The following is a 55,367-nucleotide window of genomic DNA, read 5'->3' as shown; positions in this document are numbered from 1 at the left end:
GCCGCCCTTCTCGCCGATGCCGAAGGCGGCCGACGGCGTCGCCGGCGTCAGGATCGCACTCACGCCCTGGGCGAAGCAGTCCTCGAAATCCTTCTTGATGAGGGTCCGGACCTTCTGCGCCCGGATGTAATAGGCGTCGTAATAGCCGGCCGACAACACATAGGTGCCGATCATGACGCGTCGCCGCACCTCGGGCCCGAAGCCCTCGGCCCTTGTGTTCTCGTACAGTTCGCCAATCGACTTGCCGGGCACGCGCAGACCGTAGCGGACGCCGTCGTAGCGGGCGAGGTTCGAGGACGCCTCGGCCGGGGCCACGATGTAATAGGCCGGCAGCGCGTATTTGGTGTGCGGCAGCGACACCTCGACCAGCTCGGCGCCGGCCGCCTTCAGCCAGGCCGCGCCCTCGCTCCAGAGCTTTTCGATCTCGGCCGGCATGCCGTCGAGCCGATACTCCTTGGGGATGCCGATCTTCATGCCCTTCACCGACTTGCCGATCGCGGCCTCGTAGTCCGGCACGGGGATGTCGACCGAGGTGGTGTCCTTCGGGTCGTGGCCGGCCATCGAGCGCAACAGGATCGCCGCATCGCGGGTCGAACGCGCGATCGGGCCGGCCTGGTCGAGCGAGGAGGCGAAGGCGACGATGCCCCAGCGCGAGCAGCGGCCATAGGTCGGCTTGATGCCGACGGTGGCGGTGAACGCTGCGGGCTGGCGGATCGAGCCGCCGGTGTCGGTCGCGGTCGCGCCCATGCACAAGAGCGCAGCCACCGCCGACGCCGAGCCGCCGGACGAGCCGCCCGGCACCAGCGTGGTGTTGGAGCCCTCGCGGCGCCAGGGATTGCCGACCGGGCCGAAGCACGAAGTCTCGTTGGACGAGCCCATCGCGAACTCGTCATTGTTGAGCTTGCCGAGCATGACGGCGCCGTCGCGCCACAGCTGCGAGGTCACGGTCGACTCGTAGGTCGGGACGAAGTTGCCGAGGATCTTCGAGCACGCGGTGGTACGGACGTCCTTGGTGGCGAACAGGTCCTTGATCCCGAGCGGAATGCCGGCCAGCGGCCCGCCCTCACCCTTGGTGATCTTGGCGTCGGCGTCGCGCGCCATCGCGCGCGCCTGGTCCGGCGTCTCCATCACGAAGGCATTGAGCGCCCGCGCCTCCTCGATCGCCTTGAGATGGGCGTCGGTCAGCTCGAGCGACGTGAAGGTCTTGCTCGCGAGACCCTTGCGGGCCTCGGCGAGCGTCAGCGAAGTCAAATCGGTCATTTGTTGATCGGGCTGCAGAAGAACGGGGAGAGCGTCTTGTCGTCGGCGGCGTCGTCCGCGAAGAACTTGTTCTTCGCAGGGGAGGCTTTCTTGGTATTGGCGGCCGCTTCGAGCTGGTCGAGGATCTCGTTGACGGCCTTGTCCGGGTCGGCGGCCTTGCCCTGCCGCTCCATGGCGTCGAGATAGTCCATATAGGCCTTGTAGGCCGCTTCATCGTCGCAGAGCAGGCACATCGGCGTTGGCTCGCTTGTCGGTTTGAAGGAGCGGATCACGCGCGACGGGCGCGCGGACCTGCCTCGGCTATTCCACCTGGCTATTCCACGACCTTCGGCACGAGAAAGAAGTTGTTCTCGGTCATCGGCGCGTTCTTGACGATGTCGTCGGCGATGTCGCCGTCGGTGACGACGTCCTGGCGCTTCTTCATCGCCATCGGGGTCACCGAGGTCATCGGCTCGACGCCCTCGACATTGACCTCCGAGAGCTGCTCGACGAAGGCCAGCATCGCATTGAGCTCGCCCTGCAGATGCGGGACCTCGGCGTCAGTGACAGCGATCCGCGCCAATTGCGCGATCTTGCGGACGGTGGCGGCATCGACCGACATTATATAGGGCCTCACGGGAAACAGTGAACCCGCCCTATAGCAGAGCCGGCTTTCGCGCCGCAACCGGCAGCCTCCGGACTTTCCCAGGGCACCGCCCCGCCCGTGACGCCGCCTTTGGCGTCAGCCCGCCAGCTTCGCAAGCCGCGCCAGCGCCTGTTCGGCCAGCGTCCGCGTCAGCTCGGCCCCCGGCAGCTCGCGGCCGAGCGGCAGCGCCTGCCCGGCCCAGAGATTGGTGAAATCGACCCTTCCCTGCTTCTCCGCGGCGGCCTTGAGCGGGCCGAGCGCGGTCGCCGCATGCGGGAACGCCGGTGCATCCGGCGAGATCGGCCCGACCTCGCGCATCACCCGGTTGGCGACGCCGCGGGCGAGCCGGCCGGTCATCACGTTGGTGATGACGGTGGATTCGTCATCGGCAGCGGCAAGCGCGGCGCGGGCCATGACGCCGACCTTGGATTCGGGACAACGCAGATAGGCGCTGCCGATCTGCACGCCGGAGGCGCCGAGCGCGAATGCTGCGGCAATGCCGCGCGCGTCGGCAATTCCGCCGGCTGCAATCACCGGGAGCTTCACCGCATCGACGATCTGCGGCACCAGCGCAAAGGTGCCGACCTGCTCGGCGAGCTTGTCGGTCAGGAACATGCCGCGATGACCGCCCGCCTCCGCACCTTGCGCGATGATGACGTCGGCGCCGTTCTTCTCCAGCCACACCGCCTCGCGCACCACGGTCGCGGACGCCATCACGACCGCGCCTGTCGCCTTCACGCGCGCCAGCAGTGACGGCTCAGGCAGGCCGAAATGGAAGCTGATGATCTCCGGCTTGAGCTCCTCGACGACGGCGCACATCGCGGCGTCGAACGGAGCGCGGTTCGCGGCCGTCACCGGAGCCGCCGGATCGACGCCATATTCCCTGTAATAGGCCCCGAGCCGCTTCTTCCACCCGGCCTCACGTGCCGCGTCGGCCTCGACCGGTATATGGCAGAAGAAGTTCACATTGATCGGCGCCGAGACGCGCTGGCGGATGATGTTGACCTGCTCGCGGGCCTTGTCCGCCGAGAGCATCGCGCAGGGCAGCGAGCCGAGCCCGCCGCCTTGTGCGACCGCGATGACGAGATCGGCGTCCATCACGCCGGCCATCGGCGCGAGCACGATCGGGTGCTCGGTCTTGACGAGATCCAGGAAGCGGCGGTCGGGCCACATTGGTTTGCTCCTATTGCTTGGCGAAGACGGCGGACGAGTTGCGCCGCCCTTGCAGGATCTGCTCGGCGTCGTCGACGATGCGCGCGACGATCTCGGCGGCCGGCGGGATATCATGGATCAGGCCGACCGCCTCGCCGGCAATGACCGCGGCGATGTCGAAATTGCCTTCCGCCCTCGCCTTCACATAGTCGGCCGACACGCGCTCGACCTGCTGCAGCAGCTCGACCTCGCGCCCGATCCAGCGCCGCGCATGGTCGTTGACCAGGCAGCGTCCGGTAAACGGCGCCGGCCAGACAGTGTTGCGCGACAGGTCGAAGACGATACCGCGCACGGTCTCGCCTGATTTTGCCGCGCATATGCGGCGCTTGGCCTCGTCGGCTCCGGCAGCTTCCTCGCTGGCATAGAAACGCGTGCCGAGCAGCACACCGTCGGCACCCAGCATTAGCATCGCGGCGAGCCCGCGACCGTCGGCGATCCCACCGGCAGCCACCACCGGAACGCCGGCTGCGAGGTCGACGATCGCCGGCACGATGTCGAGCGTGGTGCGCGAGGCGCCGTGGCCGCCCGCTTCGGTGCCTTGCGCAATCAGGATGTCGGCCCCGGCCGCGAGCGCCTGCTCGGCAATGGTCTCATCCTGCACCTGGCAGATCAGCAGCGCGCCCGCCTGCTTGATTGCGGGCGCAAAGCGCCGGGGATCGCCGAACGACAGCATCACGGCCGTGGGCTTGGCCGCCAGAGCGATGTCGAGCAGATCGGGTTTCTTGGCCAGTGACCAGGTGATGAAGCCGATGCCGAACGGCGCACGCAGGCCATCGAGCTTCGCTGTCTCCTGCATGAGCCAAGCGCGGTTGCCATAGCCGCCGCCGAGAATGCCGAAACCGCCGGCACCGCTGACGGCGCGCACCAGCCGCGCATCGGCAATCACATCCATCGGCGCCAGCAGGATCGGATGATCGATGCCGAGCCTCTCCGTCAGCGCGGTTCTCAGCGGCATGAAGACTCTCCTGCGCTCTGGACGCGGACATTAGGCGCGGGTAGCATTCTCTGAAAATGAATAGTTGAGAACCCTGCCATCGCAGATTCAAAACGGAGAGCGGACGTGGAACTGAGCGACCTGCAGACCTTTGCCGCAGTGGCGCGCGCCGGCGGCATCACGCGCGCCGCGGAAGTGCTCAACACGGTCCAGTCCAACGTCACGCAGCGGATCAAGGCGCTGGAAGCCGAGATCGGCACCGCGTTGTTCGAACGCCATAGCCGCGGCATGACCCTGACCGGCGCCGGACAGCGCCTGCTGCCCTACGCCGATCGCATCGCGGCGCTGTCGCGCGAAGCGGTGCTCGCCGCACGTGACGACGGCGAGCCGCTGGGGCCGCTGATGATCGGCTCGATGGAGACGACCGCCGCGGTGCGCCTGCCGACGCGGCTCGCCGACTTCCATCGCCGCTTTCCCGCCGTCGCCCTCAGCCTGCGCACGGCGCCGACCGCCGATCTCGTCGCGAACGTGCTCGACGGCACCCTCGATGGTGCCTTCGTCGCCGGTCCGATCGACCATCCCGACCTCGCCGGCGTCGTCGCGTTCGAGGAAGAGCTGGTGCTGGTGACGGCCCGGCGCTTCGAAAGCCTGTCCGCCTTACGCGCGGCGACTGCGGCGTCGGGACCGACCGCGCTGGTGTTCAGGACCGGCTGCACCTACCGGCAGCGGCTGGAGCAGGTGTTCAACGATTTCGGCTGGCCCGCCGCGTCCCGGATCGAGCTCGGCACCCTCGACGGCATGATCGGCTGCGTCGCCGCCGGAATGGGCGTCGCGCTGCTGCCTCGCGCGGTGGTGACGCGGCACGCGATGAGCGGCAGCGTCGGGCTGCACACACTCGATCCGTCCCATGCGCAGGTCGAGACGCTCTTCATCCACCGCCGCGCGGCGCATCGCAGCAGTGCGCTGTCGGCCTTCATGGAAGGCCTCGGCTGCCGGGATCACGACATCGCGGCGTAAAACGTTCGCCCAGAGATTGTACAAAGGCGTCCCAGTCACAAGACACATTCCACACCACGGAATCAACGCCACCTCCGCAATACACGGCCATTTCGACCGATGCGACGTTCGGGCGCTGTGCAGCGCACGCATCCGAAAACATTTTGTCCGGCAGTCCTGCACTACGTTAGGATGCAGCGCTGGCCAGCGCGAAAACAACAAACATCAACATGTCGGAGGAAATGCGATGCGCAACGCGTTCGTGTTGGGCTGCTCGATTGCCATGATGGGTGCGATCGGGACGGCCCAAGCCCAGGACTGGACGAAATCGAAATGGGGGCCGAACGACGAGATCGGCGCGGCCAACTACATCACGCCGGAGCTCGTGGTCAAAGCCGCCTCGCTGGTGAAGACCGGCAAGACCTATCCGCTCGGTATGATCATCGACTCCAAGACCCCCGCCTATCCGCCGCGCTCGTTCAAAATCACGGTGGTGCAGCCGGGACAGGCGGGCATTCCCGGGCTCGGGCCCAACAAGGCGACCTACAATGACGACATCGTCGAAGGCTGGGTCGGCGTCGGCAGCCAGCTCGACGGGCTCGGCCATCTCGGGGTCGAGCACGTCTATTACAACGGCAACAAGCTGCTCGACTTCGCTGATCCGACCGGCCTCAAGAAGCTCGGCATCGAGAAGGTGCCGCCGCTGGTCGCACGCGGCGTGCTGCTCGACATGGCCGCCTATTATAACACCGACGTGGTCAAGGAAGGCACGGCGTTCAACGTCAAGGAGATCGAGGAGGCCGCCAAGAAGCAAGGCGTCGAGATCCGCCAGGGCGACATCGTCATCTTCCATACCGGCTGGCTCGGCCTGGTCGGCAAGGACGACAAGCGTTACGGCGCCGGCGAGCCTGGCCTCGGCGTCGAAGGCGCCAAGTACCTGACATCGAAGGGCGTCGTGGCGGTCGGTGCCGACAACTGGGCCGTGGAGGCAATCCCGTTCGAGTCCAACAACCTGTTCGAGGTGCACCAGATCCTGCTCGCGATGAACGGAACCTACATCCTCGAGAACATGGACACCGCGGCGCTGGCCAAGGACAAGGGCTACGAGTTCCTGTTCGTCCTGGGCCAGCCGCGCTGGCGCGGCGGCGTCCAAGGCAACATCAACCCGATCGCGATCCGGTAGCTCATTGAATCGCATCTGCTTTGCGGGCACGGTCTGCCGTGCCCGCTCAGCCATTCACGACGAACTCCCCGGCAATGCCGATCGCCGCAAGAAATGACGGGTCGTGGCTGACGACCAGCAGCGCGCCGTCGAAGTCGCGCAGCGCCCGCTCCAGGATCTCGATCGAGACAATGTCGAGATGATTGGTCGGCTCGTCGAGCAGCAACAGCCATGGCGGACGCTCGCCGCCGAACGTGCAGGCAAGTCCCGCGCGCAGGCGTTCGCCGCCGGACAGCGTCTCCACCGTCTGCTCGGCGTCGCGGTTGCGGAATGCGAAGCGCGCGCAGGCTGCATGTACCGCCTCGGCGCCGAGTGCCGGATGGAGGCGGCGGAAATTGCCGATGATGCTGTCGCTGCGGTCCAGCAACGCGACGTGCTGATCCAGCATCGCGATCCGGCCGTCGGCGCGCCGGACCGTTCCATCGATCAGCGGCATCGCGCCGATCGCGGCCTTGAGCAGCGTGGTCTTGCCTGCGCCATTGCGTCCGGTGATCGCGATCCGCTGCCGGCCCCTGACACCGAGCGTCCAGGGACCGAACCTCCTGTCGCCGGCGCTCACGACTGCGTCCTCCATCGCAAGCAGCTCGGTGCCGGCGCCCAGTCCGGTCGGCGGCAGGACCATCGAGAGCGGCGTCAGCACCTCCACATGTTGTCGCGCCTGCTCTGCTCGCTCGGCCGCTTCGGTGATCAAGCGCTCGGCGAGCCGCTGCGATCGCCCGCCGGTCGTCTCGGCCCGCTCGGCTCGGGCGCCCAGCACGATCCTCGGCGCCGAGCCGGCGGCGGCGAAAGCACGGCCGGCCTTGTCCTTGCGCGCTTTGGCTTCGCGCTGGCGCTGGACGGCGCGGCTGACATCCCGCACATGCGCATCGGCGCGGTCCAGCGCGATCGCTGCACGCGCCCGCGCATCCTCCCGCGCCTGCGTAAACATCGTCCAGCCGCCGCCGACGATGTGGACGCCGACCGGGGTGAGCTCCACGATCCGGTCCATCATCTCCAGCAGCGCGCGGTCATGACTGGCGACCAGCACGCCGCCGCGCCAGCGCCGCATCAGCCGGCCGACGGCGTCTCGGCCCGCGGCATCGAGATTGTTGGTGGGCTCGTCGAGCAGCAGCAGATCCGGCGCCTCGATCAGCAGCCGCGCGATGCCGATGCGCGTCCGCTCGCCGCCGCTGAGCGAGTCCATCGAGCGATCGAGGGCAATTCCGGGGAGACCCGCCTCGGTCAGCGCGTCATCGACACGACGCGGCAGGCTCCAATCCGCGCGCGCGAGATCATCGGCAAGATCGCGGTCCTTGCTCTTTCCCGCGACGATACGGTCGATGACCGCAAGACCACCGGCGACGCCGAGCGCCTCGTCGACACGCAACCCGGGTTCCCAGTGCTGCGCCATGAGGCCGAGCGTTCCGCTGCGCGTCACCGCTCCGGCCGCCGGCTCCGAGACGCCAGCGACTATGCGGAGCAAGGTCGACTTGCCTGAGCCGTTGCGGCCGACCAGACCGACGCGTTCGGCGCCGATGGAGAGCGTGAGATTGTCGAAGAGAGGATGACCGTCAGGTGTCGCGGCGGCGACCGCGTCGAGCGTCAGACAGGAGGACATGAGCAACCGTGATGGCAGAGGACACAAAGCGGCGGGCAATGTTGGTCCTGCGATCCACGGCACCACTCCTGCTCACGGTACGATGCTCCATATAGAATGATCGCAGCGGAGCGACAAGCCATGCGCCTGCCGTGCTGGCTCGGGGGATGCGCCCATGCTAAGGCGGCGCGCTATGCCCGCCCCCATCCTCCCCCTCATCGAAGCCGCCGGCCGCTGGCCCGAGCGTGGCGCGCTCGTCGGCCTCGATCTCGGCACCAAGACCATCGGCGTCGCCGTGTCGGATCCCGACCGGCGGCTCGCCACCGGTGTCGAGACCATCCAGCGCAAGGCTTTCAAGGCGGACGCGGCGCGACTGGTGGCAATTTGCACCGAGCGCAAGGTGGTCGGCTTGGTGCTGGGCCTGCCGATCAACATGGACGGCAGCGAAGGGCCGCGGGCGCAATCGACCCGGGCGTTCGCGCGCAACCTCGCGGGCATCACCGACTTGCCGATCGGCCTCTGGGACGAGCGGCTGTCGACGGCCGCCGTGGAGCGCGAGCTGATCGGCATGGATGTCAGCCGCGCCAGGCGCGCCGAGGTGATCGACACCCATGCGGCGATCTTCATCCTGCAGGGGGCGCTCGATCGGCTTGCGACCTTGCGCCAGTCCGGTCGCTAGCCCATGAGCCCCGTCGCCGCGGCGCTCGCGCCGGTCTTCCTGCTGATCGTGATCGGCTTCGGCCTGCGGCGCAGCCTGATCCGGCTGGATACGCAATGGCACGGGCTCGAGCGGCTGACCTATTTTGTGCTGTTTCCGGCGCTGCTGATGCAGAGCCTGGTGAAGGCCGATCTCGGCAAGGTGCCGGTCGCCGGCATCGGCGGCGCCCTATTCCTGGCGATGCTGGCGATGTCGGCGCTGTGCCTCGCGCTGCGGCCGCTGCTCACCCGCTCCGGCATCGATGGTCCGGCCTTCACGTCGATTTTCCAAGGGGCAACCCGCTGGCAGACCTATGTCGCGCTCAGCGTCGCCGGCAGCCTGTTTGGCCCGACCGGGCTCGCGGCGGCGTCGGTGGCGATGATCGCGATCATCCCGATGGTCAACGTGTTCAGCGTCGCCGTGCTCGCCCACTACGCCTCGCCGACCCGCCGCTCGGTGCGCGAGATCCTCGCCACCATCGTCCGCAATCCGCTGATCTGGGGCTGCCTCACCGGGCTCGCGCTCAACGTGGCGCATGTGCCGCTGCCAAAGCTCTGGCACGATGCCGCCGATGCGCTCGGACAGGCCTCGCTGCCGATCGGCCTGCTGGTCACCGGCGCCGGCCTGCACTTCGAGGGCCTGCGCCGCGCCGGCCCGGCCGCCGCGCTTGGCGTCGTGCTCAAGCTGGTCTTGATGCCCATCCTCGCGATCGGGCTCGCCGGATGGTTCGGCGTCACCGGCCCGAGCCTCGTCGTGGTCGCGATCTGCGCGGCGGTCCCGACCTCGCCCAGCGCCTATGTGCTGGCCAAGCAGATGGGCGGCGACGCGCCGCTGCTGGCGCAGATCATCTCGCTGCAGACCGTGCTGGCGGCACTGACGATGCCGCTCGCGATCGCCTGGGCGAGCTGAACTCCGCGTTCAGGAGTGGCCGCTCGCCAGCCACATCGTCTGCACCGTCGCTGCGAGGTTGTTGAGGCCGTGCAGCACCATGGTCAGATAGGTCGAGTGGGTTCGAGAGCGCAGATAGCCGAACCAGACGCCGAGGGAAAACACGTTGAGCAGCGCGAACCAGTCGTACTGGAGGTGCAGCACGGTCCAGAGCAATGACGACAGCACGATGGCGCCGGGCACCCGCAGGAAGGTGTCCGACCAGCCGCGATAGAGAAAGCCGCGCGCCATCAGCTCTTCCGACACCGGCGCCGCGACGCAGAAGGCGATGACCAGCAGCCAGACCACGCCGTCGCCTCTGGCGGTCTTCAGGATGTCCACCATGAAGTTCGACGACGTGTCTCCGCGCCCGGTCAATTGCGAAGCCAGCTCCCAGCATCCCAGGATCACCACCATGCCGACCACGCCAAAGGCGAAGTTCTTCCAGCCGGTCCAGCGCAGGCCCAGATAGTCGGCGAACGACATGCGGGTGTGGCGGACGGCAAAATAGATCGGGATCAAAATGGCCGGAACGCCCATGATCGCCGACAGCGAGACCGTGAGCGACCGGCTCGCGATCTGGATCATGGCCAACTGGAACGCGGCCATGCTGTCGATTGGCCCCTCATGGCGCAGCAGGAAATAGGCGATCGGAGTCAGCTGGCCGATGAAGAACACGACGATGATCAGGAGGCCCCACAGCAGGGTGCGCCAGAAGCCCAGCGTGCGCGGCTGATGCTGCGCCGGGGTGACCTGCTGCGGCGGGTTGCCCGGATCCAGGGAATCCATCACGGCGGCTTCGGGTGTGTCGGTCAAGGCAGCGCACGCTCCAGCAAGGTACGGATGTCCGAAGGATCGAGATCGATGGCGCCGTACATGCTCGGATGAACAGCGGAAAGACGCGTCGCGGCGAACAGTTCGGCATGGCGAGGCGTGACCACGTTGAGCGCGGCACAGGCGGCGAGCAGCGCCAGTTTCTCCACCGCGAGCCGGGCAACGCGCTCGGAATCCGGTCGGCGGAAGCTGGTCTCGATGAAAGCGAGCGCCTCCGCCGCACCGGGCAACCCGCTGGTCTCTGCCTTCAGATGCATCAGAACATGCGCGGCCGCCTCCGCCTCGCGCGCCAGCGCGCGCAGCACGTCCAGGCACATGACGTTGCCCGACCCTTCCCAGATCGCATTGACCGGCGACTCCCGGAAATGGCGCGCGAGGATGCCGTCCTCGACATAGCCGTTGCCGCCAAGGCACTCCATCGCCTCATACAGGAACGGCGGCGCGCTCTTGCAGACCCAGTATTTGATCGCCGGCGTCAGCAGCCGCACGTAGTTCGCCTCCCGTGGCGCCTGAGGCGCGCGATCGAACGCCTGGCACAGCCGCATCACCAGCGCTACCGTCGCCTCGACATGGAGAGCCATGTCGGCGAGCACCGCCTGCATCAAGGGCTGGTCGGCGAGATGCTTCTGGAACACGCTGCGATGCCGCGCGTGATGCAGCGCGTGCGCGAGCCCCGAGCGCATCAGGCCGGCAGACGAGATCGCGCAATCCTGCCGTGTCAGTTGCACCATCTGGATGATGGTGCTGATGCCCCTGCCCTCGTCGCCGACCCGCTCGGCATAGCTGCCTGCGAACTCCACCTCCGACGAGGCATTGGAGCGGTTGCCGAGCTTGTCCTTCAAACGTTGAAACTGGATCGCGTTCACCGAGCCATCCGGCCTGAAGCGCGGCATGAAGAAGCAGGTCAGGCCGGCATCGGCCTGCGCCAGCACCAGGAAGGCGTCGCACATCGGCGCCGACATGAACCATTTGTGCCCGGTGATGCGATAGCCATCGGTCGTACGCTCAGCTGTTGTCATGTTGGCGCGCACGTCGGTCCCGCCCTGCTTCTCGGTCATGCCCATGCCGAGCGTCATGCCGCGCTTTTGCCACCATGGCGCAAACGCCGGATCGTAGTTGCGCGTGCCGATGAAGGGCATCGTCCGCGCCAGCAGGTCGGGCTGCGCGGCCAGCGCCGCCACCGAGGCCCGTGTCATCGTGATCGGACAGAGGTGTCCGCTCTCGACCTGCGAGGCGATGTAGAACTTCGCCCCACGTACCACCTCCGACGCGCTGCCAACAGGCTGGCCCTCGGCAGTCCATGTCGAATTGTGCAGGCCGGCCTCGACCGAGCGCGTCATCATCTGATGATAGGCCGGATGAAACTCGACGACGTCCCGCCGAAAGCCCTTGGCGTCGAAGCTGCGCAGCTTCGGCGTGTTCTCATTAGCGAGCCGGCCCTGCTCGGCCATCGCAGCCGAGCCCCAGAGCTTGCCGAAAGCTGTCAGCTCCTGCTCAGCGCCGGCACCATCATTGGCCTTCAAGGCATCCATCAACGGCCGGTCGGCCGTGAACAGATTGACGTCCTCGAACGGCGGCGACTGGTTGAAGACCTCATGGGTCGCGAAGGAAGACTGCGTCATGGCCGTGCCCTGCAGAGATGGATCATCGGCGCGGCCGAATGGGAAAAACATAAGTGGTCGCGCCAGCGCCCGGCAGCGAAAAGTGCCACCACTCCTTGGCATAGTTCACAAAACCTTGCCGCGCCATCACCGCAACCAGCTCGTTGCGCCAGCGGCGCTGCTCCGGTGTCAGGTTCTGCGCGGTGGTATGGGCCTTCACGTCGGAACAATCGTAGCCGGTTCCCATGTCGACGCTGCCCTCGGGCGCGCGTAGCGCTGCGGGCGCGGTGCAGTCCGCGTAGTTCTTGGCCGGGTCGAACGCCGCGGAATTGTCGGCCGCGAGCTCGACCAGCGTGAGATCGAGCGCCGCACCGGTCGAATGGCTCGAACGCGCGGCGATATAGCCGAGACGGAACAGGTCCTGCTTGGCAACGCGCGGCGTGTAGCGGCGGCCGGCCGTGGTCTCGACGCCGTCCTGCGACCAGGCCAGCATCTCTGCGACCGCACGCACCGGCCGGTAGCAGTCCAGCATCTTCAGCGACAGGCCGCGCGGCCGCAACTCGGCCTGAGCCGCCTGCAGCCGCCGCGCCACGTCACGCGTCACGACGCATTCGGCCGCCTCGTAGCCCGGCAAGGGTCGGCCGACGAAATTGTTGCTGCCGGCATAACGGATGTCCTGGAGGATCGTCGGGTCGATGTCGCGGAGATAGACGAAATCGAACGGCAACGCAGCCGCGCCGGCCGGCACGATCGCCGCCAGCAGGATCACGGCATATCGGAGCGGACCTCTTCCGGCGATGGCTCGCCAGCCCCCGGTTTGGAGCCCCCTGAGAGGCTCGGAAGACGGAACGGGGGATAACTCGGAACCCCGGCTTTCGGCCTTGCCCCCCATGGAAACCGCGCCTATAGCTCTGGCTTTAATGGCAACCTCTCCGAAATCGACTTTCGTCCTCGGGCACCGGCATTTGCTGGGAATCGAGGGCCTTTCCGCCCACGACATCACCGGCCTCCTCGACCTGTCCGAGGAGTATGTCGAACTGAATCGTCAGGTCGACAAGAAGCGCACCGTGCTGCGCGGCCGCACCCAGGTCAACCTGTTCTTCGAGGCATCGACCCGAACCCAATCCTCGTTCGAGCTTGCCGGCAAGCGGCTCGGCGCCGACGTCATGAACATGTCGGTGTCGTCCTCGTCCATCAAGAAGGGCGAGACGCTGATCGACACCGCGGTCACGCTCAACGCGATGCATCCGGACATTCTGGTGGTCCGCCACCACGCCTCCGGCGCGGTGGAGCTGCTCGCGCGCAAGGTCGACGGCTCCGTGATCAATGCGGGCGACGGCGCGCATGAGCATCCGACGCAGGCGCTGCTCGATGCGCTGACCATCCGCCGCAACAAGGGCCGCATCGAGGGGCTGGTGATCGCGATCTGCGGCGACGTGCTGCATTCGCGCGTCGCGCGCTCCAACATCCTGCTGCTGAACACGATGGGCGCCCGCGTCCGCGTCGTCGCGCCCTCCACCTTGCTGCCGCCGGGCATCGAGCGGATGGGCGTCGAGGTCGCACGCGACATGCGCGAGGGCCTCAACGGTGCCGACATCGTCATGATGCTGCGGCTGCAGCGCGAGCGCATGAACGGCTCGTTCGTGCCGTCCTCGTCGGAATACTTCCAGTATTTCGGGCTCGACCAGAAGAAGCTCGCCTACGCCAAGCCCGACGCGCTGGTCATGCATCCGGGACCGATGAACCGCGGCGTCGAGATCGAGTCCATCGTTGCCGATGGCGCGCAATCGCTGATCCGGGAGCAGGTCGAAATGGGCGTCGCCGTGCGCATGGCCGTGCTCGAGGCACTGGCCCGCAACCTGCCCAACGCGTGATACAGAAGTCGGGACCAAACGCCATGCTGACCGACCGCCGCCCGATCCTGCTCGCCAATGCGCGCGTCATCGATCCCTCCCGCGACTTCGACGGCCCCGGCGACGTGCTGATCGCCGACGGCGTCATCCGCGACCTCAAGCGCGGCATCGGCGCCGCGGGCGTGCCCGAGGGCACCGATGTCGTCAACTGCGCCGGCAAGATCGTGGCCCCCGGCCTGATCGATATGTGCGCCTTCGTCGGCGAGCCGGGCCTCGGCCATCGCGAGACCTTTGCCAGCGCCAGCCAGGCCGCCGCGACCGGCGGCATCACGACCATCATCTGCCAGCCCGGCACCGAACCGGTGATCGACAATTCGGCGACCGTGGACTTCGTGCTGCGCCGGGCCCGCGACACCGCGATCGTCAACATCCAGCCGATGGCGGCGCTGACCAAGGGGCTGCGCGGCGAGGAGATGACCGAGATCGGGCTGCTGCGCGCGGCAGGCGCGGTCGCCTTCTCCAACGGCCACAGCAGCGTGATGAACGCGCAGGTGATGCGCCGCGCGCTGACCTATGCGCGCGATTTCGACGCGCTGATCGTGCATCACACCGAGGATCCGAACCTCGTCGGCGAAGGCGTCATGAACGAAGGCGAGTTCGCCTCACGGCTCGGCCTCTCCGGCATCCCGCCCGCAGCCGAAGCGGTCGTGCTCGAGCGCGACATGCGCCTCGTCGCACTCAGCAAGGGCCGCTATCACGCGGCCGCGCTGAGCTCGGTCGACTCGCTCGACATCCTCAGGCGCGCCCGCGAGGCAGGGCTCACGGTGAGCGCGTCGGTCTCGATCAACCATGTCACCCTGAACGAGAACGACATCGGCCCCTACCGTACCTTCCTCAAGCTGACGCCGCCGCTGCGCACCGAGGTCGATCGCCGCGCGCTGGTCGAGGCGCTGGCCTCCGGCCTGATCGACGTCATCATGTCGGACCACACGCCGCAGGACGTCGAGGTCAAGCGGCTGCCGTTCGCGGAAGCCGCCAGCGGCGCCGTCGGCCTGGAGACGATGCTGCCGGCGGCGCTGCGGCTCGTGCACAATGGCGAGCTGAGCTGGACGACCCTGATCCGTGCGATGTCGACCCGGCCCGCCGAGCTGCTCGGCCTGCCCGGCGGCACCTTGCGGGCCGGCGCGCCGGCAGACATCATCGTGATCGATCCGGACGTGCCCTGGATCCTCGATCCGGCCGACCTCAAATCGCTGTGCAAGAACACGCCGTTCGACGAGGCCCGCTTCACCGGCCGCGTGGTCCGCACCATCGTCGGCGGCCGGACCGTGTTCGAACATGTCTGACGCAAGGCGAAGCGTCGAAGGAGTGGTGTGATGGGTTCCGAAGCCTTTCTGCCGGTCGCTCTGATCATCGGCTATCTCCTGGGGTCGATCCCGTTCGGCCTGATCCTGACCAAGCTGGCCGGGACGCAGGATCTGCGCAGCATCGGCTCCGGCAATATCGGCGCCACCAACGTGCTGCGCACCGGCCGCAAGGGGCTGGCGGCGGCGACGCTGCTCGGCGACGCGCTGAAGGGTACGGCGGCGGTCATCATCTCTGGCTATCTCGGCGGCCCGAATGCCGCGATGATCGCGGGCCTCGGCGCCTTCCTCGGCCACCTGTTCCCGGTGTGGCTGAAATTCCGCGGCGGCAAAGGTGTCGCCGTTTACATCGGTATTTTGATCGGTCTGTTCTGGCCGGGCGCGATCTTCTTCTGCCTGGTCTGGCTCGCCACCGCTTTCGCGCTCCGCTACTCGTCACTCGCGGCACTCGTCGCCAGCGTGCTGACACCGATCGTGCTGTGGGCTTTCGGCCACAGCGCGCTGGCCGCCTTGTTCGCCCTTCTCACACTGTTGCTCATTTACATGCATCGCGAAAACATCAAGCGCTTGCAGTCGGGCACCGAGAGCAAGATCGGGGCGAAGAAGTAGTCACTCCGGGCAAATACGGAGCAAATACGGAAAACCCGTGTTTTAGCCTGTATTCACAGCGGCTGCGCAGCAACACCAGCGATTCATCAGCTAACAAGTCAACGCGGGACTCTGGCGTGAATCATGATTGCCTGTCATGATTCCAGCATGTGGTTACGCAAGACCAATTCCAACGGTTCGTCGGCCACGCACGATGACCGTACTGATCAGGTTCCGGCGCAGCAGAAGGCGGCCCCGGCCCGATCGAACGCCAGCCTGCTGCTGTCGGCCGCTGAGATCTGGTCGACCGGCATCACGGCCGCTGCAGAACCGGCGCAGACGCCCGAGACAGTCGCGCCGGTCACGTCGGATGTCGCGCTCCCCGCCGAAACATCCGAGCCCAGCCCTGCGCCGGAACGAGCCGATGTCGCGCCGGCCGCTGCCGAGATGATCATGGCAACCACGTGCGCGGCCGCAATCAGCGAGCCCAAAGCCGCGGAGACGCCCGAGCGAACGCTTGCGGAGACGATCGCAACGGTCACGCTGCCGCCACCGCCCCGGACGTGGCCGCCGCGCAAGCTGTCGCTGGCCCTGCAGGGCGGCGGAACGTTCTCGGCCTTCACCTGGGGCGTGCTGGATCGCCTGCTCGAGGAACCCGGCTGCGATTTCGACACCATCAGCGGCGCCAGCGCCGGCGCGGTCAACGCCGCGCTGCTCGCGAGCGGGCTCGCCAAGGGCGGCCGTGATGAAGCGCGCAACCGGCTCGCTTTGTTCTGGACCCGGCTGATGGAGGAGGCGTCGTTCCGATCGCTGCTGATGATCGGCGCGTACTCGCCGGCGAGCAGCTCGGTGTCGTTCGGCGCGGGGCTGCGCGGCGGACGCGCCGACCCGCTCGATCTCGACCCGCTCCGCGACATCCTCCGCGAGACGATCGACTTCGACGCCGTGCAGGGCCCGGCCGCGCCCCGCCTGCTGGTTGCGGCGACCCGGGTCCGTGACGGCCTGCCGCAGATCTTCCGCAATGCCGGCATCACGCCGGATGCTCTGCTCGCCTCCACCTGTCCCGCGCAACTGCACACCGCGGTCGACATCGAGGGCGAGGCGTATTGGGACGGCGGCTACGTCACCAATCCGCCGCTGATCCAGATCGCGCATGAGTCCAGCGCCGCCGACCTGCTGGTCGTTCAGGTCACGCCCGCGCGCGACGCCTATGTGCCGATGACCTCGGCCGCGATCGATCGCCGCCTCGACCAGATCGCCGGCAATGCGGTCCTGAACGCCGAGCTCGCGGCACTCGAATGGGCGCGCAGCGACGGCCTGCATCCGCCGCGCGTTCATCGGCTTGCCGCCGAGGACGAGATCGAGGCCCTGGCTCAGCGCGATGCGACCGACCTCGGCAGCGGCTTCATCGAGCTGCTCTACCAGCGCGGACGCGACGCCGCGGAACGCTGGCTGCGCGAAGCCCCGGCCGGCACCACGCCGGCCATCCCCGACGAGCAGCCCGCGCTGGCGTCGCCGGTGTCCGCGTCCGAGAATGTGCGCGACGTCGCGCCGGCGTAGCGCGCCCTCTTCCCTGCGTCTTCGGGTTGCTCCATTCTAGCCTCCGGGTTTGGGGGGGCTTTGCGTGGACGCCATCAACACGACGATCGAGCTGAGCGACACCGAGCGGCGCGACCGGCTGCGGCTGATCCGTTCCGACAATGTCGGCCCGCGCACCTTCCGCTCATTGCTCGACCATTTCGGCACCGCGCGCGCCGCGCTCGACCGGCTGCCCGACCTGGCACGCCGCGGCGGCGCGGCCGGAGCATCCCGGATCTGTACGGTCGGCGAAGCCGAGGCCGAACTCGATGCCTGCAAGCGGCAGGGCGTCGACCTGCGGGCACCGGCCGAGGACGGCTATCCGCCCCGCCTCGCCACCTGCGAGGATGCGCCTCCGCTGCTCGCGGTGCGCGGCGCCCGCGAGACGCTGATGCGCCCGATGATCGCCATCGTCGGCTCGCGCAACGCCTCCGCCGCCGGGCTCAAATTCGCCGGCCAGATCGCCCATGAGCTCGGCCGGGCCGGCTTCGTCATCATCTCGGGCCTCGCCCGCGGCATCGATCAGGCCGCCCATCGCGCGAGCCTCGGCAGCGGCACGGTCGCAGTGCTCGCCGGCGGCCACGACCGGATCTATCCGCCGGAGCATGTCGATCTGCTCGGCGCCATCATCAGTGGCAGCGGCGCCGCGATCTCCGAGATGCCGCTCGGACACGAGCCGCGCGCCCGCGACTTTCCCCGCCGCAACCGGCTGATCTCAGGTGCCTCGCTCGGCGTCGTCGTCGTCGAGGCCGCGCATCGCTCGGGCTCGCTGATCACGGCGCGCATGGCCGGCGAACAGGGCCGCGAGGTCTTCGCCGTCCCGGGCTCGCCACTCGATCCGCGCTGCGCGGGCACCAACGATCTCATCAAGCAGGGCGCCACGCTGGTCACCGAAGCCGCCGACATCATCCAGGCCGTCGGCCCGATCATGGAGCGGCCGCTGCCCTTGTCGCTGTGCGAGCCGGACGAGGAGTTGTTCGCGCCCGATCCCGAGAGCCACGATCGCGCGCAGATCACAGCCCTGCTCGGCCCGACCCCGGTGTCGATCGACGACCTGATCCGGATCAGCGGCCTGTCACCCGCCGTGCTGCGCATGGTGCTGCTTGAGCTCGAGCTGGCGGGCCGCCTGGAGCGCCACGGCGGCGGGATGGTGTCGCTGATCTGACTCTCAGTTCGCATCCCTGCGCGCGTCGAAGCACGTGCGCGCCTGCTCGATCTGCTCCTGGTGCTGGATGGCCCACTGCCCAAGCGCCTGCACCGGCTGCGACAGGCCGCGGCCGAGATCGGTCAGCTCATAATCGACCCGCGGCGGGATGGTCGGAAACACCGTCCGCGTCACCAGCCCGTCGCGCTCGAGGCCGCGCAGGGTCAAGGTCAGCATCCGCTGGGAAATCCCGCCAACGAGCCGCTTCAGCTCGTTGAAGCGCTTCGGGCCGTCCTGAAGCATCATGATGACGAACACGCTCCATTTGTCGCCGACACGCGCCAGGATCGAGGCCGCGCCCCGGCAATCATCATGACTTGGCTGCGTCGGGAGATCGGGATCATCGCTGTTCGCAAGTGTCACGGCTGTGCTCGGGTTTCAAGAATGTGCGTTCTTGTGAGGTTACAGCACAGTCACTCATAGTGCGCCAGTTACAAACCAATACTGAGGTGACTGACCTATGACCCAACTCCTCCACATCGACTCCAGCGTGCTCGGCGCGAACTCCGTCAGCCGTCAGGTATCCGCCGCGATCGTCGGCCGTTTCCGCCAGATCATGCCGGGGCTGGAGGTGATTTACCGAGATGTCGCAGCCGAGCCGCTGTCGCATCTGTCAGGAACGCATGTCGCCGTCGCTTACGGAGCGCCCGTCGAGGATCCCGCGGTGGAAGCTGATGTCGCTGCCGGACAGGCCGTTCTGGAAGAGTTCCTGGCTGCCGATATCGTCGTGATCGGCGCTCCGATGTACAACTTCTCCATCCCGAGCCAGCTCAAGGCATGGATCGACCGCATCGCAGTCAAGGGTAAGACCTTCAGCTATGGCCCAAACGGCCCGCAGGGTTTGGCCGGTGGCAAGCGCATTATCGTGGCGCTCTCGCGTGGCGGCCATTACGGCGCGGACACGCCGATGGCGGCATTCGAACACCTGGAGACCTATTTGCGCAGTGTCTTCAGCTTCATCGGCGTCACGGATCTCGAATTCGTTGCGGCCGACGGTGTCCAGATCGGCCCGGAGCATCGCGAGCAGGCTCTGGCCAAGGCGATTCAAACGGCCGGCGGTCTCGCCGCTTGAGTCCCTCGGTGGCTGCCGCCGGCAGCCACCGCTTTCAACCCCGGGGCAGGTCTCAAACCGCCCACCGACCCGGCCGGTCAACCCCGATAGATCGGCGCACCGGCCGGCGAGCTCGTGGCGCCGCCATCGACGAACAGCTCCTGGCCTTGGACATGCGTGGCGTCGTCCGAGGCCAGGAACAGCACGGTGCCGGCGATATGGTCAGGCTCGCCGATATGACCGAGCGGGGTGGTCGCCGCGATCCTTGCCTCGAACATCTTTTCGGCATCCGGCGTCGCTACCGCGGCGCCCCAGATCGGCGTCCGGATCGCGCCCGGCGCGACCACGTTGACACGGATGCCGCGCGGCGACAGCTCCGACGCCAGCACCCGCGCCATCGCGCGCACCCCGGCCTTGCTCGCGGCGTAGGCCGAATAGCCGGGATTCCCGAGCACGGAGATCACCGAGCCATTGAGGATGACCGAGGCGCCGTCCTTGAGATGTGGCAGCGCCGCCTGCACGGTGAAGAACACGCCCGTCAGATTGGTGCGGATCACCTGCTCGAACACCTCGAGCTTGGTTGCCCCGGCCGGCGTCGAGCCGGGGATGCCGGCATTGGCGAACAGGATGTCGAGCTTGCCGAAGCGTTCTGCGGCGGTGGCAGCCGCGGCCTCGGTCGCGGCGATGTCGGTGGCATCGGCCACTACAGCCAGGGCGTTCGGCCCGAGCTCGCGCGCCGCAGCCTCCAGCCGCCCGGCATCGCGCCCGGTGATCGCGATCCTGGCGCCTTCGGCGACGAAACGGCGGGCGGTCGCAAGCCCGATGCCGCTACTGCCGCCGGTAATCAGTGCCGTCTTGTTCGCAAGCCTCACATCCGTCTCCATATGGTTGCATGATTAAACCGATGGACAACATAGGCTGACTGGTTTTATAATGCAACCACACAAGTGCGTGAGCGGGCTCGAGCGCCCCGGGCATCAGCCGCCCCTGGGTGACAGGACAAGGATCATGTGATGGTCAAGCGCACCAGTCTGGAAGGCGACGCCTGCCCGATCGCACGGTCGCTGGATGCGATCGGCGACTGGTGGTCGTTGCTGATCATCCGCGACGCGTTTCTCGGCGTGCGCCGCTTCAGCGCGTTTCAACGCAGCCTCGGCATGGCCAAGAACATCCTTGCGGCGCGGCTGCGGGCGTTGGTTGATCGCGGCATCCTGACCACCGAGCCGGCCTCGGATGGCAGCTCCTATCGCGACTACGTGCTGACGCCGAAGGGCCGCGGCCTGTTTCCGATCCTGGTCGCACTGCGGCAGTGGAGCGAGGAGTTCGACGAGCACCCCGACCAGATCGCCACCGCGCTCGTCGACCGGGCGAACCGCAGGCCGGTTCGCAAGCTGCTGCTCACTGCGGAAGACGGCCGGACGCTGGCGCCGGAGGAAACCGCTCTGGCCCCGCGGTGAGCACGACTGGCCGTCAGCACAGCCTGCGGCGGCTGCGCAGCCTGAGATGCTCCTCGGCTTCAAGGTTCGCCATGCGCAAGAGATAGTCCAGCATGTCGAGGCGATGACGCTGCGCCAGATGCGACAGGCTGGCCGTCACCTCGGCGATCAGCGCCGCCGCGGCGTCGGGATCCTCCACCATCGCCTCGACGTCCGGGTCGCTTTTGTCCGCTGCCTTGGCCAACAACTGTCACCCAGCATAAGGAATTTGACGAAAAACAACCTCAAAAGAGCGCGTATCTCATCGTGCTCCGTACAACCTGATAGGTACTTCGCCGATCCAACGCAATCGCCTTTCAACATCCCTCGATTTGACAGGAACCCCCTCACCACCCATGTTCGGGTCAACGAGGCAGGCGCGAATCCCGCGAAGCCAGCTTCAATCCTTCCACTAAGCCATTGGAAATACATGAATATCGTCATCGTGGAGTCGCCTGCGAAGGCCAAGACGATCAATAAATATCTGGGCTCCTCCTACGAGGTTCTGGCCTCTTTCGGTCATGTTCGCGACCTTCCGGCCAAGAACGGCTCCGTCGATCCGGACGAGAATTTCCGCATGATCTGGGAGGTCGATCCCAAGGCGGCCGGCCGACTCAACGACATCGCCAAATCGCTGAAGGGTGCTGACCGGCTGATTCTCGCCACCGACCCTGATCGCGAGGGCGAAGCGATTTCCTGGCATGTGCTGGAGGTGCTGAAGGAGAAGCGTGCGCTCAAGGATCAGAAGATCGAACGCGTCGTCTTCAACGCCATCACCAAGCAGGCCGTCTCGGAGGCGATGAAGCATCCGCGCCAGATCGACGGTGCGCTTGTCGACGCCTACATGGCGCGCCGCGCACTCGATTACCTCGTGGGCTTCACTCTCTCTCCCGTGCTGTGGCGCAAGCTGCCGGGCGCCCGCTCGGCCGGACGCGTGCAGTCGGTCGCGCTGCGTCTCGTCTGCGATCGCGAACTGGAGATCGAGAAGTTCGTCCCGCGTGAATATTGGTCGCTGATCGCAACCTTGGCGACGCCGCGCGGCGACATCTTCGAGGCGCGCCTCGTCGGCGCCGACGGCAAGAAGATCCAGCGGCTCGACATCGGCACCGGCGCGGAGGCCGAGGATTTCAAGAACGCGCTCAACGCGGCGAGCTACACGGTCGCGACCGTCGATGCCAAGCCGGCGCGGCGCAATCCGCAGGCGCCCTTCACCACCTCGACGCTGCAGCAGGAGGCGAGCCGCAAGCTCGGCTTCGCGCCGGCGCACACGATGCGCATCGCGCAGCGTCTTTACGAAGGCATCGACATCGGCGGCGAGACCACCGGCCTCATTACCTATATGCGAACCGACGGCGTGCAGATCGCGCCGGAGGCGATCACCCAGGTGCGCAAGGTGATCGGCGAGATCTACGGCAACAAATACGTCCCGGATAGCCCGCGCCAGTACCAGGCCAAGGCCAAGAACGCCCAGGAAGCGCACGAAGCGATCCGTCCGACCGACCTGTCGCGCAAGCCGGCCGAGCTGCGCAAGCGGCTCGATGACGATCAGGCCAAGCTCTATGAGCTGATCTGGACTCGCACCATCGCGAGCCAGATGGAATCGGCCGAGCTTGAGCGCACCACCGTCGACATCATCGCCAAGGCGGGCGCGCGCACCCTGGAGCTGCGCGCCACCGGCCAGGTCATCAAGTTCGACGGCTTCCTCGCGCTCTATCAGGAGGGCCGCGACGACGAGGAGGACGAGGACAGCCGCCGCCTGCCGCAGATGAGCCCGAACGAACAGCTCAAGCGGCAGAATCTCGCGGTCACCCAGCATTTCACCGAGCCGCCGCCGCGCTTCTCCGAGGCCTCGCTGGTCAAGCGCATGGAGGAGCTCGGCATCGGCCGTCCCTCGACCTATGCCTCGATCCTGCAGGTGCTGAAGGACCGCGGCTACGTGAAGCTCGAGAAGAAGCGGCTGCACGGCGAAGACAAGGGCCGCGTCGTCATCGCGTTCCTGGAGAACTTCTTCCGCCGCTACGTCGAGTACGATTTCACGGCCGATCTCGAGGAGCAGCTCGACCGCATCTCCAACAACGAGATCGCCTGGCAGCAGGTGCTGAAGGATTTCTGGACCGGGTTCATCGGCGCCGTCGACGACATCAAGGACCTGCGCGTCGCGCAGGTGCTCGACGCGCTCGACGAGATGCTGGGGCCGCACATCTATCCGCCGCGCGACGATGGCGGCGACGTCCGGCAGTGCCCGACCTGCGGCACCGGACGGCTCAACCTCAAGGCCGGCAAGTTCGGTGCCTTCGTCGGCTGCTCGAACTATCCGGAATGCCGCTACACCCGCCCGCTCGCCGCCGACAGCGAGGCGACCGCCGATCGCGTGCTCGGCCAGGATCCGGACACCGGGCTCGACGTCGTCGTCAAGGCCGGCCGCTTCGGCCCCTACATCCAGCTCGGCGAGCAGAAGGATTACGCCGAGGGCGAGAAGCCGAAGCGCGCCGGCATCCCGAAGGGCACCTCGCCTGCGAGTCTCGAGCTCGACCACGCGCTGAGGCTGCTGTCGCTGCCGCGTGAGGTCGGCATCCATCCCGAGACGGGTCTGCCGATCATCGCCAATCTCGGCCGCTTCGGGCCGTTCGTGAAGCACGACAAGACCTATGCGAGCCTGGAGGCCGGCGACGAGGTGTTCGACATCGGCCTCAACCGCGCCGTCACCCTGATCGCCGAGAAGATCGCCAAGGGACCAAGCAAGCGCTTCGGCGCCGATCCCGGCAAGGCGCTCGGCGAGCATCCCTCGCTCGGCGCCGTCGCCGTCAAGGCCGGCCGCTACGGCGCCTATGTCACCGCCGGCGGCGTCAACGCCACCATTCCCGGCGACAAGGAGAAGGACACGATCACCCTGGCCGAGGCGATCGCGCTGCTCGACGAGCGCGCCGCCAAGGGTGGCGGCAAGGCGAAGGCCAAGGGCAAGGCGGCGAAGCCGGCCAAGTCTGCCAGCAAAGCGGCGGCCAGCAGGGCCAAGCCGAAGACCGGCGGCGACGACGACACGCCGAAGCCGGCGAAGAAGGCCGTGGCGAAGAAGGCGGCCGCCAAACCGAAATCAGACTCCACCAGCAAGGCGCGTGCGCCGGTCGCCAAGGCCGCCAAGACCTCGGCGAAGCCCGCGACCAAGGCGACGCCCAAGAAGAGCGCTGGCAAGGCCCGCGGATGAGAAAATGAGCAAGAAGCGCGACATCGGCTTCCCTCCGCGGGAGGCCATCGTCGCCTACATCCGCGCCAATCCGGGCAAGGTTGGCACCAAGGATATCGCCCGCGAGTTCGGCCTGAAGAACGCTGATCGCGCGGCCCTCAAGCAGTTGCTACGCGAGCTCGTCGCCGACGGCACCGTGAAGAAGAGCGGCCGCAAGACCGTCGTCGAGACCGCCACCTTGCCGGCCACGCTGGTTGTCGACATCACCGGGCGCGACAGCGACGGCGAGCTGATCGCCAAGCCCGCCGAGTGGGACGAGGCCGAGCAATCCGAGCCGCCGCGCATCCGCATCCACACCCCGCGCCATGCCGGGCCCGGCTCGGCGGCCGGCGTCGGTGACCGCGCGCTGCTCCGCGTCGAGCCGATCAAGGATGAGGCGGGCGTGTCCTATCGCGGCCGCGTCCTCAAGGTGCTCGATCAGGCGCGGCCGCGCGTGCTCGGCATCTTCCGGGCTAATCCCGGCGGCGGCGGCCGCCTCATTCCGGTCGACAAGAAGCAGGCGGGACGCGAGCTCTCCATCGCCCCCGCCGACACCAAGGACGCCAAGGACGGTGATCTCATCAGCGTCGACCTGCTGCGCGGCCGCGGCTACGGCCTGCCCTCCGGACGTGTGAAGGAGCGCTACGGTTCGGTCGCGACCGAGAAGGCAATCAGCCTGATCGCGATCCATGCCCACGAAATCCCGATGGATTTCTCCGCGGCGGCCGTGGCAGAGGCCGAAGCCGCGCAGCCCGCGAGCTTGAAGGGGCGTGAGGACTGGCGCGAGCTGCCGCTGGTCACGATCGATCCGCCCGATGCCAAGGATCACGACGACGCCGTTCATGCCGAGCCGGATCCCGATCCGAACAATGCCGGCGGCTTCATTCTCCATGTCGCGATCGCCGACGTCGCCTACTATGTGCGGCCGGGCTCGGCGCTCGACCGCGACGCACTGATCCGCGGCAACTCGGTGTATTTCCCCGACCGCGTCGTGCCGATGCTGCCCGAGCGCATCTCCAACAATCTGTGCTCGCTGGTGCCGGGCGAAGCGCGCGGCGCGCTCGCCGTGCGCATGGTGTTAGGCGCGGACGGCCGCAAGCGCTCGCACTCGTTTCATCGCGTGCTGATGCGCTCGGCCGCCAAACTGTCCTACGCGCAGGCGCAGGCCGCCATCGACGGCAAGCCCGACGACGTCACCGGCCCCCTGCTCGAGCCGATCCTCAAGCCGCTCTACGCGGCCTATGAGGTCGCCAAGCGCGGCCGCGACGCGCGCGATCCGCTTGACCTCGACATTCCCGAGCGCAAGATCCTGCTGAAGAAGGACGGCACCGTCGACCGCGTCGTCGTGCCGGAGCGCCTCGATGCTCACAGGCTGATCGAGGAGTTCATGATCTCGGCCAACGTGGCCGCCGCCGAATTGCTGGAGAAGAAGGCGCTTCCTTTGATCTACCGCGTGCACGACGAGCCGACGGTGGAGAAGATCCATGCGCTGCAGGAGTTCCTGAAGACGCTCGACGTGCCCTTCGCCAAATCAGGCGCGCTCCGGCCGTCGCTGTTCAACCGCGTGCTGACCCTGGTCGCCGGCCAGGACTACGAGCATCTCGTCAATGAGGTCGTGCTGCGCTCGCAGGCGCAGGCGGAATATTCGACCGACAATTACGGGCATTTCGGCCTGAACCTGCGCCGCTACGCGCATTTCACCTCGCCGATCCGCCGCTACGCCGACCTCGTCGTGCACCGCGGCTTGCTGCGCGCGCTGGGCCTCGGCGACGGCGCCCTGCCCGACAGCGAGACGCCGGATCACCTCGCCGAGGTCGCGGCGCAGATCTCGGTGACCGAGCGGCGCGCGATGAAGGCCGAGCGCGAGACCGCCGACCGCCTGATCGCGCATCATTTGGCGGACCGCGTCGGCGCCACCTTCCAGGGCCGCATTTCCGGCGTCACCCGCGCCGGCCTGTTCGTCAAGCTCGATGATACCGGCGCCGACGGCCTGGTTCCGATCCGCACCCTCGGCACGGAATATTTCGACTATGACGAGACGCGACATGCGCTGATCGGCCAGCGCAGCGGTGCCATGCACCGGCTGGGTGACGTCGTCGACGTCCGTCTGGTAGAAGCTCAGCCGGTGGCCGGTGCGCTGCGCTTCGAGCTGCTGACCCAGGCGGATGTGCTGGTGTCGCGGCATCCGCGCGGCGCAGGACCCCGGCGAAAGAATAACGTCGGGAAGAACGCCAAGGCGACCAAGCGGGCCAAATCCGAGGCTCGGCCGAAGCACAAAGAAAAAAGCCGCAAGAAAAGCCCAGCGGCAGGGGCAAAACGCAAGCCCGGCACATCGAAGAAAGGCAGATCGTGGACGCCATGACCTCAACGCCCCGCACATTGCCCCCGCAGACCTGGACGCGTGACGCCGGCGCCGTCGAGAAGCGCGACGTCTGGACCGCGATGAAGCGCGGCCTGCGCGGCCGCTGCCCGCGCTGCGGCGAGGGCAAGCTGTTCCGCGCCTTCCTGAAGGTCGCGGACAATTGCGACCGCTGCGGCCAGGATTTCTCCGGGCATCGCGCCGACGATCTTCCCGCCTATCTCGTGATCGTCATCGTCGGCCACATCATCGTGCCGCTGGTACTCTCGATCGAGACCAACTACGCGCCGCCGGTGGCGCTGCAGCTCGCGATCTATCTGCCGGTGACCTTGGTCGCCTCGCTCGCTTTGATTCAGCCGGTCAAGGGCGCCGTCGTCGGGCTGCAATGGGCATTCCGCATGCACGGCTTCGACGACAATCCCGTGGAAGGCATTCCACCGGTGTGAGCGACCAAACGATCAACAAAGAAGAAAAAGCGGGGAGGACATGAGCGATACGGCACAGGCGACCAGCGCGCCGAAGGGCAAGCCCGCCGAGAAGGAAGCGGACCATCATCCCTACACCAAGCCACGCGATGCTGCGACGCTGATCCTGGTCGACCGCAGCGGCGCGGTGCCGAAGGTGCTGGTCGGCAAGCGCCACGACAAGGTCGTGTTCATGCCGGGCAAGTTCGTCTTCCCCGGCGGCCGCGTCGACAAGACCGATCATCGCATTCCCGTGGCAGCGCCGATGCCGGCGGAGCTCGAAGCCAATCTGTTCAAGGGCAAGCCGCAGACGACGGCCTCGCGCGCGAAGTCGCTCGCCGTCGCCGCGATCCGCGAGGCCTGTGAGGAAACCGGTCTCTGTCTCGGACGCAAGGTCGGCGGCCCCGCGCCGAAACTGGACGGGCCATGGGCGCCGTTCGCCGACGCCGGCCTGCTGCCCGATCCGTCCGGCCTGTTCCTGATCGCCCGCGCCATCACCCCGCCCGGCCGCATCAAGCGCTTCGACACCCGCTTCTTCACCGCCGATGCCTCCGCCATCACCCATCGTGTCGAGGGCGTGATCCATGCCGATGCCGAGCTGGTCGAGCTGGTCTGGGTCGAGCTTGGCTCCAGACCGCTCGCCGATCTGCATCCGATGACCAAGAACGTGCTCCACGAGCTCGACCGCCGCCTCGCCACCGGGCCGCTGCGCCACGACGCTGACGTGCCGTTCTTCCATTTCTATGGCGGCAAGATGCAGAAGGACGTGCTGGGCGCGTGAACGCCGCGTATTCGATCATCCATCGTGGATGATTGCGGTCGCCTCGATTTCGACCCGGGCGTTCGCGGGCGTGAGACCCGCGACCATCACCAGCGTGCTGGCCGGCCGAACCGCGCCGAACGCTTCGCCATGCGCGCGGGCAACGGCGTCGATGTCCGCCATGTTAGTCACGTACACGACCGTCCGCACCACGTGACGGAGCTCCGCTCCCGTCGTCTGCACGGCTTCGGCAATGATGCCGATCACGCTTTGCGCCTGAGCGAAGACATCACAATCCAGATCAGAACCGCGCGCGGTCGTCCCGGAGACGAAGACGTGGTTGCCGACGCGGACGGCGCGTGCATAGCCGTAGACGTCCTCGAACGTATAGCCTGAGGTGATATTGAGCCGTCCTGACATTTCGAATACTCCCTCGCGACGGATGTGAAAGGCGCCGGCGCCGTCCACCCGTGCTACGGGTGCTGGTCGCAGCGAGCGGACAAAGGTGTCGTCCCGGCGAACGCGGCCCATACCGCGGAATCTCTCGATCGGCCCCGATGGCGGAGACTGTGCCTCCCATGCCCTTCACGGAGTATGGATCCCGGCGTTCGCCGGGACGACACTGTTGGTTTGATCGACGGCGTGGCTCACCTTGGAATGTGCGTGCTACCTCCGCCACCAAAAACGAAATCGTGTTCTGCGGCGGGTGGCTGACACGCATCAGCCGAGTTCCTATCTGCTGACGAGAGCAATCATCCCGGACGCCCCCACATGGCCCCTCGTCAACTCAAGCTCGGCGCCTTCATGCGCCCGGTCTCCATCCACACCGGCGCGTGGCGCTATCCCGGCGCCTGGCCGGACGCGAATTTCAACTTCGCGCATCTCAAGCAACTGATCCGCAAGCTCGAGGCCGGCAAGTTCGATGCCTTCTTCATGGCCGATCATCTCGCCGTGCTGAACATGCCGATCAACGCGCTGAAGCGCAGCCACACCGTGACGTCGTTCGAGCCGTTCACCCTGTTGTCGGCGCTATCGGCGGTCACCGAGAACATCGGCCTGATCGCGACGGGATCGACCACCTTCGACGAGCCCTATCACGTCGCCCGCCGCTTTGCTTCGCTCGACCACATTTCCGGCGGGCGCGCCGGCTGGAATATCGTCACCACGTCGAACCCGGATGCCGCGCTGAATTTCGGCCTCGACGATCACATGGAGCACGCCGAGCGCTACAAGCGCGCCCGCGAGTTCTACGACGTCGTCACCGGCCTGTGGGATTCCTTCGCCGACGATGCCTTCGTGCGCGATGTCGAGAGCGGGCTGTTCTTCGACCCTGCGAAGATGCATGTGCTCGATCACAAGGGCAAATATCTGAAAGTCCGCGGACCGCTCAACATCGCCCGCCCGGTGCAGGGCTGGCCGGTGATCGTGCAGGCCGGCGCCTCGGAGGACGGCAAGCAGCTCGCGGCGGAGACGGCCGAGGCCGTGTTCACCGGCGGCGGCAGCCTCGCCGATGGAAAGACACTCTATGCCGACATCAAGGGCCGCATGGAAAAGGTCGGCCGCGATCCGGAGCATCTGAAGATCCTGCCCGGTGCCTTCGTCGTGGTCGGCGACAGCGTCGACGAGGCCAAGGAGAAGCGCGCTTTGCTCGACAGCAAGGTGCATGACGACAGCGCCATCGCCTCGCTCTCGGTCATCCTCGGCACCGACGCCTCCGGCTTCGATCCCGATGGCCCGCTGCCGCCGATTCCCGAGACCAACGCCTCCAAGAGCGGCCGCCAGCGCCTGGTCGATGTCGCCGCGCGCGACAAGCTCACGGTGCGGCAACTGGCGCAGCGGGTCGGCGGCTACGGCGGGCTGTCCTTCGTCGGCACCGCCAAGACGATCGCCGACCAGATGCAGGACTGGCTGGAAAGCCGTGGGTCGGATGGTTTCAACATCATGTTCCCGTATCTGCCAGCGGGGCTCGACGATTTCGTCGACAAGGTGATTCCCGAGCTGCAGCGCCGCGGGATCTTCCGGACGGAGTATGAGGGGCCGACCTTGCGGGACAATCTCGGCCTGCCCCGCCCGAAAAACCGCTTCTTCGCGGCCTAGGGACCCCAGAATCTGGCCCTCAAACCTTGACTTTGGGGGCTGGCTGGGTAGGTTGCCGGCCAACGGCGCCCCCTCTTTGGCCGGTGCCCACCCTATCCCCGATTCCAGAGGTTCAAGACATGGCCAAGGCGGTCACCATCAAGGTCAAGCTCGTGTCGTCGGCCGACACCGGCTTCTATTACGTCGCCAAGAAGAACTCGCGCACCATGACCGACAAGATGGTCAAGAAGAAGTACGACCCGGTCGCGCGCAAGCACGTCGAATTCCGCGAAGCCAAGATCAAGTAAGATCGCGGTCTGCTGCGACTTCAAGGGGGCCGTTTCGGCCCCGTTTTTTATTGGGCCGATGCCTCCACTCCTGCGGCACGGGCCATCTCCCATCTGATCGGTCCATGGGCCGCGGCTGAATCCGGTTCCCGACTTAAGGAGCCATCAACCAAACCCGTGCGATTTGGGGTAGCGGCGCACCCTCAGTAGCGTCTCCCTCCTTATCTTACCGGCAGACCAGCGATGACCGATCTTCAGACTTTGCAATCCCGGCTCGATTTCATCGGCATCGACCATGCGACCCGGGAGGCGCTGCGGGAGCTGCGGCCGCTGATCGGCAAGGTGCTGCCCGGCCTGCTGGACCAGTTCTATGCCCATGTCGGCAAGGTCCCGCATCTCGCCAAGATGTTCTCCAGCCCGGCCACGATGCGGCACGCCAAGCAGGCCCAGCACGATCACTGGATGTCGCTGGCGACCGCGAAGTTCGACGATGCCTATGTGAAATCGGTGACCCGGATCGGCGAGGCCCACAACCGGATGGGGCTGGAGCCGCGCTGGTACATCGCCGGCTATTCGCTGATCGTGACCGGGCTGCAGAAGGCGATCGAGACGGAGATCGCGGACGGCTGGTTCGGCGGCCAGGCGGCGCGCGAGAAGAAGGCCGCGCTGCAGGCTGCGATCACCAAGGCGGCGATGATCGACATGGATCTCGCCATCTCGGTCTATCTCGATGCGGCCAAGACCGAGCAGCACGCCGCCATGCAGCGCATGGCCGACGAGTTCGAATCCACCGTCGGCCAGATCATCAACAAGGTCCATGCCGACGCGCGCACGCTCGAGGTCTCGGCCAACACGCTGACCAAGACCGCCGAGCAGACCCAGCATTTGTCGGCCAGCGCGGCCTCGGCCTCGGGCCAGGTCTCGACCAACGTGCAGTCGGTCGCCTCGGCCGCCGAGGAGATGACCTCCTCGGTGCATGAGATCGGGCGGCAGGTCAGGGAATCGACCACCATCGCCAAGGAGGCCGTTCGCCAGATCGAGCAGACCGATGTCGGCATCAGCGAGCTGTCGCGCACCGCCGAGCGCATCGGCGACGTGCTCAAGCTGATCACCTCGATCGCCGCCCAGACCAACCTGCTGGCGCTGAACGCCACCATCGAGGCGGCGCGCGCCGGCGACGCCGGCCGCGGCTTCGCGGTGGTCGCCTCCGAGGTCAAGGCGCTGGCGTCGCAGACCGCGAAAGCCACCGAGGAGATCGGCCAGCAGATCGAAGGCATCCAGAGCGCGACGCAGTCCTCGGTCGCCTCGATCAAGCAGATCGGCGGCACCATCCAGCAGATCTCGGAGATCGCCGCCGGCATCGCCGCGGCCGTCGAGCAGCAGGGCGCCGCCACAGGGCAGATCTCGCGCAACGTGCAGGAGGTCGCCGGCGGCACTGCGCGCGTCGTCGGCAACATCGGCGACGTCAGCAAGGGCGCCAGCGCCACCGGCACCGCGTCATCCCAGGTGCTGGCGTCGGCGCATTCGCTGTCGCGCGAGAGTGATCACCTCAAGGACGAGCTGGAGACATTCCTGCGCAAGGTGCGCGCGGCGTAGCCCGGTTCAGCCGACGCGCCGGGCGCGTCAGCGTGAGCATCACCCGCCATTCCTCCGCGTCGCAGGAACGGCGGACGACGTTGCACTGAACCGGGCCGACGCACCGGGCGTGCTACATCCCGTGGCTCTGGAACACCGCCGAGCAGCGCTTGCTCAGCTTGGTCCGGTTCTGCGTCAGACAGTTCTGGACTGCGAAGTCATCGCCGAGCTGACTGCGACAGAAGCGCTTGGCATCCGGCGCGCACGCCTTCTGCTCCTGCGGCGTCCCCATGTGGCCCTGGGCCATGGCGAATGACGGCAGAACGGACAGCGACACGGCAACCGCAAACATCAGCTTCTTCATTGGGCGCTCCTTCTTGGGCTGAAACAAACGTTTCCCGCCCAAGGGGGTTCCGACGGAACTGTGCGTCCGAAGACCGGATGGCGAGCGTCGCAGCCAATGCGGCCTGCACATCCCGCTGTGAACGATCAGCGCCTTGCCGCAATTCTCAGCCGGCGCCGGACATCGCCCGCGCCAGCGCAGCACGCGCGAGCAGACGCGTCGAATCCAACGTCGGCAGAGGCGAGTTGGCATCGTCGATGATCAGCGGAATCTCGGTGCAGCCGAGCGCGACGGCGTCGCAGCCATCACCTTTCAACCGTGCGATGATCTTCTGAAAGGTCGCGACGGAGGGCGGCTCGAACCGCCCGTAGACGAGCTCATCCATGATGATGCGGTTGGCTTCGACGCGATCTGCCTCTTTCGGACGCGCGAACGCCAATCCGTGTGCCATCAGGCTGTCCGGATAGACATTGCTGTCGACGAGCCATGTCGTGCCGGTGATGCCGATACGCCTGTAGCCTCTCCTGACCGCCTCCTTGGCCACCTCGTCGGCGATGTGCAGCCACGGCAGCGGTGAGCATGGCAGCACGAGCGGCAACGCCTGGTGGATGGTGTTGTCGGGACAGATCAGGAAATCCGCGCCAGCCGCAGCGAGCTTGTGCGCCGAGGTCAGCATCAGCTCGGCGACGCCATCGAGATCGCCGCGATCGAGGCAGGCCACGTAGTCGGCGAGCGACGGCGTGTGCATCGACACCTCGGGATGGGCATGCGGCCCGAGCAGGTCGGCACCCTCCCTGCAGATCGTGCGATAGCAGAGCGCCGCGCCCTCGGCGGAGCAGCCGACGATGCCGATGTGTCGTGTCATTCGTCGTTCCATCCCATCAACGTCGCCGACGATGATAGCGCGAAAGGCGGCCGAGCGTGAGCATCGCCAGCCGCCCACGCGCACCATCCTCCGTCATTGCAACAGAACGCGCGCACGGCATCGCCAGGGCAGATCACACGCTGATCCGCCCTGCCGAGAGATCCGTTCGCGCTGGCCGGTCCGCAGCTACATCACGCCGCGGGACATCATGACATTTGCCATGTCGTGCCTGAGGCGATCGAGCGCGCGGTGAGCCGCGATATGGTCGAGATCGCCTTGCGTCAGGCCAATATCCACCAGTTGCGCCTCGCTCAGGTCCCGCAGATGCAGTCTCATCATCCGGCGCCGGCGGCTCTCCTGGAACGCCAGCCAATAGCCTGCGAACAGGCCGAACAGTCCCGGAGCCGTGAGGCCTGGCGGCCCCGCCGCATTCTTTTCCGACAATGCGTCGCGCAGCACCGTGACGGATGCGTCTGGACGCGGCGCGGCTGGCACCTGGTGCGCCGCGTTCTTCAGCAATGTGAGAGGACGATCGCGCGTGGCGGCATTGCGCGCGATCTCGGCAGTGAGGTGGCTCTGGGGTGGCATCGGATGCTCCTGCTGCGTGGTGCCGGCAGGGAGCGTGGCCAAACAAAAGGCCCCGTCCGATGCCGGCGGGGCCTGGTGGAATGATCGTGTCGTCGAAAACCTAGCGCACGACTCCTCCCACGGCCCGACTGCGGCGGGTCGTATGTTTGCGGTTGGAGTTGCGCACGACGTTGATCATGGTTTTCATCTACCACGGAGACTGCGCCAGATCAAGACATGTAGTTCCTGCGCTCGCGGATGAGCACCCATGCGAGGCTGTGTTATGCCGAGCCCCGAGCACACGACGTCTCCGGCAGACTGGTGTCCAGACAGAGGCGCCATCTCACCTCCGTCATTGCGAGCGCAGCGAAGCAATCCAGAGCCGTTTGCGGGACCCTGGATTGCTTCGCTGACGCTCGCAATGACGTCGCGGCGGCTATCTCGCGCTATTGGTCGGTTGTCCCTGCGTCGCCACTTTCAACGACCGGCTACATTCCCCGGCGCGCGATGAGATATCGTGGGTTGTCCCGCAGGCTGTCGAGCGTCTGCAGCGCGGCGATGTGCTCGATCTCGGCGCGCGTGATGCCGATGTCGGTGAGCTCGCGTTCGCTCAGCTCGTAGAGGCTTGCTCGCGCGCTCTCGCGGCGTTGCCGTTCTTGAATGGCGCGCCAGCATCGGCCGATCAGGCGGATGACCAGCCAGGTCGGTCTGGCCGGCGGGCCGGCCGCGTCCTTTTCCGACAACACCTCTTGCAGCGCCGCGATGGACGCTTCGGGTGGCGTCGATGGCTGCACGCTGCTGATCGCGTCTTTGACTGAGGCGATCGAGAGATCGACGTTGAGCCCTGACACGTGCCCGGCGTCGATGATCGAATTGGTCTGGTGGGGTGGCATCCTGCGCTCCTGCTGTTGTGCCGGCAGGGAGCGTGGCCAAACAAAAGGCCCCGTCCGATGCCGGCGGGGCCTGGTGAGAACATCGCGTCGTCAAACTCCTAGCGCGCGACTCCTTCCACGGCCCGGCCGAAGCGGGTCATGTGGTCGAAGTTCATGATGCGCACGAGTTTGTTCATGGCACTTAGATACCACGCTGCCCGCACAACATCAAGCGATATGTCGGCGTCACGCATCCTGGAGGCGAGTTGTTGTAAATGGGCAGCACGCGCACCTAGGGCGGATGGGCGCGAGCATCATCCGTTATGCGGTCGTAACAAAGAATGACGGATCACGCCCGCGCCGATCCGCGCGACAAACTTGCCGGGAGCCACTGAGTTAGGAGAGACGAACCATGACCGGGCAGGATGGCAATGGTCTTGCACGGGCGTGGATCGACTATCATCGGCGACCGCGACGCGAGTTGGAGGCTCGCCATCTGTTTGCGGCATGGCGAGAGCCGGATGACCTCGTCCGCGATCAGCCCGAAGCCGCTTGGCCGATCGTTCATGAGTTGTGGGCTCTCGATCAAACCGACCGCATGCTCGCCCTGATCGCGGTACGACCGATTGAAGATCTGTTGTGCTGGCAAGGCGCTGACTTCATCGAACGCATCGAGCAATTGGCCCGACAAGACCCCATTGTGCCGAAGATGCTGGGTGCCGTCTGGGGACAAAGCCGCATGGACCACTACGTCTGTCGGAAGACTGAAGGCCGTGGCGGGCCCCAGCATCTAGCGACGGTCCGCCTACGAACCGCGAGCGACGATGAAGCGTTCCAAGACGTCAGCAAGCGAGCCCGAAACGCCTCCCAAGACCACGAGAACCAAAAGATCGGTCTTCACACCGAGCGCTTCGAGGACCAAGACCCCGCACAACATCAGCACGCCGGTCATGACACCCATGCGAAGCGGCTTCATGCCTTTCCCCCAACGAGCGAGCAACGCCACAACCAAACTAGCATGAGACGCCCGACGTTCGCAGGTCCGATCAGCGTCACCTTATTTTCGGGCGTCCTTCCCAATGCATCGCGACGAGGAAGCGATCTCCCCATCCGAGCGCGCCGACATAATCCTGCGCCAAAAGACGAACTTCTCGAACGCTTTCAACCACATCACTCTCATCGGCTGTTCGGAGCGCAATTTACGCTTTCTCTTTTCCAGAAATCATGCTATTCGCATGACATCCCACCTCGCCATGAGGGGCGCATCGCGATCGTCACGAGCGTGAGGTGGGTTGCGGTGGGCGTGTCGGGGTGCAGCGTGGCTTGGCCGCGCGGACGAACATCCTGATGCGCACGGTGAAGCCGTGTGGTCCTGGCCTCCCGACGCTGAGGCCAAGCGGGCGCTGCGACGAAGCGCGCCGGTGACGGGGGCAAGAACGCCGGTCCCCGGGGAGCAACTGTCTTTTTTGTAGACCGGTGATCGGCCGGCCTCAAGGCTGGCGCGAAGGCGCGCCACCGCCTTCGGCGGCTGACGGCCTTGACCCCGTCCGCTCGCCGGTCTGTTGGCTTGGCGTGCGCTCGGGCGGAGCCCGAGCGGCTATGAGGCGCTCGACCCGTTCACAACGTGGAGCGCCGGATTCCACTTTTGGCGGCGTTTGACCATGACGTTGAGAATGCAGATCAGCTTGCGCATGCAGGCGGTCAGCGCGACCTTCTTCAACTTACCTTGGGCGAGCAGGCGCTCGTAGAAGGCCTTCAGGACTGGATTGCACCGCGTCGCGGCGCCCACGCAGGCCATGTAGAATGTGTTGCGAGTTCTGCGGCGTCCGCCCTTGACGTGCCGATCCCCGCGACGCCGGCCACTGTCATCATCGTACGGCGCAACACCCAGCAGCGCCGCGACGGCTTTGTCGCTGGTCTGGCCGAGCTCCGGCATGGTTGCTATCAGCGTAGCACACGTCGTGCGGCCGATGCCCGGAACGCTTTCGATGATCTCGGCGAGCTCCGCAAAATGCGGCGTGCTTTCGATCAGGGCGGAGATCTCTGCCTCGAGCTCGGCCAGCTCGGCGCTGATCGCCTTGACGATGCGCGTATGCAGACGCTGTACTTCTACAGGCAATTTATGCTCGCCCTGGTTCTTCAGTCTGACCAGCATATCTTTCGTCGCTTGGCGCACATTGACCATCTGCTGAAGCTTCTCTCGGGCGGCATCGTAGGCTTGCACCGCAGCTTCGTTGAAGGTCTCGGCGAACCAGGCGATCGTGTCCGCATCGATACTGTCGTTCTTGGCCAGGCGCCCGGCCGATTGAGCGAAGCTCCGCACCCGCTTTGGATCGACGATACGAACGTCGATCTTGGCGGCTCGCACCAGTTTGGCCCACTCCCGCTCGTAGCCGCCGCTGGCCTCCATCACGACCTTGGTGACGCCGTGCCGGCGCAGCCACGCCACGAAGTCGCGCTGGCCTTCCTTCGTCCTTTCAAACATCTGCTTGGACCCGGGCGCTCGGGTACAAGCATCGACCTTATCCTTGGCGACATCGACACCCGCGACAACGAGATCATTCTGTGCCATCATCCAGCTCCCTTCCTTGCAAGGTGCGGGCTCGAAGCCCGTGCAACTGTTCGGGTTGAAGGAAGACACCGGACCTGTCCCACGCTCCCCGACAGGCTCTAGGGCCTTTGAGCACGATCGGGCTCAGATCCAGCGACGGGCGGTTGGTCAGAACCGCCCGTTCGCACATTCTGGCAGGTTTCGAACACACAAGAGCACGGAGTAAGCCGTAGAGCCATCGCGCAGGGAGGGCCGGATGTCCGGCTCGTACCTGTGGTTCTGCCGCGTGCTTTCTTTCTGCACGCGGACCATGGGTGCGACCAGCACCCGGCCTTCCCTGCGCCCTCTGTTCTCGAAGAGGGTTTTGAATGGCAAAGCTCGGGCGCGGATGCGCCGCGAGGACGATTGGTCATGTCTGAACGGAAAGCACACGTGAACGCAGCATTCCGACGCGATGGAGCACGTCTTCCTCGCGAGGATGCATCAGCCCCGCGGCCGTCCTTCGAGACGCACGCCTGCGGCGTGCCCTCAGGACGAGGTTCGTGGTTTTGGCGTGATCTCGGAGGGATGCTGGAGAGATCTTGGCGAAGCTCTCAACCTCATGCTGAGGAGCGCCGCTTGCGGCGCGTCTCGAAGCACGAGGCCCGGAATCGCTCGATGGCAGATGGAGGGCGTTGGACAGATGCGCGGCAACTTCAGCCGAGGACGAAGAGAGCGCAGCCCCCCTGCCCCTCTAGCGGCCGCGGCCGGCGGCCTGCGGCAGGAAGGTCGGCTGATGGACCGGGGCGATCGCCACCGCGCGGTTGCGGCCCTCGTTCTTGGCCCGGTACAGCGCATTGTCGGCGCGCTTCATGACGTCGGCAATCGGCTCGCCCTTCTGCTCCAGGGTCGACAGCCCGATCGAGACCGTGACCTCGATGCGCTTCTCGCCCTTGTGCACGGCGAACGGCTCGTTGGCGACCGAGCGCCGCAGCCGCTCGGCGACCATGCCGGCGACGTGGAGGTCGGTCTCGGGCATCACGATCACGAACTCCTCGCCGCCATAGCGGCAGGCGAGATCGATGCCGCGGATCGACTTGCGCACCCGCATCGCGAACTCGCGCAGCACGTCGTCGCCGGCATCATGGCCGTAATTGTCGTTGATCGACTTGAAGTAGTCGATGTCGAGCATCATCAGCGCCAGCGGCTTGCCGCGGCTCGCGGCCTGGTCGGCCAAGGTCGAAAGATGCGTCTCCATGTAGCGGCGGTTGTGAAGGCCCGTCAGCGCGTCGGTGATCGCCATCTCGATCGAGTTCTGGACGTTGTCGCGCAGATGGTCGGTGTAGCGGCGCTTGCGGATCTGGGTGCGGGCGCGCGCCAGCAGCTCGTTCTTGTCGACAGGGCGCAGCAGATAGTCGTTGACGCCGATCTCCAGCCCGCGCAGCAGCCGCGAATTGTTTTCCGCATCGGCAATCGCCAGGATCGGCACGTGGCGCGTGCGTTCCAGCGAGCGCAACTGGCTGCACAGCCGCAGGCCGTCGAAATCGTTGAGGTCGAGCGAGACGATGACGAGGTCGTAATTGCCTTCGGCGGCGTTGAACACGGCCTCGGCGGGATTGGTCTCGACGTCGATGGAATGCTCGGTCGCCAGCATCGGCCCGAGCCGCTCGTAGGACGACGGCCGGTCGTCGACCAGCAGCACCCGCCCGCCCTTGCCGGCGTCGGCGACCGCGTTGCGCTCGGGCGCCTGCACGCCGATCTCGAGCGAGGTCAGCGCGCGCATGCGCAGCTCGTCGGTCATCATCTTCAGCCGCGTCAGCGAGCGTACGCGCGCGATCAGCACGACGTCGGAGACGGGCTTGGTGAGGAAGTCGTCGGCACCGGCCTCCAGGCCGCGCACGCGGTCGGACGGGCTGTCGAGCGCCGTCACCATGACGACCGGAATGAAATGCGTGGCCGGATTCGACTTCAGCCTGCGGCAGACCTCGAAGCCGTCCATGTCCGGCATCATGACGTCGAGCAGGATGATGTCGCATTCGGCGCGCTGGCAGATCTGCAGAGCCTCGGCGCCGTTCGCGGCGGTCAGCACGTCGAAATATTCGGCCGACAGCCGCGCCTCCAACAGCTTGACGTTGGCCGGGACGTCGTCGACGACGAGGATACGCGCGGACACTGCAGAAACTCCTTAGCCGATAAAGCGGCGTACCGTTTCAATGAATTTTCCGACCGAGATCGGCTTGGAAAGATAGGCTTCGCAGCCACCCTCGCGGATGCGCTCCTCGTCGCCCTTCATCGCAAAGGCCGTCACTGCCACCACCGGGATGGCACGCAAATCCGGATCGTCCTTGATCCATTTCGTCACTTCCAGGCCCGAGACCTGCGGCAGCTGGATGTCCATCAGGATCAGATCGGGGCGGGTCCGGCGCACGATGTCGAGCGCCTCCACGCCGCTGGACGTACCGGAGGTCTGGTACCCGTGGGCTTCCAACAGATCGCGGAAGAGCTTCATGTTGAGCTCATTGTCTTCCACGATCAGGACGGTCTTGCCCATCCGCCCCTCCGAATCACTGACACCGGCATGTCCTCTGGCGGACGACTGTCCACCGCTACTCATCTAATTCAAACTAGCCCCAGATTCGTTCAAACCCGTTAAGGTGGGATTCCATCTTTCCCCGAGATGGTTTCCACTTGCTTGAACCCATTCCGAAGACTCGGGCATGATGGGCGCAAAGTAGAGCCGACAAGTTAACGGAAAGGCAAATCCGCCGTTGAAAAAGCCCGTTCGAAATCCGCGCGAAGTCGCTGAAATCGTTGCAGTTCAGGCCCTCGGCTTCCTGGCCGGCGAACCGGAGCGGCTGGGCCGTTTCCTGGCCGAGACCGGGATCGGGCCGGAGACGCTGCGATCCTCGGCCGCCGACCCCAATTTCCTGGTCAGCGTGCTCGATTTCGTGCTGCGCGATGACGAGACGGTAAAGGCTTTTGCCGCCCACTCCAAGTTACATCCCACCAATATCATGGCAGCACGGCAGGTATTGGGCGACCGCCAGTGGGAGCGCGACGTGCCGTGACCGGCTCGGCGCCAGCGAGCGGGTCACGCGCGGTCAGCGGGCCGACCTGCTTCTGCCGGGACTGCCTGACGGACCTCGACGATGGCGCGCGCCGCTGTTCGGGCTGCGGCTCGCCGCGCCTCGTCCGCCATCGCGCCCTGCCCGCGCTGACGCTCGCCCATATCGACTGTGACGCGTTCTATGCAACCGTCGAGAAGCGCGACAATCCAGAGGTCGCCGACCGGCCCGTCATCATCGGGGGCGGCAAGCGCGGCGTGGTGTCGGCGGCCTGCTACATCGCCCGCACCTATGGCGTGCGCTCGGCGATGCCGATGTTCAAGGCGCTGGAGCTGTGTCCCTCGGCGGCCGTGATTCCCCCGGACATGGCGAAATATGTCCGCGTCGGGCGTGAGGTCCGGCAGGCGATGCAGGCGCTGACGCCGCTGGTCGAGCCGCTGTCGATCGACGAGGCGTTCCTCGACCTCTCCGGTACCGCGCGCGTCCACGGCATGATCCCGGCCAAGGTGCTGGCGCGCTTCGCCCGCGACGTCGAGCAGACCATCGGCATCACGGTGTCTGTCGGGCTGTCCTGCAACAAGTTCCTGGCCAAGATCGCCTCGGATCTCGACAAGCCGCGCGGCTTTGCCGCGCTCGACCAGGAGGAAGCACTGATGATGCTGGCCGACAAGCCGGTCGGCTTCATCTTCGGCGTCGGTCCGGCGACCCAGCAACGGCTGGCGAACCAGGGCTTCCGCACCATCGCCGACCTGCAGCGCGCCGACGAGATCGAGCTGATGAAGCAGTTCGGCGGCGACGGCCGCAGGCTGTGGCGGCTGGCGCGCGGCATCGACGACCGCAAGGTGGTGGCCGACCGCGGCGCCAAGACGATCTCGAGCGAAACCACCTTCGACACCGACATCCGCGACTACGTGACCCTGGAAAAGACCCTGTGGCGGCTGTCGGAGAAGGTGTCGGCACGGCTGAAGGCGAGCCAGCTCGCCGGGTCGACCATCACGCTGAAGCTGAAGACCGCGGACTTCCGTCAACGAACGCGCTCGCAATCGATCGCGGCGCCGACGCAGCTCGCCGGCAAGATCTTCGCAATCTGCAAGGAGATGCTGGCGCGCGAGACCGACGGCACGGCGTTCCGGCTGATGGGCACAGGCGTCAGCGCGTTGCGCCCGGGCTCGGAGGCCTCCGACACCGACATGCTCGACCGCCGCTCGGCCTCGGCCGAGCGCGCGATCGATGCGCTACGCAAGAAGTTCGGCCAGGCCGCGGTGATCCGCGGCATCGCCTATGACGGCCCGGAGCAGACCGAATGACGCCCCGGTCAATTGCTGCAGGGCTTGCCGTCCTTCACGTCCTTGACGTCGAACTTGCCGAGCGCGCCGGCGATGACGAAATCATTGTAGTCGAGCACGAGCGCGCGCGAGACGCCGTTCTCGTAGAGCTCGAACGACATCGCGTAGACCGGCGTCTGCTCGCCCTCGGCCCGCTTGGCGTCGCGGTCATAATAGCTGACCGTCACCGGCCACCGCGTCATCTTCTTCATCTCGTCATTGTCGGTCGAGGCGTCGGGCTTGGCGGCGGCCTTGTCGGCCGGCACGGGCGCACCGATCACGGTCAGCGTGTTGTAGACCTTCTCGCCATTGTCCGAGCCGTCATAGACCGTCAGCTCGAGCAGCGACTTGCCCTCGCGCGCGGCGGCGATGATGCGATGAATCTGCTCGGTCGGAAAAACGGTCGAGCCGTCGAGCGTGAAGGTCTTCGCCTCGGGCTGCTTGAGCTTGACGGTGATGTGATCGCCGGTGCGCTCGGCGATACCGTCGACCGGGCTGGAGGCCTGCTCGTTCATGCGCGAGTCGATCTTGAAGCGGTAGCTCTTCCCGGCGCCGTCCTCCCATGCGGTGGACCGCAGGTCGCTCAGGGTCACCTTGCCCTCCCCGAGATCGAGCTCCGAGACCTGGCGGAATTCCGAAGTGTAGCCGTCGCAGGCGTTGCCGGAGAAATTGTAGAGGATGCGGCCGCGCGCGCTGTTGACCGGGCTCGAACCGCGCGACTTGACCAGGCTCAGGTCGTAGAGCGCCTGATGCGGCAGGAACGGCACCGCCGCCCCGGCCTGCGCCGGACCGAACGTGATCGCCGCGACGGCGAGCGCTCCCATCGACAGTCGAAACGAATGAGCCATGAGTTTTCCTCGGAGGACGTATCGCTAAACCGTCACATTAGAGACCGCTGCATTGCGTCGCAACTGCGGCTGTCTCACGGAAACGTGCGCTTAAAGCGCCGGAATCGCGTCGGTGCTGGCAGCTTGCATGTCACTGGCAACTGCGCCAAACAGGGCCGCGGTCCGGCACGGGACCGGCTTTCAGGCGACAGAACGGGGATTTGAGATGGCGGGTACGGTCGAACAGAACCTGGCGGCACAGGGCATCACACTGCCGGCACCAAAGGCACCGGTGGCCAATTACGTCCCGTTCGTGCGCACTGGCAATCTGCTGTTCGTGTCGGGCCAAGTCTGCCTCGGCGGCGACGGCAAGATGATCGCTTCCGGCAAGCTTGGCGGCGGCGTGTCGATCGAGGACGGCTATGCGGCCGCGAAGGGCTGCGGCGTCAACCTGCTGGCGCAGGTGAAGGCGGCGGTCGGCGATCTCGACAAGGTCGTGCGCGTGGTCCGGCTCGGCGGCTTCGTCAATTCGGCGCCCGATTTCCTCGACGGACCGAAGGTTCTCAACGGCGCCTCCGACCTGATGGTCGCCGCCTTCGGCGACAAGGGCCGCCACGCCCGCACCACCGTCGGCGTCTCGGCCCTGCCGTCCGATGCGGCGGTGGAAGTCGAAGGCGTGTTCGAGGTTGAGTGAGTTCGAAATTGAAGACAATGGACGGGGCGAATGCGCGCACCTGACTGGCTGACGGCCCGCCCCGTCGCCCATCGCGGCCTTCACGATGCTGTCAGCGGCATCATCGAGAACATGCCGGCCGCCGCACGCGGCGCCGTGGCCGGCAACTTCGCCATCGAATGCGACATCCAGCTGTCGGCCGATGGCGAGGCCATGGTGCATCACGACTATGATCTCGGACGCCTCACCGAGGGCACCGGCCCGCTGATTGAGAAGACCGCGGCAGAGCTGAAAGCGATCAAGTTCAAGCAGACCGACGAGCAGATGATGACGCTCGGCGACCTCTGCAACCTGATCGCCGGACGCGTGCCGCTGGTCGTCGAGGTCAAGAGCACGTTCCAGGGCGATCGCCGTCTGGTCCGGCGCATGGCCGAGGTGCTGGCGTCCTACTCCGGGCCGGTGGTCGGGATGTCGTTCGATCCGGACCAGGTCCGTGCCTTGCGCGAGACCATGCCGAAGCTGACGCGCGGCATCGTCGCGCAGCGCAGCTACGAGGACGGCTATTGGGCCAAGCTGACCCAGGCGCAGCGCGACAGCATGCTGCATCTGAAGCACGGCTTCAGCAGCCAGCCGCATTTCGTCGCCTATTGGATCGACCAGCTGCCTGCGCCGGCCCCCTGGATCGCGCGCAATGTGTTCGGCTGCCCGCTGCTGACCTGGACCGTCCGCACCCCCGAGCAGCGCGCCGCTGCGGCCCGCTACGCGGATCAGATGATCTTCGAAGGGTTTACGCCGGAGACGTGACGCCGGCCTTGAACTCGCTGCTGCGATGCACGATCTTCAGGGCGTGGCATCTGGAACGTCCCGGCCGGGGCGTCCCGTGCCGGCCGGTTTGACAAGGACTCGATGGCATCGCCTGAGATCACGCTCGAAGCCGTTCCCGGGATCAGCGAGATCCCGGCGGCCGCATGGGATGCCTGCGCCAATCCCGGCGGTCGCGTTGGTCCCGGCTCATCTCCCGCCTGCGGCCGCGGCTACAATCCGTTCATCTCACATGCGTTTTTCTCGGCGCTCGAAGCCTCTGGCTCGGCCACCCTGCGTACCGGCTGGGCGCCGCGCCATCTGGTGGCGAAGATCGGCGACGAGATCCTCGGCGTCGTGCCGTGCTATCTGAAGTCCCATTCGCAGGGCGAATACGTCTTCGACCGCGGCTGGGCCGACGCCTATGAGCGCGCCGGCGGCCGCTATTATCCGAAGCTGCAGGTGTCGGTCCCGTTCACGCCGGCGACCGGGCCGCGGCTCTTGATCCGCGCCGACCAGGACCAGGAATTGATCGGTAATGCGCTTGCGCAGGGGCTCAAGGCGCTGTGCGGGATCAGCGAGGCGTCGTCGGTCCACGTCACCTTCGCCCGGGAGTCGGAGTGGCAGCTGCTCGCCGCGCAGGGCTTCCTGCAGCGCACCGACCAGCAGTTCCACTGGCACAATCAGGGTTTTTCCAGCTTCGACGATTTCCTGGCGACGATGAATTCGCGCCACCGCAAGGCGATCAAGCGCGAGCGGCGCGACGCATTGGCCGCCGGCATCACCATCCACTGGCTGACCGGTAAGGACATCACCGAGGACGCCTGGGACGCGTTCTTCGCGTTCTACATGGAGACCGGCTCGCGGAAGTGGGGCCGGCCGTATCTGACCCGCAAGTTCTTCGCGCAGATCGGCGAGACCATGGCTGAGGACGTGCTGCTGGTGATGGCCAGGCGCGACGGCCGCTGGATCGCCGGGGCCATCAATTTCATCGGCTCGGACACGCTGTTCGGCCGCAACTGGGGTGCGATCGAGCACCATCCATTCCTGCATTTCGAGGTCTGCTACTACCAGGCGATCGACTTTGCGATCCAGCACAAGCTTGCCGTGGTCGAGGCCGGCGCCCAGGGCGAGCACAAGATCGCGCGCGGCTACCTGCCGCAGACCACCTACTCCGCCCACTACATCGCCGACCGCGGCCTGCGCCACGCCATCGACGACTATCTCAAGCGCGAGCGCGCCTATGTCGAGCAGGCCGGCCGCGAGCTCGCCGAATCCGGACCGTTCCGGAAAGGCATGGACGAGCCGTCTTGACCGGCGACACCTGCCGGTGAGAGTAAGGCGCACCAAGAAGAACCGCTTAAGGGACTGCCCATGACCGCCTACGATCCCAACAATCCGTTCGCAAAGATCCTGCGCGGCGAATTCCCCTGCACCAAGGTCTACGAGAACGACCACGTGCTGGCGTTCCTCGACATCATGCCGCGCGTCCCCGGGCATACGCTGGTGATCCCGAAGGTGCCGGCCCGCAACATCCTTGATATCACCGAGGAGGACTACCTCCATGTCGGCCGTGCCGTGCGGACCATCGCGCGCGCGGCCAAGACCGCGTTCGCCGCCGACGGCATCACCGTGCAGCAGTTCAATGAGCATGCCGGCGGGCAGATGGTGTTCCACCTGCACGTCCACATCATGCCGCGCCACAATGGCGATTCCCTGCTGCCGCCCGCGAGCCGCAAGGAAGATCCGAAGGTGCTGGAGGAGAACGCGGCGAAGCTGATTGCGGCGCTGAAGGGCTGATCAGGCCTCGTCGAGCCCGATGTCCAGCGCGGCCGACGAATGCGTGATCCAGCCGACGGAGATCAGGTCGACGCCGGCCGCGGCGATCGCGGGCGCGGTCTCCACGGTGATCCGGCCCGAGGCTTCGGCGATGGCCTTGCCGCCGATCATGCCCACCGCGGTTTCGAGCTCCGCCGGCGTCATGTTGTCGAGCAGCACCGCGTCGACGCCGAGCGTCAGCGCCTGCTCGAGCTGCGCCAAGGTGTCGACCTCGACCTCGATCTTGACGAGATGGCCGGCATGGGCCTTCGCGCGCGTGATGGCAGCCTTGATGCCGCCGGCGATGGCGATGTGGTTGTCCTTGATCAGGACGGCATCATCGAGCCCGAACCGGTGATTGCCGCCGCCTCCGGCGCGCACCGCATATTTCTCCAGCGCGCGCAGGCCCGGCGTGGTCTTCCGGGTACAGACGATCTGCGCCTTGGTCCCTTTCACCGCCGCGACCAGCGACGCCGTCGCGCTGGCGACCCCGCTCAAGCGGCAGAGGAAGTTGAGCGCCACGCGCTCGCCGGTCAGCAGCGCCCGCGCCGGGCCGCTGATGGTTGCGATCGTGTCTCCCGGCGCCACGGCGCTGCCGTCGGGCCGCACGACCTCCAGGCGCACGTCCGGCGAGACCGCCTGGAAGGCGCAGCGCGCCACATCGAGGCCCGCGATCACCCCGTGCTGGCGCGCCCGCAGCTTCAGCGATGCGCGCTGCTCGGCCGGCACGATGGCATCGGTGGTGATGTCGCCGGCCCGGCCGAGATCCTCAAGCAGCGCCATGCGCACCAGCGGCTCGTAGAGCAAGGGCGAGAGAGGATTGAGACTCATGGCACTGCACTCCTCAACGGCGTCTGCTCGGCCTCGACGATGTCGCGCGCAACCGCAATCGCCTCGGGCAGAGTGAAGCTGGACGGCTGCGCGACGGTCCGCGTGTCCGGACGATCGCTGCGGAAATGCGCGCCGCGGCTCTCCTCACGGGCATGCGCCGCGACCGCGAGCATCAGGCCGACCAGCGCAGGATCAGCCGCGGGCCCTGCCTGCTCCGCCAGCGGAAGCAGGCTGCTGACGGCCGCCGCGATCGTGCGGCGCTCGCGCATCACGCCGAGCGCATCCGACAGCAGCGGCCGTACGGCCGACGGATCGGACGCCGGCGGAATGACCGCCACCGCGCACGGCTTGCCCGCACGCTGCGGCGCGCCGGCCACGCTTTCTGCCACCCATTGCGCGCAGACGATCGCTTCCATCAGCGAGTTGCTGGCGAGCCGGTTGGCGCCGTGCAGGCCGGTGCGGCTGGCCTCGCCACAGGCCCACAAGCCCTCGACCGTGCTGCGTCCCATCGCGTCAACAGCGACGCCGCCCATATGATAGTGCACGGCCGGCCGCACGGGGATCGGATCGCGCGCGGGATCGATGCCCGCCATGCGGCAGAAGGCGCTGATCACGGGATAGCGCGCGGCGAAATCCTTGCCCGGCTTGTCGCGCGCATCGAGCAACACACGGTGTCCCTGCGCGCGGCGCCGCCACACCGCGCGCGCCACCACGTCGCGGGGCGCCAGCTCGGCCCCCGGCTCGTCGGCCATGAAGCGCGTGCCGGTCTCGTCGATCAGCACCGCACCGTCGCCGCGGATCGCCTCGGTGAGAAGCGGCAGCGGCCGCGAGGGCCCGTCAAACGCGGTGGGGTGAAACTGCACGAATTCGAGATCGGACAGCACGGACCCGGCCCGCGCCGCCAGCGCGAGCCCCTGGCCGAAGCAGCCGGTGGGATTGGTGCTGTCGAGGAACAGCCCGCCGATGCCGCCGGTTGCGATCACGACGCGTGTCGTGGCGAGGATCAGAGCCGCATCGCCGCGCACCGCAACCACGCCCTGGATCGCGTTGTCGTCGACAATCAGCCGGCGCGCCTCGACGCCCTCGAGCAAGGTCACCGAAGCACAACGCCGCACAGCCGCGATCAGTGCGCGCATGATCTCGCGTCCCGTGCCGTCGCCGGTCGCATGCACGATCCGCTTGCGGCTGTGCGCGGCCTCCAGGCCCAGACGCCAGCGTCCGTCCGCATGCCGGTCGAACGCGACGCCGAGCTGGGCGAGGCGCTCGACCGCGGCCGGCGCAGCATCGATGATACGGCGCGCGGCGGACTCGTCGCACAATCCCGCTCCGGCAGCGAGCGTGTCCTTCAGATGCAGCGACGGATCATCGTCATCGCCAACCGCCGCGGCCAGTCCGCCTTGCGCCCACATGCTCGATGCCTCCGCGCCGAGCGGCGACTTCGACAGCAGCACGACGGGCTCGGGCGCGAGCTGAAGCGCCGTCATCAGACCTGCGGCTCCGCCGCCGATGATCACGGGACGGCCAGCCAACTTCGAAACATCGATGCTCATGATGCCAGCATCCTTTCCACGGCGCGCCGCGCGCGCTCGGCCATCGCGGGATCGATCGTGACCTCGTGCGTGTTGGTCTCGAGCGCATGGCGGATGTTCTTCAACGTGATCCGCTTCATGTGCGGGCACAGATTGCAGGGGCGGATGAACTCGATGTCGGGATGGAGCACGGCGACATTGTCGCTCATCGAGCATTCCGTGAGCAGCACCACCCGGACCGGCCGTCTTGCTCCGACGAAGTCCGACATCGCCGCGGTGGAGCCGGCGAAATCGGCCTCCGCCACCACCTCCGGCGGACACTCCGGATGCGCGAGCACGGTGACCCCGGGATGGTTGTCGCGCAGCGTGCGGACGTCATCGGCGCTGAAGCGCTCATGGACCTCGCAATGCCCTTTCCAGGCCGTGATCCTGACCTTGGTCTGTGCGGCGACGTTGCGCGCGAGATATTCATCCGGCAGCATGATGACGTGATCGACACCGAGCGACTCGACGACCGCGCGCGCGTTGCCGGACGTGCAGCAGACGTCGGACTCGGCCTTCACGGCCACCGACGTGTTGACATAGGCGACCACGGGCACGCCCGGGTGGCGCGCGCGCATCAGCCGGACGTCGGCGGCGGTGATCGACTCCGCCAATGAGCAGCCCGCCTCCACGTCGGGGATCAGCACCGTCTTGTCGGGATTGAGCAGCTTGGCGGTCTCCGCCATGAAGTGGACGCCGGCGAGCACGATCACCTCGGCATCGACCTTGGTCGCTTCGCGCGCCAGCAGCAGGCTGTCGCCGACGATGTCGGCGACGCCGTGATAGATCTCGGGCGTCTGATAGTTGTGCGCCAGCACCACGGCATTGCGCCGGCGCTTCAGCGCCAGGATGGCTTCGACATCGTCCTCGAAGACAGCCCATTCCGGCGGCGGGATCACCCGCCTCAGACGCTCAGCAAGCGATGCATTCGGCGCGACGGCGGGCAGGACAAGATCGGCCATTTATACTCTCCATGAGCATAAGATGCCTTATACTTATCCTGAGCATAAGCCTTGTCAAGAGCGGGCGATCAAGACCGCGAGAGCGGCAGCTTGGTTCCTACCACCGCCCGCTCGGCCAGAACGCCCTGCCGGAAGCGAAACAGCTTGGCCGGCCGACCGATCGTGTCGGCAGCGATTGCGCCTGTCTCTTCAACGAGTTCCTGCTGCTCGATGAGGCGGCGGAAGTTCTGCTTGTGGACGAGCCGGCCTGCCAAGGCCTCGACGCTGCGTTGCAGTTGCAGGAGTGTAAATTCTTCCGGCATCAACTCGAACACGACCGGCCGGTATTTGATCTTGGCGCGCAGCCGCGCGATGCCGGTGGCGAGAATGCGGCGGTGATCACCCGTCATGGCGCGGCCCGGCACGATCGGATCGCCTCCCTTTTCGCGCACGCTCTCGGGGATCAGCCCCGCCTCATACAGCAGCTCGTAGCGCTGCAGCGTCAGCTCCTCGTTCCACTCGCGGCCATCGAGGCCGAAGGTGATGGCGGCGCGCCGCCACCTGGTCTTCTGCAGCGTCGGCTCGTCGGCGGATCGGGCCCAGGCTTTCAGCTTCGGCGCGATGATCTTGGCCAGGATCGCCGGCGGCCCGTCGCGATGATCCTCCCACGGGAAGTAGTCGTACCAGGATGACCATTGCGCATCCGCGCCCTCGCGCCCCTCCTCCTCACGGGTCAGGCCGAGATAGCTGATGGAGATCCGGTGCGGCGCGTCGGGATCGCCGGTACGGCCACGGTCGGCGAAGGTGTAGAGCTGCTCGACATAGCCCAGGGGATGGCCGGTCTGGGCCTCGACCCAGGCGCGCAGGCCGGTCTGCAGCGAGCGGTGCCCGAACTGAAACGGTCCGCTCGGCAGCGCCGCAGCGTGCTCGATCGTCATGATCCTGGGCTGCCCGTCGGTCACCGCCACCAGCACGGCGACGAGGTCCGCCGTGATCGCATCCAGAGCCGTCACCGTCTTCTGCGGCCGCTTGTTCACCTTCGACATCCGGATCTGTCGGTCCTATTTGTCATCCTTGCCAGCCGCCGCCGGCGTGAACACGCAGTGATCCGGTTTCAGATCGATCAGCGGCGTCTCGTCGAGGCAGTCGAGACCGCGCACCAGAACGGTGCTGCCCTCCAGCGCGACGAAGCGGACCGTCGACACGCCGATCGGATTGGGACGCACCGGCGAGCGCAGCGCGAAGGTGCCCCGGGTCTCGCCATCATGATGGCGCGGGCTCTGCTTTACGAGATCACGGCGCGCCCGGTTGAGCCAGTACAGCACCTGGAGATGGCTGAAACTGTCGATGCCCTCTAGCGCCGGCACCCAGGGCTCGAAGATCTCGAGCCGGCACACCGGCCCCTCGAAGCTGCCCTGCCGCGGCGTCTCCAGACGCGAGGTCCAGGGCGTGCGGATACGGCCGATGAAATACAGCGTGGCGTCGCGCGGCTGTGGCGCGTCGATGGCGACTTCGCCCGGGCGGAGATCGGTATCAGCGGTCATTGCGGAGTCCTCAGGTCTTCCCGGCAATCTATCCGAACCTCGGCTCACCGCAATTGCGGCCGCGCAAGATCGCGCAACTCATCCGAGCCACCATTTGCCGACCAGCATCGCGGCCTCGCCGCAGACGACACCGGCGAAGATCGAGCGACGGGTCGCCATGAAGGCCGCAAGGCCGGCAACGACGGCACCGTAGCGCAGGCCCCACGGCACGCTGGCGAGCGCGCCCGGCGGCTGCACCAGGATCTGGGCGATGACCCCCGCCAGGATCGCGGTCGCGACCGCCTTGACCCACATCAGCAGGTCCGAGCCCTCGTCGAGCCCGCTGCCGAACCAAAGTCCGAGCAGGCGCCAGATCTGGTTGGGGATCACGCCTGCCACCAGCAGCACCACGAGCGCATGCCAATCGCCGATGAAGTCGCTCATGCCAGCCCCCGCCGCTCGCGCCATTTGTGCGCGCCGAACGCAAGCGTTCCGGCGACGACGCCGCTGACCAGGATGTCGACGCCGCTGTTGAGCTGGGCGGCCAGCGGATACAGCACGAGGCCAAGACCGAGCGCGAGCACGTCGGCAAGCTCCCTGGCGTTGCGCAGGGTCGAGAACAGGAAGGCCAGCGGCGTCAGCAAGAGCACCGCGGCGCCGAAGGTCTGCGACAGATTGGCGGCGAGAAGATAGCCGATGATCGTCGCGATCAGCGCAATCCCCATCAGGCCGGTGCCGAGCCCATGCACGAAGGCGATGCGGCGCTCGCGCGGCACATGCGGCAGGAAGCGATAGCATTCGACCCACAGCGTCACGGCAGTGAAATGCGCGATCAGCACCAGGTGCCGCCGCTTGGTCTGGGGCGAGCGGATCAGCGGCAGCACCGCCACCACCATCGGAAACAGCCGGATCGCGCTCATCGTCACCGCGATCGCCGATTGCAGAATGGTCTGGCCGGAGCCGAGCGTGGAGACCAGGATGATCTGCGCCGGACCGGCCCATACCAGCGCGGTAGAGAGGATCGCCCAGAGCATGCTGAAATGGGTGTCGTGCGCGAGCGCGCCGATGCCGATGAAGGTGACGAACAGCACCAGCGACAGGATGGTCGCCGACGTCGCGCGCAGCCCCCAGCCGAAGGCGCGCAGTGAACCATGCCATTGCGGCGAATCGAGCGGAGGAAGTGTCACGGGCGGCCCAGCGGAACGAACCAAGATAAGGCTTTCGAAAGCCGCTCGCGTCAACCGCCATCAGGCGCGCGCGGGTCTGCGTCCGGCGCAGCCATTCCCCCCGCACGCCATGCTGCGGCAGCTCTATCCGGAGCGATTGCGCAGCACGAAGCAGGCACCACCGGCTCCGCGGATCCGACTGCAGAGCGCGTCGGCCTCGGCCCGTGTCTCGGCACCGATCCGCACCTGGTAGAACGCCCGGTTGCCGCGCGAGCGCATCACCGACGACAGCAGGCTGGGGTCGCGGTCACCAATGATGGCGCCAAGTCCCTTGATGGCGCGGGCATACATCGACAGGGCACGGTTGCGGTCGAAGCCCGCCGCCAGCTGCACGCCCCACGGTTTCGCAGCCGCCAGCGCCACATGCTGCTCGAGCTCGCGGACGAACGGGTTCGGCGCACGCTTCAGCAGCGCCATCAACTGATGACAGGACGTCGGTGGCGGGCTCGGCGGCATCTTGCCGCCCTTCCCCGCCGCGGCCCAATCGTCGATCGACGCGCCGGTGATGGCCGAGACGTAGTTGCGGGTTTCCCACGGCATCTGCCCCTTTCCGCCGAGCCAGTCCTGCACCCGGCGCGGCCCCGCATTGTAGGCCGCCGCCGCGAGCCCGAGATTGCCGAACTGATCGCGCAGCTCGGCCAGGAACTGCGCCGACTTCGGCAGCGCCTGAACCGGATCGAACGGATCGAGCAATTGGCGCTCGTTCGCCGTGCCCGGCATGAACTGGGCGATTCCCTGCGCGCGCTGGCCGTTGCGCGTGACCGGCCCGACTGCATCGCTCTGAAAGCGGCTCTCCTGCCAGATCACGCGGGCGAAGAATTCGAGCGGCAGATCATTCGCCTTGGCTGCGGATTCGATCATCAGGCAGATCGCCTCGCGCGTGCCGCTCTCCTTGGACTCATCGGTCTTGTTCTCCGGGCCCTCTGCTGCAGCGTCTGCCGGCTTCGCAGCCTCCTGCGGCGAATCCTGCCGCGCGCCATCCTTCGGATCAGCCGGCACGGCAACGTCGCGGTCGGAGGCCTGCTCCGCCGCCACGCCGGACAAGGGCATGGTCAGCATCAAGGCAAGGCCGAGACAGGCAATGCGAGCAACGGAAACCATGGAAAGCATCGTGGGCGCGGTGCAATGGTTGGAATTCTGCCGACAGACAAAGCCGAAGACCATGCGGGGTTCCACCGCGCGGCGCCTTGACACAGCGAACGAGCCGGCTAGCAATCCCCAAGTCCTGCAGGGAGCGCGACGGATGACCGCACCGACCGACGACAGACTCGGCTTCGCGCCCGACAGCGATGCGCCATTGTCCTATATGGCGCGCACGCGCGACTACTATCTGGCGATCGGCTATGACACGCCCTATCGCTGGGCCCACTACACGTCGGCGCCGTTTCAGCCGCTGCGCAAGCCGCTCGCGCAGTCGCGCGTCACCATCGTCACCACGGCCGCGCCTTTCGATCCCGCCAAAGGCGATCAAGGTCCCGGCGCGCCCTACAATGGCGGCGCCAAGTTCTACTCCGTCTATGACGGCGACACGTCGGCGCAGCACGACCTGCGCATTTCCCACATCGCCTATGATCGCGTGCACACCTCGGCCGAGGATGCCGGCACCTGGTTTCCGCTACCACAGCTCCTAAGGCTGGCAGGTGAAGGCCGCATCGGCACGGTCGGACCGCGTTTCTTCGGCGCGCCGACCAATCGCAGCCACCGCGTGACGATCGAGACCGATGCGCCGGAGATTCTCGCGCGCTGCCGCGCCGACGCGATCGACGCCGTCGTGCTGGTGCCGAACTGTCCGGTGTGCCACCAGACGGTGAGCCTGGTGGCACGGCATCTCGAAGCGAACGGCGTCGCGACCGTCGTCATGGGCTGCGCCAAGGACATCGTCGAGCACGCCGCCGCGCCGCGCTTCCTGTTCTCGGATTTTCCGCTCGGCAATTCCGCCGGCAAGCCGCACGACGCGGCCTCGCAGGCCTTCACGCTCGATTTGGCTTTACGTGTCCTCGAGAGTTCACCAGCCGCACGCACGACCGTGCAATCGCCTTTGCAGTGGAGCGAGGATCACGGCTGGAAGCGCGACTACAGCAATCCCGCCATGCTCGCGCCGCAGGAGCTGGCGCGGCGGCGCGCCGAGTTCGATGCGCAGAAGGCGATCGCGCGGCAGGTTCGTGGAAAGCAGGTGTGAAAGCCACACTCGGGCGAAACTCGCCCGGGAATTTCTTCGGATAATGCTGATTGCGCTTGCCGTCCCGCTCCAGTTGCGCTTGAGTTCCCCCGGGTTTCAAGGGGGCAGTACCAAATGAGAGTTGTAGCGTTGGTGGCGCTGTGCGCCGCGCTGGGAGGTTGCGCGTCCGTGACGCGGGGTACAACCGAGACGATCAGCGTCGCGTCGACGCCGTCCGGCGCCGAGGCCACGGTCGCCGGTCTCGAAGCGCCGATGACCTGCACGACTCCCTGCTCGTTCGTCGCCAAGCGCAATGCCGACATCTCCGTCACCATCGAAAAGCCTGGCTACGAGACCCAGATCATCCCGTTGACCAAGGACATCCCGGCGACCGGCGCGGCCGGCTTCGCCGGCAACATCCTGGCGGGCGGCCTGATCGGCATGGGTGTGGACGCGGCGACTGGCGCGGCGACCGACCACAAGCCGAACCCGGTGATCGTCACCTTGCAGCCACGCATGGCGGCACCGGCAGGCCGTGCGCAACGGCCGCCGCGGCGGTCGGCCCCGCCGCCGGCCCAACCGGAGGCCGGGACCTAGCCCGCTCGCCAGGCCTGTCAGCCAGCCGCCGATTGCGCTTCGCCAGGAGCGACCGCATCGACCGGCAGCGCGAACTGCTCGACCCGGTTGAGCGGCTTCTTGTTGAGCAGCAGCCGGGTCACATCGGGGCGCGAATAGTGCCCCGCCGGATCGGCGGCATTCTTGGCGATGCCGATCATGCCCAAATCGATCTCGGCGATCAGCAGGCCTTCCTGCTCCGGCGGCAGCTTCTCGGCGAGCGAAGAGCCATCCGGACCAAAGATCGCGGCGTGGCCACCGCCGACATGCAGCAGCGCGTGCTTGTCGGGCCGGTCACACAGTTCGTCGATCATCGCCTGCGAGACGGTGGCGCACGGCGCCAGCACGAAGCACGAGCCCTCGACCGCATAGACGCGCGAGGCGGCGTTGTTGACCTCGGCGCCGAGCGCCGGCGCGAACGGATCGTACAGCGAGAAGCTCGGCCAGGCCGCGACATGCACCTGCTCGTTCTGCGCGTACATCGCGTATTTCGACAGCGGCTGCAGATGCTCCCAGCAGCACAGCGCACCGATCCGGCCGATGTCGGGACGATCATGCACCGCAAGGTCACTGCCGTCGCCCTCACCGTAGACGGTGCGCTCGGCATGGGTCGGCCGCAGCTTGCGGCGCCTGGCGATGGTCTCGCCATCCGGGCCGATCAGCCATTGCGCGATGTAGAGGCTGCCGCCGTCGCGTTCGGAGAGGCCGAGCACGGCCGTCAGCCTGGCCTTGCGCACCGCGGCGCGCAGCGACTCGGCCTGCGGGCTGTCATAGGCCAGCGAATTGTCGAAATAGCGCTGCACGAAGCCGCGCCCGATGCACCAGGCCGGCGAGTCCATCCAGATGTGCCAGGGATAGCCGGGGATGAAGACCTCCGGAAACGCGATCAGCTTGGCGCCCTTGTCGGCCGCCTCCTCGATCAGGGCGATGGTCTTCTTGATCGAGCCGTCCAGGTCGAGCCAGGCCGGCGCCGCCTGCACCACCGCCACCTTGTATTTCGGATGTGCCAGTCCCATCGCTGCTGCTCCCTGATGCCTGCGCGCGGCGGGGTGGCGCCGCGACCGGGCCAACTATTGAC

57 protein-coding genes (1 of these 57 running past the window's edge) are annotated in these 55,367 nt (G+C 66.7%); 27 read left to right on the top strand and 30 right to left on the bottom strand.

All coding sequences use genetic code 11. The features are described from left to right. The 5 genes from gatA to QX010_RS22160 form a co-directional block, all read right to left on the bottom strand. On the bottom strand, positions 1–1,260 hold the 5' portion of the coding sequence (gene gatA / locus QX010_RS22180) for an Asp-tRNA(Asn)/Glu-tRNA(Gln) amidotransferase subunit GatA (RefSeq protein WP_316181889.1). The gene continues 216 nt to the left of window position 1, outside the view; only the first 1,260 of its 1,476 coding nucleotides appear in the window; the start codon lies at positions 1,258–1,260; the stop codon falls past the left edge of the window. Next, positions 1,257–1,493, bottom strand: a complete 237-nt coding sequence (locus QX010_RS22175) for a hypothetical protein (RefSeq protein WP_315804080.1) — start codon at positions 1,491–1,493, stop codon at positions 1,257–1,259. Before QX010_RS22175 ends, gatA begins: the two co-directional genes overlap by 4 nt. A gap of 80 nt (positions 1,494–1,573) precedes the next feature. Continuing rightward, positions 1,574–1,861, bottom strand: a complete 288-nt coding sequence (gene gatC, locus QX010_RS22170) for an Asp-tRNA(Asn)/Glu-tRNA(Gln) amidotransferase subunit GatC (RefSeq protein WP_315804081.1) — start codon at positions 1,859–1,861, stop codon at positions 1,574–1,576. Positions 1,862–1,981: 120 nt separating this feature from the next. Further along, a complete protein-coding gene (locus QX010_RS22165; protein ID WP_316181887.1) occupies positions 1,982–3,058 on the bottom strand; it encodes a nitronate monooxygenase family protein in 1,077 nt (358 codons plus the stop codon). Between the two features lie 10 nt (positions 3,059–3,068). Beyond that, on the bottom strand, positions 3,069–4,052 hold the full coding sequence (locus QX010_RS22160; RefSeq protein WP_316181885.1) for a nitronate monooxygenase: 984 nt from the start codon (positions 4,050–4,052) through the stop codon (positions 3,069–3,071). Positions 4,053–4,157: 105 nt separating this feature from the next. Between QX010_RS22160 and QX010_RS22155 the strand changes: the two genes are divergently transcribed. Continuing rightward, the gene (locus tag QX010_RS22155) at positions 4,158–5,048 is read left to right on the top strand and encodes a LysR family transcriptional regulator (RefSeq protein WP_316181883.1); all 891 of its coding nucleotides are present in this window, start codon (positions 4,158–4,160) and stop codon (positions 5,046–5,048) included. Positions 5,049–5,274: 226 nt separating this feature from the next. Next, complete coding sequence (locus tag QX010_RS22150; protein ID WP_316181881.1) at positions 5,275–6,210, top strand: cyclase family protein; 936 nt, start codon at positions 5,275–5,277, stop codon at positions 6,208–6,210. Between the two features lie 46 nt (positions 6,211–6,256). On the opposite strand, the gene QX010_RS22145 is transcribed toward QX010_RS22150, so the two are convergent. Then, positions 6,257–7,846, bottom strand: a complete 1,590-nt coding sequence (locus tag QX010_RS22145; RefSeq protein ID WP_316181880.1) for an ABC-F family ATP-binding cassette domain-containing protein — start codon at positions 7,844–7,846, stop codon at positions 6,257–6,259. A gap of 172 nt (positions 7,847–8,018) precedes the next feature. On the opposite strand from QX010_RS22145, the gene ruvX reads away from it, so the two are divergent. Both ruvX and QX010_RS22135 read left to right on the top strand, forming a co-directional pair. Then, the gene (gene ruvX, locus QX010_RS22140; RefSeq protein ID WP_316181879.1) at positions 8,019–8,504 is read left to right on the top strand and encodes a Holliday junction resolvase RuvX; all 486 of its coding nucleotides are present in this window, start codon (positions 8,019–8,021) and stop codon (positions 8,502–8,504) included. Between the two features lie 3 nt (positions 8,505–8,507). Further along, positions 8,508–9,431, top strand: a complete 924-nt coding sequence (locus QX010_RS22135) for an AEC family transporter (RefSeq protein WP_316181878.1) — start codon at positions 8,508–8,510, stop codon at positions 9,429–9,431. A gap of 9 nt (positions 9,432–9,440) precedes the next feature. Here QX010_RS22135 and QX010_RS22130 read toward each other — a convergent pair whose 3' ends face one another. The 3 genes from QX010_RS22130 to QX010_RS22120 are packed head-to-tail and all read right to left on the bottom strand — an operon-like array spanning position 9,441 to position 12,653. Continuing rightward, on the bottom strand, positions 9,441–10,265 hold the full coding sequence (locus tag QX010_RS22130; protein ID WP_316181877.1) for a CPBP family intramembrane glutamic endopeptidase: 825 nt from the start codon (positions 10,263–10,265) through the stop codon (positions 9,441–9,443). Continuing rightward, a complete protein-coding gene (locus tag QX010_RS22125; RefSeq protein WP_316181876.1) occupies positions 10,262–11,905 on the bottom strand; it encodes an acyl-CoA dehydrogenase family protein in 1,644 nt (547 codons plus the stop codon). Before QX010_RS22125 ends, QX010_RS22130 begins: the two co-directional genes overlap by 4 nt. A 22-nt stretch (positions 11,906–11,927) precedes the next feature. Beyond that, complete coding sequence (locus QX010_RS22120; RefSeq protein ID WP_316181874.1) at positions 11,928–12,653, bottom strand: M15 family metallopeptidase; 726 nt, start codon at positions 12,651–12,653, stop codon at positions 11,928–11,930. A 151-nt stretch (positions 12,654–12,804) separates the two neighbouring features. On the opposite strand from QX010_RS22120, the gene QX010_RS22115 reads away from it, so the two are divergent. The 5 genes from QX010_RS22115 to dprA all read left to right on the top strand — a co-directional run bounded on the left by QX010_RS22115 (position 12,805) and on the right by dprA (position 18,432). Beyond that, entirely contained in the window at positions 12,805–13,758 is a 954-nt protein-coding gene (locus QX010_RS22115) for an aspartate carbamoyltransferase catalytic subunit (protein ID WP_042339600.1), read from the top strand. 23 nt (positions 13,759–13,781) lie between these two features. Then, positions 13,782–15,083 (top strand): dihydroorotase, encoded by a 1,302-nt coding sequence (locus QX010_RS22110; RefSeq protein ID WP_316181873.1) that lies wholly within the window; start codon positions 13,782–13,784, stop codon positions 15,081–15,083. Between the two features lie 30 nt (positions 15,084–15,113). After that, on the top strand, positions 15,114–15,710 hold the full coding sequence (gene plsY / locus QX010_RS22105; protein WP_316181872.1) for a glycerol-3-phosphate 1-O-acyltransferase PlsY: 597 nt from the start codon (positions 15,114–15,116) through the stop codon (positions 15,708–15,710). A gap of 147 nt (positions 15,711–15,857) precedes the next feature. Continuing rightward, positions 15,858–17,249, top strand: a complete 1,392-nt coding sequence (locus QX010_RS22100; RefSeq protein WP_316181870.1) for a patatin-like phospholipase family protein — start codon at positions 15,858–15,860, stop codon at positions 17,247–17,249. A gap of 64 nt (positions 17,250–17,313) precedes the next feature. Next, a complete protein-coding gene (dprA, locus tag QX010_RS22095; RefSeq protein WP_316181868.1) occupies positions 17,314–18,432 on the top strand; it encodes a DNA-processing protein DprA in 1,119 nt (372 codons plus the stop codon). Between the two features lie 3 nt (positions 18,433–18,435). Here dprA and QX010_RS22090 read toward each other — a convergent pair whose 3' ends face one another. Continuing rightward, the gene (locus QX010_RS22090) at positions 18,436–18,834 is read right to left on the bottom strand and encodes a helix-turn-helix domain-containing protein (RefSeq protein ID WP_316181867.1); all 399 of its coding nucleotides are present in this window, start codon (positions 18,832–18,834) and stop codon (positions 18,436–18,438) included. 97 nt (positions 18,835–18,931) lie between these two features. Here QX010_RS22090 and QX010_RS22085 point away from each other — a divergent pair, with 97 nt between their 5' ends. Continuing rightward, entirely contained in the window at positions 18,932–19,543 is a 612-nt protein-coding gene (locus QX010_RS22085) for an FMN-dependent NADH-azoreductase (protein ID WP_316181865.1), read from the top strand. A 77-nt stretch (positions 19,544–19,620) separates the two neighbouring features. Here the strand turns inward: QX010_RS22085 and QX010_RS22080 are convergent, their stop codons facing one another. Beyond that, the gene (locus QX010_RS22080; RefSeq protein WP_316181864.1) at positions 19,621–20,394 is read right to left on the bottom strand and encodes a glucose 1-dehydrogenase; all 774 of its coding nucleotides are present in this window, start codon (positions 20,392–20,394) and stop codon (positions 19,621–19,623) included. Between the two features lie 141 nt (positions 20,395–20,535). On the opposite strand from QX010_RS22080, the gene QX010_RS22075 reads away from it, so the two are divergent. Then, positions 20,536–20,979, top strand: a complete 444-nt coding sequence (locus QX010_RS22075) for a helix-turn-helix domain-containing protein (protein WP_316181862.1) — start codon at positions 20,536–20,538, stop codon at positions 20,977–20,979. A 13-nt stretch (positions 20,980–20,992) separates the two neighbouring features. Here QX010_RS22075 and QX010_RS22070 read toward each other — a convergent pair whose 3' ends face one another. Next, complete coding sequence (locus QX010_RS22070; protein WP_315712655.1) at positions 20,993–21,202, bottom strand: hypothetical protein; 210 nt, start codon at positions 21,200–21,202, stop codon at positions 20,993–20,995. A 225-nt stretch (positions 21,203–21,427) separates the two neighbouring features. Between QX010_RS22070 and topA the strand changes: the two genes are divergently transcribed. Genes topA through QX010_RS22050 form a run of 4 tightly spaced genes read left to right on the top strand, consistent with a single transcriptional unit; the run spans position 21,428 to position 27,821 of the window. Next, on the top strand, positions 21,428–24,199 hold the full coding sequence (topA, locus tag QX010_RS22065; RefSeq protein WP_316181861.1) for a type I DNA topoisomerase: 2,772 nt from the start codon (positions 21,428–21,430) through the stop codon (positions 24,197–24,199). 4 nt (positions 24,200–24,203) lie between these two features. Beyond that, on the top strand, positions 24,204–26,579 hold the full coding sequence (gene rnr, locus QX010_RS22060; protein ID WP_316181859.1) for a ribonuclease R: 2,376 nt from the start codon (positions 24,204–24,206) through the stop codon (positions 26,577–26,579). Further along, positions 26,576–27,022: a DUF983 domain-containing protein gene (locus QX010_RS22055; protein WP_316181857.1), complete on the top strand. Its 447-nt coding sequence runs from the start codon at positions 26,576–26,578 to the stop codon at positions 27,020–27,022. The genes rnr and QX010_RS22055 overlap by 4 nt, the downstream gene beginning before the upstream one ends. A gap of 40 nt (positions 27,023–27,062) precedes the next feature. Beyond that, positions 27,063–27,821: an NUDIX domain-containing protein gene (locus QX010_RS22050; protein ID WP_316181855.1), complete on the top strand. Its 759-nt coding sequence runs from the start codon at positions 27,063–27,065 to the stop codon at positions 27,819–27,821. A gap of 15 nt (positions 27,822–27,836) precedes the next feature. Here QX010_RS22050 and QX010_RS22045 read toward each other — a convergent pair whose 3' ends face one another. Next, complete coding sequence (locus QX010_RS22045) at positions 27,837–28,220, bottom strand: Rid family hydrolase (RefSeq protein WP_316181853.1); 384 nt, start codon at positions 28,218–28,220, stop codon at positions 27,837–27,839. Positions 28,221–28,571: 351 nt separating this feature from the next. Between QX010_RS22045 and QX010_RS22040 the strand changes: the two genes are divergently transcribed. The 3 genes from QX010_RS22040 (at position 28,572) to QX010_RS22030 (ending at position 31,759) form a co-directional block, all read left to right on the top strand. Continuing rightward, on the top strand, positions 28,572–29,897 hold the full coding sequence (locus QX010_RS22040) for an LLM class flavin-dependent oxidoreductase (protein WP_316181851.1): 1,326 nt from the start codon (positions 28,572–28,574) through the stop codon (positions 29,895–29,897). Between the two features lie 119 nt (positions 29,898–30,016). Next, positions 30,017–30,184, top strand: a complete 168-nt coding sequence (gene rpmG / locus QX010_RS22035; RefSeq protein WP_006611239.1) for a 50S ribosomal protein L33 — start codon at positions 30,017–30,019, stop codon at positions 30,182–30,184. A 222-nt stretch (positions 30,185–30,406) separates the two neighbouring features. Further along, positions 30,407–31,759: a globin-coupled sensor protein gene (locus QX010_RS22030; RefSeq protein ID WP_315804106.1), complete on the top strand. Its 1,353-nt coding sequence runs from the start codon at positions 30,407–30,409 to the stop codon at positions 31,757–31,759. Positions 31,760–31,871: 112 nt separating this feature from the next. Here QX010_RS22030 and QX010_RS22025 read toward each other — a convergent pair whose 3' ends face one another. From QX010_RS22025 to QX010_RS22010, 4 genes are all read right to left on the bottom strand, one after another. Then, positions 31,872–32,102 (bottom strand): hypothetical protein, encoded by a 231-nt coding sequence (locus tag QX010_RS22025; RefSeq protein ID WP_315804107.1) that lies wholly within the window; start codon positions 32,100–32,102, stop codon positions 31,872–31,874. A gap of 145 nt (positions 32,103–32,247) precedes the next feature. Beyond that, positions 32,248–32,946 (bottom strand): aspartate/glutamate racemase family protein, encoded by a 699-nt coding sequence (locus tag QX010_RS22020; protein ID WP_315804108.1) that lies wholly within the window; start codon positions 32,944–32,946, stop codon positions 32,248–32,250. 186 nt (positions 32,947–33,132) lie between these two features. Beyond that, positions 33,133–33,534: a DUF1127 domain-containing protein gene (locus QX010_RS22015; RefSeq protein ID WP_315804109.1), complete on the bottom strand. Its 402-nt coding sequence runs from the start codon at positions 33,532–33,534 to the stop codon at positions 33,133–33,135. A gap of 467 nt (positions 33,535–34,001) precedes the next feature. Next, positions 34,002–34,406, bottom strand: coding sequence for a DUF1127 domain-containing protein (locus tag QX010_RS22010; RefSeq protein ID WP_315804110.1), 405 nt, complete (start codon positions 34,404–34,406; stop codon positions 34,002–34,004). 391 nt (positions 34,407–34,797) lie between these two features. Between QX010_RS22010 and QX010_RS22005 the strand changes: the two genes are divergently transcribed. Continuing rightward, positions 34,798–35,733: a DUF6869 domain-containing protein gene (locus tag QX010_RS22005; protein ID WP_316181849.1), complete on the top strand. Its 936-nt coding sequence runs from the start codon at positions 34,798–34,800 to the stop codon at positions 35,731–35,733. Between the two features lie 249 nt (positions 35,734–35,982). Here the strand turns inward: QX010_RS22005 and QX010_RS22000 are convergent, their stop codons facing one another. The 3 genes from QX010_RS22000 to QX010_RS21990 all read right to left on the bottom strand — a co-directional run bounded on the left by QX010_RS22000 (position 35,983) and on the right by QX010_RS21990 (position 39,466). Then, positions 35,983–36,957 (bottom strand): IS110 family transposase, encoded by a 975-nt coding sequence (locus QX010_RS22000; RefSeq protein ID WP_316179866.1) that lies wholly within the window; start codon positions 36,955–36,957, stop codon positions 35,983–35,985. A 712-nt stretch (positions 36,958–37,669) separates the two neighbouring features. Next, positions 37,670–39,088: a PleD family two-component system response regulator gene (locus QX010_RS21995; RefSeq protein ID WP_316181848.1), complete on the bottom strand. Its 1,419-nt coding sequence runs from the start codon at positions 39,086–39,088 to the stop codon at positions 37,670–37,672. 12 nt (positions 39,089–39,100) lie between these two features. Beyond that, positions 39,101–39,466 carry a response regulator gene (locus QX010_RS21990; RefSeq protein ID WP_008964019.1) on the bottom strand — a complete coding sequence of 122 codons (366 nt, stop codon included), beginning with the start codon at positions 39,464–39,466 and terminating at the stop codon, positions 39,101–39,103. A gap of 217 nt (positions 39,467–39,683) precedes the next feature. Between QX010_RS21990 and QX010_RS21985 the strand changes: the two genes are divergently transcribed. After that, on the top strand, positions 39,684–39,983 hold the full coding sequence (locus QX010_RS21985; RefSeq protein WP_315718395.1) for a DUF3572 domain-containing protein: 300 nt from the start codon (positions 39,684–39,686) through the stop codon (positions 39,981–39,983). Further along, the gene (locus QX010_RS21980) at positions 39,980–41,287 is read left to right on the top strand and encodes a DNA polymerase IV (RefSeq protein WP_316181847.1); all 1,308 of its coding nucleotides are present in this window, start codon (positions 39,980–39,982) and stop codon (positions 41,285–41,287) included. The genes QX010_RS21985 and QX010_RS21980 overlap by 4 nt, the downstream gene beginning before the upstream one ends. A gap of 8 nt (positions 41,288–41,295) precedes the next feature. Here the strand turns inward: QX010_RS21980 and QX010_RS21975 are convergent, their stop codons facing one another. Then, a complete protein-coding gene (locus QX010_RS21975; RefSeq protein WP_315804115.1) occupies positions 41,296–42,153 on the bottom strand; it encodes a cell envelope integrity EipB family protein in 858 nt (285 codons plus the stop codon). A gap of 205 nt (positions 42,154–42,358) precedes the next feature. Here QX010_RS21975 and QX010_RS21970 point away from each other — a divergent pair, with 205 nt between their 5' ends. The 4 genes from QX010_RS21970 (at position 42,359) to QX010_RS21955 (ending at position 45,406) form a co-directional block, all read left to right on the top strand. Further along, complete coding sequence (locus tag QX010_RS21970) at positions 42,359–42,826, top strand: RidA family protein (RefSeq protein WP_315804116.1); 468 nt, start codon at positions 42,359–42,361, stop codon at positions 42,824–42,826. 30 nt (positions 42,827–42,856) lie between these two features. Then, on the top strand, positions 42,857–43,609 hold the full coding sequence (locus tag QX010_RS21965) for a glycerophosphodiester phosphodiesterase (protein WP_315804117.1): 753 nt from the start codon (positions 42,857–42,859) through the stop codon (positions 43,607–43,609). Between the two features lie 102 nt (positions 43,610–43,711). Next, positions 43,712–44,920, top strand: a complete 1,209-nt coding sequence (locus QX010_RS21960) for a GNAT family N-acetyltransferase (protein ID WP_316181844.1) — start codon at positions 43,712–43,714, stop codon at positions 44,918–44,920. 60 nt (positions 44,921–44,980) lie between these two features. Next, on the top strand, positions 44,981–45,406 hold the full coding sequence (locus QX010_RS21955; RefSeq protein ID WP_315804119.1) for an HIT family protein: 426 nt from the start codon (positions 44,981–44,983) through the stop codon (positions 45,404–45,406). On the opposite strand, the gene nadC is transcribed toward QX010_RS21955, so the two are convergent. The 8 genes from nadC to QX010_RS21915 form a co-directional block, all read right to left on the bottom strand. Beyond that, the gene (nadC, locus tag QX010_RS21950) at positions 45,407–46,255 is read right to left on the bottom strand and encodes a carboxylating nicotinate-nucleotide diphosphorylase (RefSeq protein WP_316181842.1); all 849 of its coding nucleotides are present in this window, start codon (positions 46,253–46,255) and stop codon (positions 45,407–45,409) included. Continuing rightward, positions 46,252–47,805, bottom strand: coding sequence for an L-aspartate oxidase (locus QX010_RS21945; protein ID WP_316181840.1), 1,554 nt, complete (start codon positions 47,803–47,805; stop codon positions 46,252–46,254). Before QX010_RS21945 ends, nadC begins: the two co-directional genes overlap by 4 nt. Then, positions 47,802–48,788, bottom strand: a complete 987-nt coding sequence (gene nadA, locus QX010_RS21940; protein WP_316181838.1) for a quinolinate synthase NadA — start codon at positions 48,786–48,788, stop codon at positions 47,802–47,804. Before nadA ends, QX010_RS21945 begins: the two co-directional genes overlap by 4 nt. A 68-nt stretch (positions 48,789–48,856) precedes the next feature. Further along, positions 48,857–49,813, bottom strand: coding sequence for an NrtR DNA-binding winged helix domain-containing protein (locus QX010_RS21935; protein WP_315804123.1), 957 nt, complete (start codon positions 49,811–49,813; stop codon positions 48,857–48,859). Positions 49,814–49,828: 15 nt separating this feature from the next. Beyond that, the gene (gene tsaA, locus QX010_RS21930; protein ID WP_315804124.1) at positions 49,829–50,311 is read right to left on the bottom strand and encodes a tRNA (N6-threonylcarbamoyladenosine(37)-N6)-methyltransferase TrmO; all 483 of its coding nucleotides are present in this window, start codon (positions 50,309–50,311) and stop codon (positions 49,829–49,831) included. Positions 50,312–50,389: 78 nt separating this feature from the next. Next, positions 50,390–50,734: an AzlD domain-containing protein gene (locus QX010_RS21925; RefSeq protein WP_316181835.1), complete on the bottom strand. Its 345-nt coding sequence runs from the start codon at positions 50,732–50,734 to the stop codon at positions 50,390–50,392. After that, positions 50,731–51,477, bottom strand: a complete 747-nt coding sequence (locus tag QX010_RS21920; protein WP_316181833.1) for an AzlC family ABC transporter permease — start codon at positions 51,475–51,477, stop codon at positions 50,731–50,733. The genes QX010_RS21925 and QX010_RS21920 overlap by 4 nt, the downstream gene beginning before the upstream one ends. A gap of 123 nt (positions 51,478–51,600) precedes the next feature. After that, positions 51,601–52,617: a transglycosylase SLT domain-containing protein gene (locus QX010_RS21915; protein WP_410051971.1), complete on the bottom strand. Its 1,017-nt coding sequence runs from the start codon at positions 52,615–52,617 to the stop codon at positions 51,601–51,603. A gap of 142 nt (positions 52,618–52,759) precedes the next feature. Between QX010_RS21915 and QX010_RS21910 the strand changes: the two genes are divergently transcribed. Beyond that, entirely contained in the window at positions 52,760–53,695 is a 936-nt protein-coding gene (locus QX010_RS21910) for a glycine reductase (RefSeq protein WP_316181830.1), read from the top strand. Positions 53,696–53,809: 114 nt separating this feature from the next. Further along, on the top strand, positions 53,810–54,271 hold the full coding sequence (locus QX010_RS21905; protein WP_316181829.1) for a PEGA domain-containing protein: 462 nt from the start codon (positions 53,810–53,812) through the stop codon (positions 54,269–54,271). 17 nt (positions 54,272–54,288) lie between these two features. Here the strand turns inward: QX010_RS21905 and QX010_RS21900 are convergent, their stop codons facing one another. Continuing rightward, on the bottom strand, positions 54,289–55,305 hold the full coding sequence (locus tag QX010_RS21900) for a carbon-nitrogen hydrolase family protein (RefSeq protein ID WP_316181826.1): 1,017 nt from the start codon (positions 55,303–55,305) through the stop codon (positions 54,289–54,291). Positions 55,306–55,367: the final 62 nt, after the last annotated feature.

The sequence above is a fragment of the Bradyrhizobium sp. SZCCHNRI1009 genome (assembly GCF_032487575.1).
GTDB lineage: Bacteria > Pseudomonadota > Alphaproteobacteria > Rhizobiales > Xanthobacteraceae > Bradyrhizobium.
The sequence above is the reverse complement of the archived record's forward strand: the minus strand, read 5'-3'. Positions and strand labels throughout refer to the sequence as shown.

Excerpts from the sequence above, each read along its gene's own strand:
- rpmG (WP_006611239.1), top strand. The coding sequence starts at position 30,017 with ATGGCCAAGGCGGTCACCATCAAGGTCAAGCTCGTGTCGTCGGCCGAC.
- QX010_RS21955 (WP_315804119.1), top strand. The coding sequence starts at position 44,981 with ATGACCGCCTACGATCCCAACAATCCGTTCGCAAAGATCCTGCGCGGC.
- QX010_RS22040 (WP_316181851.1), top strand. The coding sequence starts at position 28,572 with ATGGCCCCTCGTCAACTCAAGCTCGGCGCCTTCATGCGCCCGGTCTCC.
- QX010_RS22020 (WP_315804108.1), bottom strand. The coding sequence starts at position 32,946 with ATGACACGACACATCGGCATCGTCGGCTGCTCCGCCGAGGGCGCGGCG.
- gatC (WP_315804081.1), bottom strand. The coding sequence starts at position 1,861 with ATGTCGGTCGATGCCGCCACCGTCCGCAAGATCGCGCAATTGGCGCGG.
- QX010_RS22145 (WP_316181880.1), bottom strand. The coding sequence starts at position 7,846 with ATGTCCTCCTGTCTGACGCTCGACGCGGTCGCCGCCGCGACACCTGAC.
- QX010_RS22010 (WP_315804110.1), bottom strand. The coding sequence starts at position 34,406 with ATGCCACCCCACCAGACCAATTCGATCATCGACGCCGGGCACGTGTCA.
- nadA (WP_316181838.1), bottom strand. The coding sequence starts at position 48,788 with ATGGCCGATCTTGTCCTGCCCGCCGTCGCGCCGAATGCATCGCTTGCT.
- QX010_RS21975 (WP_315804115.1), bottom strand. The coding sequence starts at position 42,153 with ATGGCTCATTCGTTTCGACTGTCGATGGGAGCGCTCGCCGTCGCGGCG.
- QX010_RS21915 (WP_410051971.1), bottom strand. The coding sequence starts at position 52,617 with ATGGTTTCCGTTGCTCGCATTGCCTGTCTCGGCCTTGCCTTGATGCTG.
- QX010_RS22015 (WP_315804109.1), bottom strand. The coding sequence starts at position 33,534 with ATGCCACCCCAGAGCCACCTCACTGCCGAGATCGCGCGCAATGCCGCC.
- QX010_RS21910 (WP_316181830.1), top strand. The coding sequence starts at position 52,760 with ATGACCGCACCGACCGACGACAGACTCGGCTTCGCGCCCGACAGCGAT.
- QX010_RS22000 (WP_316179866.1), bottom strand. The coding sequence starts at position 36,957 with ATGGCACAGAATGATCTCGTTGTCGCGGGTGTCGATGTCGCCAAGGAT.
- QX010_RS22030 (WP_315804106.1), top strand. The coding sequence starts at position 30,407 with ATGACCGATCTTCAGACTTTGCAATCCCGGCTCGATTTCATCGGCATC.
- ruvX (WP_316181879.1), top strand. The coding sequence starts at position 8,019 with ATGCCCGCCCCCATCCTCCCCCTCATCGAAGCCGCCGGCCGCTGGCCC.
- QX010_RS21925 (WP_316181835.1), bottom strand. The coding sequence starts at position 50,734 with ATGAGCGACTTCATCGGCGATTGGCATGCGCTCGTGGTGCTGCTGGTG.
- QX010_RS22045 (WP_316181853.1), bottom strand. The coding sequence starts at position 28,220 with ATGTCAGGACGGCTCAATATCACCTCAGGCTATACGTTCGAGGACGTC.
- QX010_RS22075 (WP_316181862.1), top strand. The coding sequence starts at position 20,536 with ATGGTCAAGCGCACCAGTCTGGAAGGCGACGCCTGCCCGATCGCACGG.
- QX010_RS22175 (WP_315804080.1), bottom strand. The coding sequence starts at position 1,493 with ATGTGCCTGCTCTGCGACGATGAAGCGGCCTACAAGGCCTATATGGAC.
- QX010_RS21935 (WP_315804123.1), bottom strand. The coding sequence starts at position 49,813 with ATGTCGAAGGTGAACAAGCGGCCGCAGAAGACGGTGACGGCTCTGGAT.
- QX010_RS22160 (WP_316181885.1), bottom strand. The coding sequence starts at position 4,052 with ATGCCGCTGAGAACCGCGCTGACGGAGAGGCTCGGCATCGATCATCCG.
- QX010_RS22135 (WP_316181878.1), top strand. The coding sequence starts at position 8,508 with ATGAGCCCCGTCGCCGCGGCGCTCGCGCCGGTCTTCCTGCTGATCGTG.
- topA (WP_316181861.1), top strand. The coding sequence starts at position 21,428 with ATGAATATCGTCATCGTGGAGTCGCCTGCGAAGGCCAAGACGATCAAT.
- QX010_RS22165 (WP_316181887.1), bottom strand. The coding sequence starts at position 3,058 with ATGTGGCCCGACCGCCGCTTCCTGGATCTCGTCAAGACCGAGCACCCG.
- tsaA (WP_315804124.1), bottom strand. The coding sequence starts at position 50,311 with ATGACCGCTGATACCGATCTCCGCCCGGGCGAAGTCGCCATCGACGCG.
- QX010_RS22115 (WP_042339600.1), top strand. The coding sequence starts at position 12,805 with ATGGCAACCTCTCCGAAATCGACTTTCGTCCTCGGGCACCGGCATTTG.
- QX010_RS22005 (WP_316181849.1), top strand. The coding sequence starts at position 34,798 with ATGACCGGGCAGGATGGCAATGGTCTTGCACGGGCGTGGATCGACTAT.
- QX010_RS22110 (WP_316181873.1), top strand. The coding sequence starts at position 13,782 with ATGCTGACCGACCGCCGCCCGATCCTGCTCGCCAATGCGCGCGTCATC.
- QX010_RS21905 (WP_316181829.1), top strand. The coding sequence starts at position 53,810 with ATGAGAGTTGTAGCGTTGGTGGCGCTGTGCGCCGCGCTGGGAGGTTGC.
- rnr (WP_316181859.1), top strand. The coding sequence starts at position 24,204 with ATGAGCAAGAAGCGCGACATCGGCTTCCCTCCGCGGGAGGCCATCGTC.
- QX010_RS22125 (WP_316181876.1), bottom strand. The coding sequence starts at position 11,905 with ATGACGCAGTCTTCCTTCGCGACCCATGAGGTCTTCAACCAGTCGCCG.
- QX010_RS22150 (WP_316181881.1), top strand. The coding sequence starts at position 5,275 with ATGCGCAACGCGTTCGTGTTGGGCTGCTCGATTGCCATGATGGGTGCG.
- QX010_RS21965 (WP_315804117.1), top strand. The coding sequence starts at position 42,857 with ATGCGCGCACCTGACTGGCTGACGGCCCGCCCCGTCGCCCATCGCGGC.
- QX010_RS22100 (WP_316181870.1), top strand. The coding sequence starts at position 15,858 with ATGTGGTTACGCAAGACCAATTCCAACGGTTCGTCGGCCACGCACGAT.
- nadC (WP_316181842.1), bottom strand. The coding sequence starts at position 46,255 with ATGAGTCTCAATCCTCTCTCGCCCTTGCTCTACGAGCCGCTGGTGCGC.
- QX010_RS21990 (WP_008964019.1), bottom strand. The coding sequence starts at position 39,466 with ATGGGCAAGACCGTCCTGATCGTGGAAGACAATGAGCTCAACATGAAG.
- QX010_RS22085 (WP_316181865.1), top strand. The coding sequence starts at position 18,932 with ATGACCCAACTCCTCCACATCGACTCCAGCGTGCTCGGCGCGAACTCC.
- QX010_RS21970 (WP_315804116.1), top strand. The coding sequence starts at position 42,359 with ATGGCGGGTACGGTCGAACAGAACCTGGCGGCACAGGGCATCACACTG.
- QX010_RS22025 (WP_315804107.1), bottom strand. The coding sequence starts at position 32,102 with ATGAAGAAGCTGATGTTTGCGGTTGCCGTGTCGCTGTCCGTTCTGCCG.
- plsY (WP_316181872.1), top strand. The coding sequence starts at position 15,114 with ATGGGTTCCGAAGCCTTTCTGCCGGTCGCTCTGATCATCGGCTATCTC.
- QX010_RS22055 (WP_316181857.1), top strand. The coding sequence starts at position 26,576 with ATGACCTCAACGCCCCGCACATTGCCCCCGCAGACCTGGACGCGTGAC.
- QX010_RS21960 (WP_316181844.1), top strand. The coding sequence starts at position 43,712 with ATGGCATCGCCTGAGATCACGCTCGAAGCCGTTCCCGGGATCAGCGAG.
- QX010_RS21900 (WP_316181826.1), bottom strand. The coding sequence starts at position 55,305 with ATGGGACTGGCACATCCGAAATACAAGGTGGCGGTGGTGCAGGCGGCG.
- QX010_RS21945 (WP_316181840.1), bottom strand. The coding sequence starts at position 47,805 with ATGAGCATCGATGTTTCGAAGTTGGCTGGCCGTCCCGTGATCATCGGC.
- QX010_RS22050 (WP_316181855.1), top strand. The coding sequence starts at position 27,063 with ATGAGCGATACGGCACAGGCGACCAGCGCGCCGAAGGGCAAGCCCGCC.